Annotated in this window: 52 protein-coding genes and 1 tRNA gene (2 of these 53 running past the window's edge); 36 read left to right on the top strand and 17 right to left on the bottom strand. The window is 59.4% G+C overall.

The genetic code is table 11. The annotated features are described in order from the left end of the window. The 5 genes from aroC to mtnC all read left to right on the top strand — a co-directional run. On the top strand, positions 1-117 hold the final stretch of the coding sequence (gene aroC / locus BLU71_RS12880) for a chorismate synthase (RefSeq protein WP_064364608.1). The gene continues 975 nt to the left of window position 1, outside the view; 117 of the gene's 1,092 nt are visible here — the last part of the coding sequence; the start codon falls outside the window, past its left edge; its stop codon occupies positions 115-117. 34 nt (positions 118-151) lie between these two features. Continuing rightward, on the top strand, positions 152-1,297 hold the full coding sequence (locus tag BLU71_RS12875) for an MFS transporter (RefSeq protein WP_064364609.1): 1,146 nt from the start codon (positions 152-154) through the stop codon (positions 1,295-1,297). Beyond that, positions 1,294-1,920, top strand: a complete 627-nt coding sequence (locus BLU71_RS12870) for a methylthioribulose 1-phosphate dehydratase (RefSeq protein WP_064364610.1) — start codon at positions 1,294-1,296, stop codon at positions 1,918-1,920. The genes BLU71_RS12875 and BLU71_RS12870 overlap by 4 nt, the downstream gene beginning before the upstream one ends. Before the next feature lie 92 nt (positions 1,921-2,012). After that, on the top strand, positions 2,013-2,558 hold the full coding sequence (locus tag BLU71_RS12865) for a 1,2-dihydroxy-3-keto-5-methylthiopentene dioxygenase (RefSeq protein ID WP_064364629.1): 546 nt from the start codon (positions 2,013-2,015) through the stop codon (positions 2,556-2,558). Positions 2,559-2,562: 4 nt separating this feature from the next. Further along, positions 2,563-3,246 (top strand): acireductone synthase, encoded by a 684-nt coding sequence (gene mtnC, locus BLU71_RS12860; protein WP_083353245.1) that lies wholly within the window; start codon positions 2,563-2,565, stop codon positions 3,244-3,246. A 178-nt stretch (positions 3,247-3,424) separates the two neighbouring features. Here the strand turns inward: mtnC and BLU71_RS12855 are convergent, their stop codons facing one another. Beyond that, positions 3,425-3,703, bottom strand: a complete 279-nt coding sequence (locus tag BLU71_RS12855; protein ID WP_016773780.1) for a DUF3509 domain-containing protein — start codon at positions 3,701-3,703, stop codon at positions 3,425-3,427. A gap of 385 nt (positions 3,704-4,088) precedes the next feature. On the opposite strand from BLU71_RS12855, the gene BLU71_RS12850 reads away from it, so the two are divergent. From BLU71_RS12850 to BLU71_RS12805, 10 genes are all read left to right on the top strand, one after another. After that, entirely contained in the window at positions 4,089-5,927 is a 1,839-nt protein-coding gene (locus BLU71_RS12850; RefSeq protein ID WP_083353244.1) for a long-chain-acyl-CoA synthetase, read from the top strand. Positions 5,928-6,022: 95 nt separating this feature from the next. Then, positions 6,023-6,544 carry an ankyrin repeat domain-containing protein gene (locus BLU71_RS12845; protein WP_042608489.1) on the top strand — a complete coding sequence of 174 codons (522 nt, stop codon included), beginning with the start codon at positions 6,023-6,025 and terminating at the stop codon, positions 6,542-6,544. 130 nt (positions 6,545-6,674) lie between these two features. Continuing rightward, the gene (locus tag BLU71_RS12840) at positions 6,675-7,205 is read left to right on the top strand and encodes a hypothetical protein (RefSeq protein WP_042608488.1); all 531 of its coding nucleotides are present in this window, start codon (positions 6,675-6,677) and stop codon (positions 7,203-7,205) included. A gap of 71 nt (positions 7,206-7,276) precedes the next feature. Further along, a complete protein-coding gene (locus BLU71_RS12835) occupies positions 7,277-7,468 on the top strand; it encodes a PLDc N-terminal domain-containing protein (protein WP_016773784.1) in 192 nt (63 codons plus the stop codon). Between the two features lie 241 nt (positions 7,469-7,709). After that, entirely contained in the window at positions 7,710-8,585 is an 876-nt protein-coding gene (gene speE, locus BLU71_RS12830) for a polyamine aminopropyltransferase (RefSeq protein ID WP_016773785.1), read from the top strand. Between the two features lie 205 nt (positions 8,586-8,790). Beyond that, positions 8,791-9,024 (top strand): hypothetical protein, encoded by a 234-nt coding sequence (locus tag BLU71_RS12825; protein ID WP_042608487.1) that lies wholly within the window; start codon positions 8,791-8,793, stop codon positions 9,022-9,024. Between the two features lie 209 nt (positions 9,025-9,233). After that, a complete protein-coding gene (locus BLU71_RS12820; protein WP_003223226.1) occupies positions 9,234-9,581 on the top strand; it encodes a ribonuclease E inhibitor RraB in 348 nt (115 codons plus the stop codon). A gap of 478 nt (positions 9,582-10,059) precedes the next feature. Continuing rightward, a complete protein-coding gene (locus tag BLU71_RS12815; protein WP_042608486.1) occupies positions 10,060-11,469 on the top strand; it encodes a circularly permuted type 2 ATP-grasp protein in 1,410 nt (469 codons plus the stop codon). Positions 11,470-11,481: 12 nt separating this feature from the next. Further along, positions 11,482-12,432 (top strand): alpha-E domain-containing protein, encoded by a 951-nt coding sequence (locus BLU71_RS12810; protein WP_083353243.1) that lies wholly within the window; start codon positions 11,482-11,484, stop codon positions 12,430-12,432. After that, on the top strand, positions 12,429-13,232 hold the full coding sequence (locus tag BLU71_RS12805) for a transglutaminase family protein (protein WP_064364616.1): 804 nt from the start codon (positions 12,429-12,431) through the stop codon (positions 13,230-13,232). The genes BLU71_RS12810 and BLU71_RS12805 overlap by 4 nt, the downstream gene beginning before the upstream one ends. Positions 13,233-13,349: 117 nt before the next feature. On the opposite strand, the gene BLU71_RS12800 is transcribed toward BLU71_RS12805, so the two are convergent. After that, the gene (locus BLU71_RS12800) at positions 13,350-14,171 is read right to left on the bottom strand and encodes a c-type cytochrome (RefSeq protein ID WP_083353242.1); all 822 of its coding nucleotides are present in this window, start codon (positions 14,169-14,171) and stop codon (positions 13,350-13,352) included. 577 nt (positions 14,172-14,748) lie between these two features. Here BLU71_RS12800 and BLU71_RS12795 point away from each other — a divergent pair. The 3 genes from BLU71_RS12795 (at position 14,749) to BLU71_RS12785 (ending at position 18,945) form a co-directional block, all read left to right on the top strand. After that, entirely contained in the window at positions 14,749-15,954 is a 1,206-nt protein-coding gene (locus BLU71_RS12795) for an acetyl-CoA C-acetyltransferase (RefSeq protein WP_083353241.1), read from the top strand. Positions 15,955-15,978: 24 nt separating this feature from the next. After that, the gene (locus tag BLU71_RS12790; protein ID WP_083353240.1) at positions 15,979-18,123 is read left to right on the top strand and encodes a 3-hydroxyacyl-CoA dehydrogenase NAD-binding domain-containing protein; all 2,145 of its coding nucleotides are present in this window, start codon (positions 15,979-15,981) and stop codon (positions 18,121-18,123) included. A gap of 93 nt (positions 18,124-18,216) precedes the next feature. After that, positions 18,217-18,945 (top strand): amidotransferase, encoded by a 729-nt coding sequence (locus BLU71_RS12785; protein ID WP_042608480.1) that lies wholly within the window; start codon positions 18,217-18,219, stop codon positions 18,943-18,945. Positions 18,946-19,014: 69 nt separating this feature from the next. Here the strand turns inward: BLU71_RS12785 and BLU71_RS12780 are convergent, their stop codons facing one another. From BLU71_RS12780 to BLU71_RS12770, 3 genes are all read right to left on the bottom strand, one after another. Further along, the gene (locus BLU71_RS12780; RefSeq protein ID WP_083353239.1) at positions 19,015-19,986 is read right to left on the bottom strand and encodes a magnesium and cobalt transport protein CorA; all 972 of its coding nucleotides are present in this window, start codon (positions 19,984-19,986) and stop codon (positions 19,015-19,017) included. Positions 19,987-20,119: 133 nt separating this feature from the next. Continuing rightward, positions 20,120-20,842: a 1-acylglycerol-3-phosphate O-acyltransferase gene (locus tag BLU71_RS12775; RefSeq protein WP_083353238.1), complete on the bottom strand. Its 723-nt coding sequence runs from the start codon at positions 20,840-20,842 to the stop codon at positions 20,120-20,122. Positions 20,843-21,061: 219 nt separating this feature from the next. After that, on the bottom strand, positions 21,062-21,751 hold the full coding sequence (locus tag BLU71_RS12770) for a crotonase/enoyl-CoA hydratase family protein (RefSeq protein ID WP_065615173.1): 690 nt from the start codon (positions 21,749-21,751) through the stop codon (positions 21,062-21,064). 295 nt (positions 21,752-22,046) lie between these two features. On the opposite strand from BLU71_RS12770, the gene BLU71_RS12765 reads away from it, so the two are divergent. The 7 genes from BLU71_RS12765 (at position 22,047) to BLU71_RS27495 (ending at position 26,427) form a co-directional block, all read left to right on the top strand. Next, positions 22,047-22,136 (top strand) — tRNA-Ser (locus BLU71_RS12765). Between the two features lie 234 nt (positions 22,137-22,370). Further along, positions 22,371-23,834 (top strand): hypothetical protein, encoded by a 1,464-nt coding sequence (locus BLU71_RS12760; protein ID WP_156889233.1) that lies wholly within the window; start codon positions 22,371-22,373, stop codon positions 23,832-23,834. 103 nt (positions 23,835-23,937) lie between these two features. Beyond that, the gene (gene cysC, locus BLU71_RS12755) at positions 23,938-24,549 is read left to right on the top strand and encodes an adenylyl-sulfate kinase (protein ID WP_042608471.1); all 612 of its coding nucleotides are present in this window, start codon (positions 23,938-23,940) and stop codon (positions 24,547-24,549) included. A gap of 165 nt (positions 24,550-24,714) precedes the next feature. After that, positions 24,715-24,903 (top strand): hypothetical protein, encoded by a 189-nt coding sequence (locus tag BLU71_RS27745; protein WP_080902490.1) that lies wholly within the window; start codon positions 24,715-24,717, stop codon positions 24,901-24,903. 312 nt (positions 24,904-25,215) lie between these two features. Continuing rightward, positions 25,216-25,587, top strand: coding sequence for a hypothetical protein (locus BLU71_RS12745; protein WP_042608470.1), 372 nt, complete (start codon positions 25,216-25,218; stop codon positions 25,585-25,587). A gap of 134 nt (positions 25,588-25,721) precedes the next feature. After that, positions 25,722-26,141, top strand: coding sequence for a YMGG-like glycine zipper-containing protein (locus BLU71_RS12740; protein WP_042608469.1), 420 nt, complete (start codon positions 25,722-25,724; stop codon positions 26,139-26,141). 118 nt (positions 26,142-26,259) lie between these two features. After that, the gene (locus BLU71_RS27495) at positions 26,260-26,427 is read left to right on the top strand and encodes a hypothetical protein (protein WP_173867341.1); all 168 of its coding nucleotides are present in this window, start codon (positions 26,260-26,262) and stop codon (positions 26,425-26,427) included. Positions 26,428-26,648: 221 nt separating this feature from the next. On the opposite strand, the gene BLU71_RS28150 is transcribed toward BLU71_RS27495, so the two are convergent. The 3 genes from BLU71_RS28150 to BLU71_RS12725 all read right to left on the bottom strand — a co-directional run bounded on the left by BLU71_RS28150 (position 26,649) and on the right by BLU71_RS12725 (position 32,206). Beyond that, on the bottom strand, positions 26,649-26,858 hold the full coding sequence (locus BLU71_RS28150) for a DUF6896 domain-containing protein (RefSeq protein ID WP_419198348.1): 210 nt from the start codon (positions 26,856-26,858) through the stop codon (positions 26,649-26,651). Between the two features lie 162 nt (positions 26,859-27,020). Beyond that, the gene (locus BLU71_RS12730; protein ID WP_083353235.1) at positions 27,021-27,416 is read right to left on the bottom strand and encodes an Imm50 family immunity protein; all 396 of its coding nucleotides are present in this window, start codon (positions 27,414-27,416) and stop codon (positions 27,021-27,023) included. Beyond that, positions 27,413-32,206: an RHS repeat-associated core domain-containing protein gene (locus tag BLU71_RS12725; RefSeq protein WP_083353234.1), complete on the bottom strand. Its 4,794-nt coding sequence runs from the start codon at positions 32,204-32,206 to the stop codon at positions 27,413-27,415. The genes BLU71_RS12730 and BLU71_RS12725 overlap by 4 nt, the downstream gene beginning before the upstream one ends. Positions 32,207-32,446: 240 nt before the next feature. Here BLU71_RS12725 and BLU71_RS12720 point away from each other — a divergent pair, with 240 nt between their 5' ends. Then, positions 32,447-33,142 carry an HAD-IA family hydrolase gene (locus tag BLU71_RS12720; protein ID WP_064362884.1) on the top strand — a complete coding sequence of 232 codons (696 nt, stop codon included), beginning with the start codon at positions 32,447-32,449 and terminating at the stop codon, positions 33,140-33,142. A gap of 63 nt (positions 33,143-33,205) precedes the next feature. Here the strand turns inward: BLU71_RS12720 and BLU71_RS12715 are convergent, their stop codons facing one another. Next, on the bottom strand, positions 33,206-33,952 hold the full coding sequence (locus BLU71_RS12715; protein ID WP_083353233.1) for a 3-oxoacyl-ACP reductase family protein: 747 nt from the start codon (positions 33,950-33,952) through the stop codon (positions 33,206-33,208). Positions 33,953-34,077: 125 nt separating this feature from the next. On the opposite strand from BLU71_RS12715, the gene BLU71_RS12710 reads away from it, so the two are divergent. Continuing rightward, complete coding sequence (locus BLU71_RS12710; protein ID WP_083354336.1) at positions 34,078-35,001, top strand: LysR family transcriptional regulator; 924 nt, start codon at positions 34,078-34,080, stop codon at positions 34,999-35,001. A 106-nt stretch (positions 35,002-35,107) separates the two neighbouring features. On the opposite strand, the gene BLU71_RS12705 is transcribed toward BLU71_RS12710, so the two are convergent. The 3 genes from BLU71_RS12705 to BLU71_RS12695 all read right to left on the bottom strand — a co-directional run bounded on the left by BLU71_RS12705 (position 35,108) and on the right by BLU71_RS12695 (position 38,745). After that, positions 35,108-35,836 carry an aspartate/glutamate racemase family protein gene (locus BLU71_RS12705; RefSeq protein ID WP_042608464.1) on the bottom strand — a complete coding sequence of 243 codons (729 nt, stop codon included), beginning with the start codon at positions 35,834-35,836 and terminating at the stop codon, positions 35,108-35,110. A 54-nt stretch (positions 35,837-35,890) separates the two neighbouring features. Then, entirely contained in the window at positions 35,891-37,429 is a 1,539-nt protein-coding gene (locus BLU71_RS12700) for an NCS1 family nucleobase:cation symporter-1 (protein WP_083353232.1), read from the bottom strand. A 575-nt stretch (positions 37,430-38,004) separates the two neighbouring features. Continuing rightward, positions 38,005-38,745: a phosphoadenylyl-sulfate reductase gene (locus tag BLU71_RS12695; RefSeq protein ID WP_064362877.1), complete on the bottom strand. Its 741-nt coding sequence runs from the start codon at positions 38,743-38,745 to the stop codon at positions 38,005-38,007. 164 nt (positions 38,746-38,909) lie between these two features. Between BLU71_RS12695 and thrH the strand changes: the two genes are divergently transcribed. After that, positions 38,910-39,527 carry a bifunctional phosphoserine phosphatase/homoserine phosphotransferase ThrH gene (gene thrH / locus BLU71_RS12690; RefSeq protein WP_064362875.1) on the top strand — a complete coding sequence of 206 codons (618 nt, stop codon included), beginning with the start codon at positions 38,910-38,912 and terminating at the stop codon, positions 39,525-39,527. A 94-nt stretch (positions 39,528-39,621) separates the two neighbouring features. On the opposite strand, the gene pabB is transcribed toward thrH, so the two are convergent. Then, complete coding sequence (gene pabB / locus BLU71_RS12685; RefSeq protein WP_065615181.1) at positions 39,622-40,965, bottom strand: aminodeoxychorismate synthase component I; 1,344 nt, start codon at positions 40,963-40,965, stop codon at positions 39,622-39,624. Positions 40,966-41,287: 322 nt separating this feature from the next. On the opposite strand from pabB, the gene BLU71_RS12680 reads away from it, so the two are divergent. Next, positions 41,288-42,429, top strand: a protein-coding gene (locus tag BLU71_RS12680) for an IS3 family transposase (RefSeq protein WP_371919907.1) whose coding sequence is annotated in 2 segments (ribosomal slippage) — positions 41,288-41,549 and positions 41,549-42,429 — 1,143 coding nt in all. Because the reading frame shifts where the segments join, the coding sequence is not laid out codon by codon here. A 109-nt stretch (positions 42,430-42,538) separates the two neighbouring features. Here BLU71_RS12680 and BLU71_RS12675 read toward each other — a convergent pair. The 3 genes from BLU71_RS12675 to BLU71_RS12665 are packed head-to-tail and all read right to left on the bottom strand — an operon-like array spanning position 42,539 to position 45,602. After that, a complete protein-coding gene (locus BLU71_RS12675) occupies positions 42,539-43,525 on the bottom strand; it encodes an alpha-L-glutamate ligase-like protein (protein ID WP_042608458.1) in 987 nt (328 codons plus the stop codon). Then, entirely contained in the window at positions 43,525-45,060 is a 1,536-nt protein-coding gene (locus BLU71_RS12670) for an inactive transglutaminase family protein (RefSeq protein ID WP_064362871.1), read from the bottom strand. Before BLU71_RS12670 ends, BLU71_RS12675 begins: the two co-directional genes overlap by 1 nt. Positions 45,061-45,065: 5 nt before the next feature. Beyond that, the gene (locus tag BLU71_RS12665) at positions 45,066-45,602 is read right to left on the bottom strand and encodes an ATP-dependent zinc protease (protein ID WP_039762988.1); all 537 of its coding nucleotides are present in this window, start codon (positions 45,600-45,602) and stop codon (positions 45,066-45,068) included. A gap of 357 nt (positions 45,603-45,959) precedes the next feature. On the opposite strand from BLU71_RS12665, the gene BLU71_RS12660 reads away from it, so the two are divergent. The 6 genes from BLU71_RS12660 (at position 45,960) to prpD (ending at position 54,745) form a co-directional block, all read left to right on the top strand. Then, entirely contained in the window at positions 45,960-46,682 is a 723-nt protein-coding gene (locus BLU71_RS12660; RefSeq protein WP_172667900.1) for a GntR family transcriptional regulator, read from the top strand. Next, positions 46,679-47,569 (top strand): methylisocitrate lyase, encoded by an 891-nt coding sequence (gene prpB, locus BLU71_RS12655; RefSeq protein ID WP_042608455.1) that lies wholly within the window; start codon positions 46,679-46,681, stop codon positions 47,567-47,569. Before BLU71_RS12660 ends, prpB begins: the two co-directional genes overlap by 4 nt. A 147-nt stretch (positions 47,570-47,716) precedes the next feature. Beyond that, positions 47,717-48,844: a bifunctional 2-methylcitrate synthase/citrate synthase gene (gene prpC, locus BLU71_RS12650; RefSeq protein ID WP_083353231.1), complete on the top strand. Its 1,128-nt coding sequence runs from the start codon at positions 47,717-47,719 to the stop codon at positions 48,842-48,844. A gap of 204 nt (positions 48,845-49,048) precedes the next feature. Then, complete coding sequence (acnD, locus tag BLU71_RS12645; protein WP_083353230.1) at positions 49,049-51,643, top strand: Fe/S-dependent 2-methylisocitrate dehydratase AcnD; 2,595 nt, start codon at positions 49,049-49,051, stop codon at positions 51,641-51,643. A 55-nt stretch (positions 51,644-51,698) separates the two neighbouring features. Beyond that, positions 51,699-52,889 (top strand): 2-methylaconitate cis-trans isomerase PrpF, encoded by a 1,191-nt coding sequence (gene prpF, locus BLU71_RS12640; protein ID WP_083353229.1) that lies wholly within the window; start codon positions 51,699-51,701, stop codon positions 52,887-52,889. Between the two features lie 371 nt (positions 52,890-53,260). Next, a complete protein-coding gene (gene prpD, locus BLU71_RS12635; RefSeq protein WP_083353228.1) occupies positions 53,261-54,745 on the top strand; it encodes a 2-methylcitrate dehydratase in 1,485 nt (494 codons plus the stop codon). Positions 54,746-54,856: 111 nt separating this feature from the next. On the opposite strand, the gene BLU71_RS12630 is transcribed toward prpD, so the two are convergent. Then, a complete protein-coding gene (locus BLU71_RS12630; protein ID WP_016773826.1) occupies positions 54,857-55,675 on the bottom strand; it encodes a pyruvate, water dikinase regulatory protein in 819 nt (272 codons plus the stop codon). A 174-nt stretch (positions 55,676-55,849) separates the two neighbouring features. Between BLU71_RS12630 and ppsA the strand changes: the two genes are divergently transcribed. Next, on the top strand, positions 55,850-57,171 hold the 5' portion of the coding sequence (ppsA, locus tag BLU71_RS12625; protein WP_042608450.1) for a phosphoenolpyruvate synthase. It continues 1,054 nt past the right edge of the window; only the first 1,322 of its 2,376 coding nucleotides appear in the window; the start codon lies at positions 55,850-55,852; its stop codon lies beyond the right edge, outside the window.

The raw sequence follows: 57,171 nt of genomic DNA, 5'->3' as shown, positions 1-57,171 counted from the left end.
CGCGCGACACCGATTGCCGAGGCGATGATGGCCATCGTGCTGATGGATCACCTGTTGCGCCACCGCGGGCAGAACGCCGATGTGCGCGTGAGCACGCCGGTGCTGGGCCAGCTCTGATGGCTGCGCTCGAAGCCGTCGCGGCATAACCGGCGTGGCGGCGCTCCCGTACTGGCGGCTGTCCAGTTTCTATCTGTTCTATTTCGCCTTGCTCGGTTCGACAGCGCCGTTTCTGGCGCTGTACTTCGATCACCTCGGCTTCAGCGCCGCGCGCATCGGCGAGCTGGTGGCGATTCCGATGCTGATGCGCTGCGTGGCGCCGAACATCTGGGGCTGGCTCGGCGATTACACCGGCAGACGCCTGGCCATTGTGCGCTTCGGCGCGGTCTGCACGTTGCTGACCTTTTCGCTGATCTTCGTCAGCCAGACCTATGCCTGGCTGGCGATGGTCATGGCCCTGCATGCGTTTTTCTGGCACGCGGTGCTGCCGCAGTTCGAAGTCATCACCCTCGCGCATCTGCAGGGTCAGACCTCGCGCTACAGTCAGATTCGCCTGTGGGGCTCGATCGGCTTCATCATCACCGTGGTGGTCTTGGGGCGGTTGTTCGAATGGCTGAGCCTGGACATCTACCCGGCGGCACTGGTGCTGATCATGGCCGGCATTGTTCTGAGCAGTCTGTGGGTGCCGAACGCGCAACCCGCACAGGGCAATCGGCCGGCGGGAGAGGGCTTTCTCAGGCAATTGCGCCATCCTGGCGTGTTGGCATTTTATGCTTGTGTGGCGCTGATGCAGGTCAGCCACGGGCCGTATTACACTTTTCTGACTTTGCACCTCGAGCGCCTCGGTTACAGTCGTGGCGTCATCGGCATGCTTTGGGCTGTTGGCGTCGTCGCGGAAGTACTGATGTTCATGGCCATGAGTCGCATTCTGGCGCGGTTTTCCCTGCGCCGGGTGCTGCTGGCGAGTTTCCTGCTGGCGGCGTTGCGCTGGCTGCTACTTGGGTCGTTCGCTGAATTTCTCTGGGTGCTGTTGTTCGCCCAAGTGCTGCACGCAGCGACTTTTGGCAGCTTTCATGCGGCTGCCATCGCTTTCGTGCAACGTAGTTTCGGCGCCCGCCAGCAAGGTCAGGGCCAAGCGCTGTATGCGGCACTGGCCGGCACCGGCGGGGCGCTCGGCGCGCTGTATTCCGGCTACAGCTGGAATGCCCTCGGCCCGACATTGACCTTTAGTATTGCCAGTCTCGCAGCGCTCGCCGCTGCCGTTATCATTGCCACCCGTATGCAAGAGGACAGGCCATGAGCCTTAGCCGTGAACAGCTCGCCCAACAGATCGTCGACGCCGGGCGTTTTCTATATGGCCGCGGCTGGTCGCCAGCCACCAGCAGCAACTATTCGACACGCCTGTCGCCAAGCGAGGCGTTGCTGACCGTGTCGGGCAAACACAAAGGCCAGTTGAGCGTGGATGACGTGCTCGCCACCGATTTGTCCGGCAACAGCCTGGAGCCGGGCAAGAAACCCTCCGCCGAAACCTTGCTGCACACCCAACTCTACAGTTGGCGCGCGGAGATCGGCGCGGTGCTGCACACCCATTCGGTGAATGCCACGGTGCTGTCGCGCCTGACCCCGGAAGCCTTCATCGAGTTTGAAGACTACGAACTGCAAAAAGCTTTCAGCGGCATTTCCACCCACGAATCACGGGTGCGTGTGCCGATTTTCGACAATGATCAGGACATTGCGCGCCTCGCCGCCAAGGTGCAGCCTTGGCTCGACGCCCATCCCGACTGCGTTGGTTATCTGATTCGCGGGCATGGCCTCTACACGTGGGGCGCGCAGATGAGCGACGCACTACGGCAGATCGAGGCTTTCGAATTCCTGTTTGAATGCGAGTTGAAAACCCGCAGCGTCATGAACCGCCAAGGCTGAGTTCACCAGAAACAGCCCGTTTGCCTGATGACATGCTGCGCCCGACCGGTCTTGAAGAGCCGGACGGCGCCGCCGCTACCGAGGAATTGCCCATGAGCAGCCTGTCCGTTTATCACGTTTCCAGCCCTGAGATTCCCAACAAGGTGCTGACCCATTTCGAAGACATTGCTTCGACGCTGGCCGAGCAGGGCGTGCGTTTCGACCGCTGGCAAGCCGCCGCGAAGATCCAGCCCGGCGCCAGTCAGGAAGAAGTCATCAGCGCTTATAAAGAGCAGATCGACAAGCTGATGACCGAGCGCGGTTACATCACCGTTGATGTGATCAGTCTCAACAGTGATCACCCGCAAAAAGCCGAACTGCGCGCCAAGTTCCTCGAAGAGCACCGCCATGGCGAAGACGAAGTGCGATTTTTCGTCGCAGGTCGCGGCTTGTTTACCCTGCACATCGACGATTACGTCTATGCCGTGCTGTGCGAGAAGAACGACCTGATCTCGGTTCCGGCGGGCACCAGGCACTGGTTCGACATGGGCGAGCATCCACATTTCGTGGCGATCCGTCTGTTCAACAACCCGGAAGGCTGGGTTGCCAACTTCACCGGCGAAGACATCGCTGGCCGCTTCCCGCGTCTGGAGGACTGAAACCGTGTCGATCAAAGCCATCCTCACCGACATCGAAGGCACCACCAGCGCGGTGAGTTTCGTCTTCGATGTGCTGTTTCCCTACGCCGCCAGACACTTGCCGGATTTCGTGCGCCAGAACGCTTCCCGCACCGACGTCGCTGAGCAACTCGACGCCGTACGCCGCGACAGCAATGAGGCGCACGCCGACGTTGAACGCGTCGTTGAAATCCTCTTGAGCTGGATCGCCGAAGACCGCAAGGCCACGCCGCTCAAGGCATTGCAAGGCATGGTCTGGGAGCAGGGCTATCAGGCCGGGCAACTGAAAGGTCACGTTTATCCGGACGCAGTCGAAGCGCTGCAACGTTGGCATGCGGCCGGGTATCAGCTGTTTGTTTACTCGTCCGGCTCGATCCAGGCGCAGAAGCTGATCTTCGGTTGTTCGGAGGCGGGCGATCTGATGCCGCTGTTCAGCGGCTATTTCGATACCACATCAGGGCCCAAGCGTGAGGCGCAGTCCTATCGCAATATTCAGCAGGCGGTGGGTGTTGAAGCAGATGAAATCCTGTTTCTGTCGGACATCGTCGAAGAGCTCGATGCTGCGCAGTCAGCGGGCCTGAAGACCTGCGGCCTGGCGCGTGAAGGCGGGGAGTTGCCGGGGCACGTCACGGTGGACAGCTTTACCGGAATCGAACCGGAAGCCTTCTGACCCTACAGTGGAAATTGTAGGAGCGAGCCTGCTCGCGAAAGCGATGCGTCAGTGAAGTAATTTGTATCTGACAACACCGCATTCGCGAGCAGGCTCGCTCCCACAGTAGATATGTCGCAGACATAAACAAACAGGCCGTGAAGCGCATGCTCCACGGCCTGTTTTTGTTTAAAGCAACTTACAGCGAGTGATACGTCGGCAGGGCAAAACGCTGCTGGCTCTGCAGCATCGCAATTTGCGGCAACTCGCTGGCTTGTTCGGCCAGGTCACGGCGGATCGCGCTGATCGCCCAGGACAGTTGGTCACCGGCGTGCAGTTGCTGATACGAGAGTGCGCGTTTGAAGACTTTGCCGTCGCTGCTACGCAGAGTGAGCAGGATGCCACCGTCAGGACGTGGGGCAGTGCTGACTTCGTAGTTGGAGAACAGCGATGTAAATTTTTCTTGAATCAGGCTCATGTCATCAGCTCCGTATGTACTTGAATGGCAAGCATGCGGAGGTAGTTGCAGCGTTTGTGCCAGTATTGATGCGAATAAAATCCCTTTAAAATCAACATGTTAAAAGCATTGCATTTTGCAGGTGTCGTGCAATCTGCATGAATGACCATCGTGCATCCTGCATTTTGCGTGATTTTTCTCTGTGCTACGGAACCAAACGTCCGTACCAGAATCGACGCCCACCTCGTCGGTGCGACGGGATACAAATCATTGCAAAAACCGCGTGTACAGCCCCGCGAGCGCTGACGTACTTTCCTTCTCGACCCTCGACATAAACGCGTCGGTTGCAGCCATACCCGATAACAAGAACAGCGATCCGCACGCCCGGGTCGAACGGGGAGCTTTCATGCGTCACGCACCGAGCGACACGATTACCTGGAGCATGATGCTCCGCAAACTGCCGATGATCGCCAAAGCCATCCCCCGAGTGGTGAAAGGCATGAAAGTGGCCAACGTCACGGATCCGACCCAAACGTGTGGCCTCGGCTGGACCTTCGAGCAAGCGACGCTGCGCAATCCAGACGGCGTGGCGTTGATGCAGGATGACGTTGCGCTGACCTACACGCAGGTCAACCAGTGGGCCAATCGCATCGCGCATTATCTGAGCGAGCAGGGCATCGGCAAGGGTGATGTGGTCGCGGTGTTCATCGAGAACCGTGCGGAATTGCTGGTGACCATTCTCGCGCTGGCCAAGCTCGGTGCGGTCAGTGCGCTGCTCAATACCTCGCTGATACGCGACACGCTTATCCACAGCATCAACCTGGTCGCACCCGTGGCCATCGTGGTCGGCGAAGAGTTGACGGCGGCCTATGCCGGCGTGCGTGATCAAGTTTCTATCGCTGCACCGCGCACATGGTTTGTCGCCGATCACGACACTTACAGCCATCCGGGCATCGCGCCCGACGGTTACGTCAATCTGATCAGCGCCAGTGCCGACGCCAGCAGCGATAACCCGCCGAGCAGCGCGCAGATTTTCTTCGACGATCCTTGTTTCTATATCTACACCTCCGGCACCACCGGCCTGCCCAAGGCCGGGGTGTTCAAGCACGGCCGCTGGATGCGCAGCTCGGCGAGCTTCGGCATGATCGCCCTCGATATGCGCCCGGACGACGTCGTCTATTGCACCTTGCCGCTGTATCACGCCACCGGCCTGTGCGTGTGCTGGGGATCGGCGATCAACGGCGCTTCGGGTTTTGCCATCCGGCGCAGATTCAGCGCCAGTCAGTTCTGGAATGATGTGCGTCGCTATCGCGCGACCACTATCGGTTATGTCGGCGAGTTGTGCCGCTATCTGGTCGAGCAACCGGCCAGCGCCGATGACAGCCGCCACGACGTCCGCAAGATGATCGGCAATGGCTTGCGCCCCGGTGCCTGGGCCGAGTTCAAGACGCGTTTTGCCGTCGAGCACATCTGTGAGCTGTACGCGGCGAGCGACGGCAATATCGGTTTCAGCAACATCCTCAATTTCGACAACACCGTCGGTTTTTCGCTGATGGCCTGGGAGCTGGTTGCCTACGATCACGACAGTGGCGAGCCGTTGCGCGGCGATGACGGTTTCATGCGCAAGGTCGGCAAGGGCGAGCAGGGCCTGCTGCTGGCTCGGATCGACGACAAGGCGCCGCTGGACGGTTACACCGATCCGCAGAAAACCGCCCGCGTCGTACTGCACGATGTGTTCAACAAGGGCGATCGTTTTTTCAACACCGGCGACCTGCTGCGCAACATCGGTTTCGGTCATGCGCAGTTCGTTGATCGCCTCGGCGATACCTATCGCTGGAAGGGTGAAAACGTGTCGACCACCGAAGTCGAGAACCTGTTGCTGCAGCATCCGTTGATTTCTGAAGCGGTGGCGTATGGCGTAGAAATTCCCAATACCAACGGACGTGCGGGGATGGCTGCAATCACGCCCGCCGAATCCTTGGCCACGCTGGATTTCGCCGAGTTGCTGAGTTTCGTCCGGCAGCGTATGCCGGCCTACGCCGTGCCGTTGTTCCTGCGGGTGAAAGTGAAAATGGAGACCACCGGGACCTTCAAATACCAGAAGACCCGCCTGAAAAAGGAAGGCTTCGACCCCGGTCTCACGGGCGATGATCCGATCTTCGCCTGGCTGCCGGGCAGCGCAACCTACGTGCATGTCAGTGAGGAAATCCTCGCTGAAATTCAACAAGGCAGACATCGGTATTGAGTGTGGCTATCGGGCCGCTCGGAAAAAACCGAGTGACAGCCACCGTCGCGCTCGGGAAACTGTCGGCTTTCCGATAGACCGAAATGGAGTGCCACATGTCTGACCAAAGCCGCCAGATGACCCCTGAGGAAGCTGCCGAATTCACCGAGCAGGTTTTCAACAAGGCGCGCGACGGTGATGCCGAGATGCTCGATCGCCTGGTGACTGCCGGGCTGCCAGTGAACCTGAAAAACAGCAAGGGCGACACGCTGCTGATGCTCGCCAGCTACTACGGCCATGTTGATGCGGTGAAGGTCCTGCTTAAACACAAAGCCGATCCGGAAATGCGCAATGGCAACGGCCAGAGCCCGATTGCCGGCGCTGCGTTCAAAGGCGATCTGGCGGTGGTCAGAGCGCTGGTCGAGGCGGGCGCCGAAATCGAAGGCTCGTCGTTCGACGGCCGCACGGCATTGATGATGGCGGCGATGTTCAACCGCGTTGAAATCGTCGATTACCTGATCGGCAAGGGTGCCGACCCGAAAGCCAAGGACGCCAATGGCGTCACCGCGCTGGATGCGGCCCGGACCATGGGCGCAGTCGATACCACCGCGCAGTTGGAAAAGTTGTTGGCTTCATAAACGTCAAAAGATCGCAGCCGGTCCGCAATCACGCGCAGAATCTGTGGGAGCTGCCGAAGGCTGCGATCTTTTGCTTTTCTGCGCTATTCTTCGCGCCCGCAAAATCTGCCTCCATCACAGGATCCGCCTCATGAAAGCCGCACTCGTCGAACTCATCAGCAAAATCAGCTCCGGCTGCATGGGCGAGGACGAGATCCTGAAAGTGGCCGACGAAGCCGCGCAGGCCTACGCCGATGCCGATGCTTTTCTGACAGCCAACCCGGACATCAACTACGACGACACTTTCCCGATTCCGCTGGGTGAGTGGGTGGTGGTGGGCAGCCTGCCGGAAACCGTATTGTTCCAGGCCGACACCTACGTCGATCTGTTCGCACAAATCGTTGCCTCGTTCGGTCCGGGCGTGGATTTCAACCTCAAGCCCAAGCAACTGGCGAAGACCGAAGCGCTGACCGCACTCAACCGCATTCAGGTGCAGATGAGCAGCCTGAACAAGGAAAACGGCGGCTACACGCTGATGAACTTCAGCCAGTTGCTCGACGATGAACTGCAAATGGTCCTGGTCTACGGCAACGATGTGCCTCGCGTGCTCGAGTTGTGCGCCGGGATTGGCATCGTCGCTGCGCCGGCACTGGAGGCCTTGAAGGTCGCCGTTCACGTCTGAACGCAATAAAAGGGAACCCTGCGCGCGACCGTCTATCCTAAAAGTGCATGCCACTATTCTGGAGCGACACCATGGGTTCCACGTTCAATGGTCTGATTGGCCTGATCATCCTTGCCCTCGACATCTGGGCAATCATCAACGTGCTGAAAAGCGGCGCCTCCACCGGGATGAAAATCGTCTGGGTGTTGCTGATCATCCTCCTGCCGGTGCTGGGCCTGATCATCTGGGCGATTGCCGGGCCACGGGGCAACGTCCGGATCTGAGCTGATTTTCGATCACACTGTCATCCCTGTGGGAGCGAGCCTGCTCGCGAAGACGTTGTGTCAGTCGCCATCACCGGCAACTGATGCTCCGCTTTCGCGAGCAGGCTCGCTCCCACAGTGGTTTGCGGTGGTAAAAAACGAGCTGAGGTTCGACCTGTCATCTTCGGCAACGTAGAATGCGCGCCTTTCCCGGGCAATCGTCCCCACGATGGCGCCCGCGCATTTACCGGAGCACTTGACCATGACCGTCACCAAGACCAGCGAGTACCTGGAAACCCTCTACGAAGGCTATGGCCAGCGTTTTCGCATGGAAAAACTGCTGCACGAAGTGCGCACCGAGCACCAGCATCTGGTGATCTTCCAGAACCCGCGCATGGGCCGGGTGATGGCGCTGGACGGCGTGATCCAGACCACCGAAGCCGACGAATTCATCTACCACGAAATGCTCACCCACGTGCCGATCCTTGCCCACGGCACTGCCAAGCGTGTGCTGATCATTGGCGGCGGTGACGGCGGCATGTTGCGCGAAGTGACCAAGCACGCCGGCGTCGAGCACATCACCATGGTCGAAATCGACGGCACCGTGGTCGACATGTGCAAGGAATTCCTGCCGAACCATTCCGCCGGTGCCTACGACGATCCCCGCCTGAACCTGGTGATCGATGACGGTATGCGTTTCGTCGCTACCACTACTGAAAAATTCGACGTGATCATTTCCGACTCCACCGATCCGATCGGTCCGGGCGAAGTGCTGTTCTCGGAGAACTTCTACCAGGCGTGCCACCGTTGCCTGAACGAAGGCGGCATCCTCGTCACCCAGAACGGCACGCCGTTCATGCAGATCGATGAAGTCAAAACCACCGCTGGCCGCCTGCGCAGCCTGTTCCCGGACTGGCACTTCTACCAGGCCGCCGTGCCGACCTACATCGGCGGCTCGATGACCTTCGCCTGGGGCTCGACCAACCCGGCCTACCGCAAGCTCAGCCGTGAAACCCTGCAACAGCGCTTCATCGGCAGCGGCATCGTTACCCGCTACTACAACCCGGAAATCCACATCGGCGCATTCGCTCTGCCGCAATACGTGCTGCAAGCGGTGAACAAGCCGAGCAACGACTGAACCGTCACCGCAAGACCCCTGTAGGAGTGAGCCTGCTCGCGATAGCTTTTTCCCAGTCGATGTATCTGTGACTGGCAGACCGCAATCGCGAGCAGGCTCACTCCTACAATTCACGATCATCGGCTGTAATCCTTTTGAACCAACTCTCGCGGAAAAAAGTCGAGATAAAGGTAAGCCCATTTACGGGTTGATCGAGGAGGCACTGATGCAAAAGTGGAAAGTCACTTTCGTGGATGATCATGGTGAAATCGTTGATGAGATCTTCGAACGTGAGGAATGCCCGTCCGATGATGAAGCCGCGCGGCTGATCAAGGAGCGGCTTCTTCCGGTCGCCGCCCAGCTGGATCTCAATGATCTGGAAGGGCGCACCGCCGATGCCGGGGTGAAAAACCTCAAGACCCAGAACGGCATCGAAATCCGCAGCATCACACCTGTCTGAACACATCCTGTCATCTCGTAAACCAGGCCTTGGCAGCGGCGCTCTCTTGGGGCTACTCTGCAAGCGAGATCAGCGAATGGATCGCTAAGGTCTGGTCTTGTCAGCTACATGCTTGTTTCCCGCGCGCAACCACGTTGCCGTAGTACTTAGGCCAAAAGGCCCGGGGCGGGAATACGGAAAGTCTATCCATCAATCGAGGGGGACGATTCATGAGCACAGCCTATCAAGAAGACATCAGCAGCAACGTTCTGCGCCGCATGAAAGAAGGCGGTTTCGATTTTTCCCGGTTCCATCCCATCGAGTTCTACGCGATTTTCCCGGACGAGGAGCGGGCGCGCAGGGCAGCAGGCAAATTTCGCGGTGAGTCCATCAATGCCCAGGTCAGTGCGCGCGACGACGGCGCCTGGTCGCTGGAATTGAGCAAAGTGATGTACGCAACCTACGACGACATTGGCGATTTCGAGCAGGGCTTTTCCGCCGTGGTCGAGCCGCTGGGCGGCATTATTGAGGGTTGGGGCGTGAAGCAGGAGGTGCGCAATCGTTACCGCCTGAATTGAGCTTGAGCATTTTGTATCGGGCAACGGCTGACCTTCGGGTCGGCCGTTGTCGTTTTCGGCATGCACAAAATCGCTGTGGCAAAACCCTGAAACAAGAATCCCAGGCAAAAAAAAGCCACCGGAGAGGGTGGCTAAAAGGGAAGACGGGTATGCAGTGAAGTCTTTGCGGGGCGGGGCTGCCACGGCAGTCCAGGTCAATCCGGCGAGCCGCCTCGCAGCGCCATGCCGATGAAGTTTTGCAGCGAATGCGCGGATTATCCGCAGTCGCTGCCGGGCAGTGAAATCAACTCTGACTATGCTGGTGATAGGCGATGCAGTGCGTCGCAATGAAGCGGGGGCAATCGGGTCGGGGCATTTGCCGCACAGGAATGGTGCGCTGCCTTTGGCGTGGATCCACAACCGATTGAATTCAAAGCGTTTATGCCGATGGCACGGGCCTTGCGAAGGCCTGTATGTCCGGAGTGACAAGGAGTACGGCATGATCCGCACCTGTTTTGACGAGATGTACGATGCTGGCGGACTGGTTCGCCCGCATTACCGGGAATTTGCCCGCTGGCTGGCCGAGACGCCCGACGAGTTGCTTGCGCAACGCCGACGCGAGGCTGATCTGCTGTTCCATCGTGCCGGGATCACTTTCACGCTTTATGGCGACGAGCAGGGCACCGAGCGCCTGATTCCGTTCGACACCATTCCGCGCAGCATCCCCGCCAGTGAATGGCGAATCGTGGAGCGCGGTTGTATCCAGCGGGTCAAGGCGCTGAACATGTTCCTCGCCGACCTCTACCACGAGCAGCGCATCATCAAGGCCGGGATCATTCCCGCCGAACAGGTGCTGGCCAACGAGCAATACCAGCTGGCAATGCAGGGCCTGGATCTGCACCGCGACATCTATTCGCATATTTCCGGCGTCGATCTGGTGCGCGATGGCGATGGCACTTATTACGTCCTCGAAGACAACCTGCGCACACCCAGCGGCGTCAGCTACATGCTCGAAGACCGCAAGATGATGATGCGGCTGTTCCCCGAGCTGTTCGCCGCTCAGCGCATCGCCCCGATCGACCACTACCCCAATCTGCTGCTCGACACCCTGAAAAGCTCAAGTCCGATCGACAACCCGAGCGTGGTGGTGCTGACGCCGGGGCGCTTCAACAGCGCGTTCTTCGAGCATGCGTTTCTCGCGCGGGAAATGGGCGTTGAACTGGTGGAAGGCGCGGACCTGTTCGTGCGCGACGACAAGGTGTTCATGCGCACAACCGACGGCCCGAAAGCGGTCGATGTGATTTATCGCCGCCTCGATGATGCCTTCCTCGATCCGCTGGCATTCAACCCGGATTCGATGCTCGGCGTGCCGGGGCTGCTGTCGTCCTATCGCTCCGGCAATGTGGTGCTGGCCAATGCCATCGGCACCGGAGTGGCGGACGATAAATCGGTTTACCCGTTTGTCACCGACATGATCCGTTTCTACCTCGACGAAGAGCCGATTCTGAAGAACGTGCCGACCTGGCAATGCCGCAACCCGTCCGAGCTGTCCCACGTGCTGGCCAATCTTCCGGATCTGGTGGTCAAGGAAACCCAGGGCTCCGGCGGTTACGGGATGCTGGTCGGGCCGGCCGCGACGAGCGCGGAAATCGATGCCTTTCGCGAGCGCATCAAAGCCAAGCCCCATGCCTACATCGCGCAGCCGACGCTGTCGCTGTCGACGTGCCCGACCTTTGTCGAAAACGGCATCGCGCCGCGCCATATCGACCTGCGCCCGTTCGTACTGTCCGGCCGCGAGACCCGGGTCGTGCCCGGAGGTTTGACCCGTGTCGCGTTGCGTGAAGGCTCCCTGGTGGTGAATTCCTCCCAGGGTGGCGGCACCAAGGACACCTGGGTAGTCGAGGATTGAAGGAAGCTTGCCATGTTAAGTAGAACTGCCTCGGATCTGTACTGGATGTCGCGTTACCTGGAGCGTGCGGAGAACCTCGCACGCATGCTCGACATCAGTTATTCACTGTCGCTGATGCCGCAGGACGGGCGCGGCGATGGTCTGCACGAACTCGCCATGCCGTTGCTGATTACCGGCACTCTCGATGATTACCATGACCGCCACGGCGATCTGCACGCCGAACGCCTGCTGCATTTCTTTGCGCTGGACGCGGCCAACCCGGCAAGCATCTACAGCTGCCTCGGTGCGGCGCGGGCCAGTGCCCATGCGGTGCGCGGGCGAATCACCGCCGACATGTGGGAAAACATCAACGCAACCTGGCTGGAAATTCGCGGCATCGCCGAACAGGGTCTGGGCCGCTACGGCATGAGCCGTTTCTGCGAATGGATCAAGGAGCGCTCGCACCTGTTCCGTGGTGCGTCCTACGGCACGATCATGCGCAACGACGCGTTTCGCTTCATCCGTCTGGGCACGTTCATCGAGCGCGCGGACAACACGCTGCGCCTGCTCGATGCCCGCTACGAAATGGCCGGCGATCAGGCCGAAGCGGTCAGTGACGGCACAGCGCACGCCTATTACCAGTGGAGTGCGCTGCTGCGGGCGTTGTCGTCGTTCGAGGCCTACACCGAAATCTACCGCGATGCGCCCGGCGCCCGGCACGTCGCCGAATTGCTTTTGTTGCGCGCCGATGTACCCCGTTCGCTGCGTGCCTGTACCGAAGAAATCGACCAGATCCTCGCGCAACTGCCCGGCGCCAACGGCCGCCCGGCACAACGCCTGGCGGCGGAAATGGACGCGCGCCTGCGCTACACCGGCATCAACGAAATCCTCGAAGAAGGCCTGCACGCCTGGCTGACCGAATTCATCCCGTTGGTGCGCCAGTTGGGCAACGCCATTCACAGTTCCTACCTGGAGGCTGCATGAGACTTTCCATAAGCCACGAGACCACCTATCACTACGAAGATCAGGTGCGCGCGAGCATCCAGTACCTGCGCCTGACGCCTCACGACAGCGAGCGTCAGCACGTGCTCAGTTGGCAGCTGGATTTACCGCGCCCGGTGCGTGCGCAACTCGATCCGTTCGGCAACATCCTGCATGTATTGACCATGGACGAGCCCCACGAAGCGATCATCATTGGTGCCCGTGGTCAGGTCGATATCGATGAATTGCGCGAGGCCGAACATGAAAGCCAGTCAGCGCTGCCGTTCCTGCGCTTCACGCGCATGACCGAAGCCGATGAAGCCTTGCGCGAGTTTGCCGGGAAAAACTGCAAGCAACGGCGTGATCGCACCGCGCTGATCGATTTGATGTGCGCATTGAATCAGCACATGACCTACACGCCGGGCTCGACCGTGGTCGACACCAGCGCCGCCGAAGCTTTCGCCGGTCGTGCAGGGGTCTGTCAGGATCATGCGCACGCCTTTCTCGCCTGCGCGCGCAGCCTCGGCATACCGTCGCGTTATGTCTCGGGTTATCTGTACAGCGAGGATTGCGAGCATCTGGCCAGCCATGCCTGGGCGGAAGCGTGGCTGGATGACGCGTGGTACAGCTTCGACGTGACCAACCAACTGTCGCGTCCGGAGCGCCACTTGAAACTGGCGGTGGGCCTGGACTATCTCGATGCCTGCCCGGTACGCGGCATGCGCCGGGGCGGCGGCTGCGAGCAGATGCACGCGAAAGTGTTCGTCTCGCCGACGCCGATCATCTCCGTCCAGCAACAATAAGGATGTGCACAATCCCCTGTAGGAGTGAGCCTGCTCGCGATGGCGGCGTGTCAGTCACATCTGTATCGCCTGACACGCCGCCATCGCGAGCAGGCTCACTCCTACAAGGAATTGGTGTCACGGCTTAATCTTGCGACCGGCCATGTGCCTGAGATAGCCCACCAGCATTTGCAGATCCCCGTCCGGCAACACTTGCGCCGAAAACCCCGGCATCTTCGCCTGCGGCCACTGGCGCAAACTCTGCGGATCGCGGATGTAGCGCTTCAGGAAGTCCGCACCAAAATACTCGGTCGGGCTGTACGGAATATTCAGATCCGGCCCGAACTGCGCATCACCGGCACCATTCAACCGGTGACACGCCAGGCAGTTTTTCTGAAACAAGGCAAAGCCCTGGTTCACCGGATCATCGGCCTTCAATGCCGGATCGGGCAGCAGGGCAGGGAAACGCTGGGCCACCGGCGCCATCAACTTGAGGCTGGCGACTTCGAATGGCCACTGCTCGGGACTGATCTTGCCGGCTTGCGGATCGGTCCAGACCAGATAGAAAGGCCCGGCGCTGTGCTTGCCGGCGGACAACGGTGGCCATGGCCGTGCCGGATCCTCGATTGCCAGCCATGCGCGTGCGCCGTTCTCGTTCAGCAAAGGCGCAGCGGCCAACTCGGCGGCAAAGCCGTCCAGCGCCACCGCTTGCAAGTGGTCCTCAGGTCTGACGCCCGTCAGCAACGCGGCCAGGGGCACGGCCTGATAGGTCATGTCTTTCTTGTAGGAAACATCATTGTTGATCGTGAGGGTTTGCAGCTGAGGATGCTTGAGCAGTTCCTCGGTCTGCCAGGTGCGGCTGTTTGCGCCCAACTGCAGATCCAGTTGTGCGGCAGACAAGGGCAAGCTCAGCAGCAAGGCACTGAGCGCAATGAGCGTTTTCAAATGACCGCCGTCCATGTCGTGTAAGTGCGCAAAGGTTGGCACAACCACGCTGGCCCGGGTAGCGGGCCAGTCACACTTTCAGCGGCGATATACAGCACGCGGCGCTTGAATCAGCCGATGACCTTGGTCAGATTCGGCAAGATCAACAACAGCGTCGTGGCGAAAAGAATGAGTCCTGCTTGACGTACTTTCGGTTGTTTGAACATGGCTTGACCGCCTTTATTGTTATTTCCTGAGGCGTGCCTGACTGCAGATCCATGACGGCACGCGTTGCACTTCCTGTTGGAGGACGCCCGTCTCGGCAAAACCCGACGACGATGGCGTACATGTTCACCTTAGGGCCCACGTCCGCGTTGGCTTAGATCCATTTCATATGGAGCGCTTAAAAAAAGCTTTAAGAAAGGCATGAGGCGTATTGCCAGCTTCTTTGCCGCCCGCTGGCTAGACAACTCGGCGACCTGAACCGGTTCACCTGAGGTCCGATGACCGTCCGTCTGAGCGCGTGCGTCAAGCGCGTTGAGCAATGTGGTCATTGCTTGCCGGACTGCGCAGGGCGAAAGTGCAACGACACTGAATCAGGTTCGAGGACGTCATGACTGAAGCTTTGATTTTCGATGCGTTACGCACCCCGCGTGGCAGAGGCAAGGCCGACGGCGCGCTGCACAGCGTCAAGCCGGTCAATCTGGTAGCAGGTTTGCTGAGCGCCTTGCAGGCACGCACGGCGCTGGACACCAGTCAGGTCGATGATGTGGTCCTCGGCTGCGTCACGCCGATCGGCGATCAAGGTTCCGATATCGCCAAAACGGCGGTGCAAGTAGCCGATTGGGACGTCAGCGTCGCCGGTGTGCAGATCAACCGTTTCTGCGCTTCAGGTCTGGAAGCGGTGAATCTCGGCGCGATGAAAGTGCGTTCGGGTTATGAAGATCTGGTGGTGGTCGGCGGCGTCGAGTCGATGTCGCGGGTGCCGATGGGTAGCGATGGTGGCGCTTGGGCATTGGACCCGCAGACCAACCTGCACAGCCACTTCACCCCGCAAGGCGTCGGCGCCGACCTGATCGCCACCCTCGAAGGCTTCAGCCGACAGGATGTCGATGCCTACGCGCTGCACTCGCAGCACAAAGCCGCACGGGCGCGAGCTGATGGCTCGTTCAACAAGTCGCTGGTGCCGGTGCAGGATCAGAACGGCATCATCCTGCTCGATCATGATGAGTTCATCCGCGCCGAATCGACCCTTGAAGGCTTGGGCAAGCTCAAGCCGAGTTTCGAAATGATCGGGCAGATGGGCTTCGACGCCACGGCGTTGCGGGTCTACAGCCATGTCGAGCGAATCAACCACGTGCACACGCCGGGCAACAGTTCCGGGATTGTCGACGGTGCGGCGCTGATGCTCATCGGCTCCGAAGCCAAGGGCCGTGCGCTAGGGCTGCAGCCACGGGCGCGCATCGTCGCCACCGCCGTCACCAGTACCGACCCGACGATCATGCTCACCGGCCCGGCGCCGGCAACCCGCAAAGCGCTGGCCAAGGCCGGACTGCGCGTGGAAGACATCGATCTGTTCGAGGTCAACGAAGCGTTTGCCTCGGTGGTGTTGAAGTTCATCAAGGACATGGCCGTCGACCCGGACAAGGTCAACGTCAACGGCGGCTCGATCGCCATGGGCCACCCGCTGGGCGCCACTGGATGCGCGATCCTCGGCACGCTGCTCGATGAACTGGAAGCGCGTCACCTGCGCTACGGCCTGGCGACACTCTGCGTCGGCGGCGGCATGGGCATTGCCACCATCATCGAACGCCTCTGAGCCCCGACTTCAAGGAACCCTGTTATGAGCGAAGCGATTCGTTACGAAAAAGGCCAGGACGGTATCGTCGTGCTGACCATGGACATGCCGGGCCAGAGTGCCAATACCATGAACGCCTTGTATCGCGAGGCCATGGCCGCTTGCGTTGCGCGTTTGTCAGCGGAAAAAGACAGCATTGCCGGGGTGATCATCACTTCAGCGAAGAAAACCTTCTTTGCTGGCGGCGACCTCAATGAATTGATCAAGGTCGGCAAGCCCGAAGCCAAAGCCTTCCATGACATGGTGCTGACCCTCAAGGCGCAGTTGCGCAGCCTTGAGACCCTCGGCAAACCGGTGGTTGCGGCGATCAACGGCGCTGCGCTGGGTGGCGGCTGGGAAATCTGCCTGGCCTGCCACCACCGCATCGCTGTGGATGATGCGTCGGTGCAACTCGGTCTGCCGGAAGTGACGCTGGGCCTGTTGCCGGGCGGCGGCGGAGTGGTGCGCATGGTGCGCATGCTCGGCATCGAAAAAGCCCTGCCGTATTTGCTCGAAGGCAAGAAGGTGCGCCCGCAACAGGCGTTGCAGGCCGGGCTGATTGATGAACTGGCGGCGGATCGCGATGAGCTGCTGGCCAAGGCGCGCGCCTGGATTATCGCTAATCCGGCTGCGGTGCAACGCTGGGACGTCAAGGGCTACCAGATTCCTGGCGGCACGCCGTCGAATCCGAAAGTGGCGCAGATGCTGGCGATTGCGCCGTCGATTCTGCGCGCGAAGACTCAAGGCACGCTGCCAGCGCCGGAGAAGATTCTCTGCGCGGCGGTGGAGGGTGCTCAGGTCGATTTCGAAACGGCGCACCTGATCGAAACCCGCTACTTCACAGAACTGACGACCGGACAGATCTCGAAAAACCTGATCGGCACGTTCTGGTTCCAGTTGAACGAGATCAACGCCGGCGGTTCAAGACCGCAAGGTTTTGCGCCTTATAAAACCAAGAAAGTAGGTGTACTCGGCGCTGGCATGATGGGCGCGGGCATCGCGTTTGTCAGCGCCTCGGCCGGTATCGACGTCGTGCTCAAGGACATCAACCTCGCCGCTGCCGAGAAAGGCAAGGCGCATTCCGCGGCGCTGCTGGATAAAAAAGTTACCCGTGGCCAGATGACTGTCGGACAGCGCGAGGCAGTACTGGCGCGGATCGTTGCGAGCGAAAGCGATGCCGATCTGGCCGGTTGCGATCTGATCATCGAAGCGGTATTCGAAGATCGCGAACTCAAAGCCAAGGTGTCTGCCGCCGCGCAACAGGTGGTGGGTAGCGAAGCAGTGATCGCTTCCAATACGTCCACCCTGCCGATCACCGGCCTGGCGACGGCCGTGCCCGATCAAAGCAAATTCATCGGCCTGCATTTCTTCAGTCCGGTGGAAAAAATGCCCCTGGTGGAAATCATCAAGGGCGCGCAGACCAGCGACGAAACCCTCGCCCGCGGTTTCGATTTCGTCCTGCAAATCAAGAAAACTCCGATCGTGGTCAACGACAGCCGTGGCTTCTTTACTTCGCGGGTGTTCGGCACGTTCACCAACGAAGGCATTGCCATGCTCGGCGAAGGCGTCAGTGCGCCGATGATCGAGACTGAAGCGCGCAAGGCCGGGATGCCGGTCGGGCCTCTGGCGATCGCCGACGAAGTTTCTCTCAGCCTGATGAGCCATATCCGGCAGCAGACGGCCAAGGACTTGCAGGCTGAAGGGAAACCGCTGATTGAGCACCCGGCCTTCGCCGTGATTGACTTGATGCTCAATGAATTCAAGCGACCAGGCAAAGCCGCCGGAGGCGGGTTTTATGAATATCCAGCGGCTGCCCAGAAGCATCTTTGGCCGGAGCTGAAAACGCGTTTCGAGAAAGTCGACGGACAGATTCCAGCAAAGGATGTGCGCGATCGTCTGTTGTTTGTGCAGGCCATCGAAACCGTGCGCTGTGTGGAGGAGGGCGTGCTGACCTCGACGGCGGATGCCAACGTCGGGTCGATCTTCGGCATCGGTTTCGCTGCGTGGACCGGCGGTGCGCTGCAGTTCATCAACCAGTATGGCCTGAAGGATTTTGTCGCGCGTGCGCAGTATCTGACCGAGCAATATGGCGAGCGTTTTACGCCGCCAGCGCTGCTACTGGACAAAGCCGCGAAAGGTGAAATGTTCTAGGGGCTGGTGAACATGTCGGGGCTTGCCTTGGTCGGGTGTTTCAAGGCAGGCTCTGGGGTGTTCATTATTCCCATCACGTGTCAGGTATTTTTTATGTCGCTGCGCATCTGCATTCTCGAGACCGACATCTTGCGGCCTGAGCTGATCGATCAGTATCAGGGCTATGGGCAAATGTTTCAGCGCCTGTTTTCGCAACAACCGATCGCCGCTGATTTCACTGTCTATAACGTGGTGAATGGCGAATACCCAAGCGAAGACGAGACCTTCGATGCGTACCTGGTCACCGGCAGCAAGGCCGATTCGTTCGGCACTGATCCGTGGATTCAGACCCTCAAGACTTATCTTCTGAATCGCTACGAACGCGGCGACAAACTGCTCGGCGTGTGCTTCGGCCATCAATTGCTGGCGCTGCTGCTTGGCGGAAAGAGCGAGCGCGCATCCCAGGGTTGGGGCGTTGGTACCCACAACTACAAGCTGGCGGCCAAGGCGCCGTGGATGAGCCCGGTGCGCGAAGAGCTGACACTGTTGATCAGCCATCAGGATCAGGTGACCGAGCTACCGGAAAATGCCACGGTGATCGCGTCGAGCGATTTCTGCCCGTTCGCGGCTTATCACATCAACGATCAAGTGCTGTGCTTCCAGGGCCATCCGGAATTCATTCACGATTACTCGCGCGCGCTGCTCGATCTGCGCCAGGAAGCCCTGGGTTCGCAGATTTACAGCAAAGGCGTGGCCAGCCTCGAGCAGGAGCATCATGGCGCTACGGTTGCGGAGTGGATGATGCGCTTCGTCGCGCACAAGCCGGAAGCGGCTCAACGCTGAAAGGGCCTGCTCCCACAATCCCTGTGGGAGCGAGCCTGCTCGCGAATCGCCGGGGCGACGCGGTCCCGGCTACAACCACCCCGACCGCTTGAAACTCGCCCACAAACTCACACACCCCACCGCAATAAACCCCAGCACCGCAAAATAACCGTAATGCCAAGTCAACTCCGGCATGTTCTGGAAGTTCATCCCGTAAATTCCCGCCACAGCGGTGGGGAACGCCAGAATCGCCGCCCACGCCGCGAACTTGCGCTGCACCACGCTTTGCCGCGATGCCTCGAGCAACACACCAATCTCGATGGTCTGGCTGGCAATGTCCGCCAGCGTGCTCAGGTCTTCCATCTGCCGCGTCACGTGGATCTGCACATCGCGAAAGTACGGGCGCATGTTCTTGTCGATGAATGGAAAGCTTAGCTTTTGCAGCTCTTCGCCGATTTCTACCATCGGCGCCGCATACCGACGCAAGCGCACCACGTCACGGCGCAAACCGTGGAGCTTCTGGATGTCACGCTCGTTGAGGGCACTGCACAGCACGTTGCGCTCCAGCTCATCGATCTCCGCGTGGATCGCTTCGCCCACCGGCTGATAGTTCTCGATGACGAAATCGAGCAGCGCATACAGGACGAAATCCTCGCCATGCTCCAGCAACAGTGGACGCGCCTCACAGCGTTGACGCACCTGGGCGTAGGACGCCGAGTGGCCGTTGCGCGCGGTGATGATGTAGCCCTTGCCGGCGAAGATATGCGTTTCGATGAACTGCAAAACGCCGTGTTCACGAACGGGGGAGTAGGTGACGATAAACAGAGCGTCACCAAAGGTTTCCAGTTTTGGCCGGCTGTGTTTTTCCAGCGCATCTTCGATGGCCAGCTCGTGCAGATTGAACTGGTGTTGCAGGTTGGATAATTCCTGTGCGTCCGGTTCTTCCAGACCGATCCAGACGAAGTGGCCCGGCTTGGCCGCCCAGGCCGCGCCTTCATCAAGCGTGATATTGGTGACTTTCTTGCCTTCGCTGTACACCGCAGCAGCAACAACTCGACCCATGGTGGTGATTCACTTCTTCTTGGCAGATGGCAGGGGAACAAGGCTTCAGCTTAGCCGTGTCGCTGTTTGAGAGTCAGTGAAACTTCTACAGTTCAGCCGGCAAAAGAAAACCCGCACAGGGCGGGTTTGTTTTTCACGCGGCTCGCAGTTGCCGATCCATGGATTCGATACATTCGCGCATCTGTTCGCGGCATCGCTCGATGAGCATGGGCATGTCATCCATGGTCAATCCGACTGTAGGAATCGCCGGCAGCGAACGTATGAGAACGTTGCCGCTGCGCCAGCGATTCAGACGCATGTGCTTGACGTAACTGCTCACGCACACCGGAACGATCGGCACTCCGGCGGCAATCGCCATCTGAAACGCGCCTTTCTTGAACGGCAACAAATCTTCGCCGAGGTTGCGGGTGCCTTCCGGGAATACCCAGATCGAGGTGTCTTCATTCTGCAGCGTGTGAGTGGTCGTCAGCATCGACTGCCGCGCCTTGTGCGCATTGCCACGGTCGATCAACACATTGCCGGCGAGCCAGAACAACTGGCCGAACAACGGCACCCACTTCAGGCTTTTCTTGCCGATACACACGGTGCGGCGCGGGACGACGTTGCCGAACACGAACAGATCGTAATTGGACTGGTGGTTAGCGATGATCACGCAGCTGTCAGGCTTGTTGATCAACCCGTTGACCTCAGACTTGACGCGCAAACGCAGGATATACATCGCTGGCAACGCGTAGAGGCGGGCGCAGAGTCGGCTGTTGTCCGGATTGAAGGGGCGGCACAGGCCAAGGATCACGCCCAGCACGCCGGCCAGAATAAAGTGCAGGCCCATCAACAACATACGAAACACGAACAGCATTTTTGCAGGCCCACCGGGACAAAAGGTGGCGCAGTGTACGGATGTGCACTGTTTTCGGCAATTGCCCCTATAGAGTCCGGAGATGGCCGATGTTTAAGCGCATGTTTCAGCGCTGCCTGTCAGGCGCATCCTAGAGCTGTCAGGGAATCTTCAACACCGGACGTAAGAAAAAGCCCGACACGAGGGTCGGGCTGTTTTCAACGGCAAATCCTTCAGGAATCAGCCCAGATGTTGTTGATCCTGGAGGATGGCATCGTCGAGGGTTTCCAGCAGTTGTTTGCGCACTTTCAGCTTGGTGTTCTTGTGCGCGAGCATATTGATTTTCTTCAACTGACGCGCGGCAGCCAAGGCGGCGCCCTGCAATTCTTCTGCAGTGACGACCTTGTCGAGGAAACCTGCATCAACGGCACTTTTCGGATCGAACATTTCGCCATTGATCACTGAGCGATGGAAAGCCGAACGCCGCAAGCGATCACGCGCCAGCTCGATACCGGCATGATGCATGGTCATACCGATCTGCACTTCGTTCAGACCGATGCTGAACGGGCCATCGACACCGATGCGGTAATCGGCGGATAACAGCAGGAATGCGCCTTTTGCCACGGCGTGTCCCGGACAGGCAACGATCACCGGAAACGGGTGAGAGAGCAGGCGACGGGCCAGCGTCGAACCGGCGGTCACCAGCGCAACGGCCTCTTTCGGGCCGGCCGTCATCACCTTCAGGTCGTAACCTCCCGAGAGAATCCCCGGCTGGCCGGTAATGATCACCACAGCCCGATCCGCGACCGCTTGATCCAGTGCCGCGTTAAACGCCGCAATCACATCGGGGGAAATGGCGTTGACCTTGCCATTGTTCAGGGTCAGGGTCGCGATACCGTCTTCGAGGTGGTAGGCAATCAACTCGCTCATGACGCTATTCCTTATTAGAAAGATGGGCAGACGTTACCCACCGCCGCAGGCCAGGTAAAGCGCCGTGACTGACCTGCCAGTCACCGTTTTGCGCTTCAGCCAGCGCTGCGCGCCTCTTGCCTTCCATAAAGGAAGCACGTCGGTTACCCGAGATTGGCGAGTTTGCCATCCTCCGCCTGGCCCAGTGCAGTCCGCTCTCTTAAGCGCATGAAAATTCTGAAAAAAAGTTTGCCATCGGAAAAGCTTTCGACTACATTAGCGCGCCTCGACAGACAGAACATGTCTGCAGAGATACGGTGAAGTGTCCGAGTGGCTTAAGGAGCACGCCTGGAAAGTGTGTATACAGGAAACTGTATCGAGAGTTCGAATCTCTCCTTCACCGCCAAATTGAATAGCAAAAAACCCGACTTCGAAAGAAGTCGGGTTTTTTGTTTTCTGCGTGTTCGAAAATTGCTCGGGCATCATCTGCTGCGCGTCGATCGGCTCCGCGCGGGGGCCGGAATCCGGTTTTGTTGGCGTTGAACTATTGTACTGACCAGTTAGAATGGCCGCACTCATGGCTCTGCGTCACTCGCTGCATCAAAAAGGGTCGAGATTTACATTTCTGAGGTAGAGAGTAGTGGAACCGCTATTTGCAGTCGTTGCGACCACAGGATATTTGCTCCTCGTCGAGGTGCATTCCAGAAAAGTTATCCCGCTCGAGAACGAACGCACTGAATATTACGGCGTTTCATGGTTTCCGGGCGGCAAGGATTTTGTGCTCAGCCATTCTGGGCTGGATAACGTAAAGCTGAAGGATATCCAGACCTACGCTACCTCTGAAGTGGGATTTCTTTCGCACGGTAGTTTCCATTCCGAAACCTTCCTCTCGGAACCACACCAGTTGCTCTGCGCATCTGACGGTCGCGTGGTGTGTACCAACACCGGACGTAACGCGATCACTGTGGTCGACCTGGAAAAGCCCGGGCATTTTCAGGAAAAGCGGCTGAGCAACGTTCGCTGGGATCGTCTTTCACTGGAAGAAATCACCGGCGATCATCTGAATTCCGTATTCGAAAAAGATGGTCATCTTTATGTCATCGCTCACGGCCACCATAACGGTTCGTTAATGGCAGTACTGACTTATCCGGCGTTGGAGCTGGTCAGTGTCAAGCCCATTGAGCGACGTACGGGCCTGCACAATGTGTGGGTATCGGACGAGGGGCAGAAAATTGCCTGCCACAGCAATATCGGTGCGCTGATCGATCTGGAAAGCAATGAAGTTCTCTGGGAGTCAGGGAGTCCAATCTATACGCGAGGCCTGGCGGTCTCGTCCGACATCATGTTGGTGGGAGAAAGCCAGATGACCGGACGTGATTTGCGCCGCAGTTCCATGAGCGGTTTATGGATTCTGGAACGGGGCACCTATAAAGCACTGGACTACATTTGCCTTGGTCCTTACGGCGCCGTCAACGAAGTCCGCCTGTTGAACGTAAAAGACTATGCACACCACGGTCATACTTTTCCGTTTGTATCGGAGTTGTTCGAGCGAAGTCTGTTCAACCGTAAGTCTGAAGAGCGTCTGGCTGCTTGCCAGCGTTCGAAAAACATTCAGCAGGAATGGGCGGGCGTCGAACTCGTCTATGGCGTGCCGAAGACACTTGAAGACGGCGGCAAAGAGGCCATCCTCGGTAACCTGTGTCTGATCAAGAAGATTGAAGACGTTTCGCAAGCACAACGTAGCCTGGCGTTCAGTTATTCGTTGGACACGCCATCTACCGATTCCCACGTTGCGGTGGTGACTTATCAGGGCAGTGGCGGTGACACGGATATGAACGCACTGCTGATACAGCCTATCAATGATGTCGAGGCCGGACTGGTACTTTGGACAAATGATGGCGCGCACTGGAATCCCGAGCCCGACGTGCAGATCACGGGACTTCCTCATAGCGGGGACATTCGCGTGGTAGCGAGTGAAGCAGGGCTGGAATTTTATCTGAATGACGAATGGCGTCTAACGGTAGACGCAGCCAGGCTGCCTTTTCTCGAGGGGTCATTGGGTATTCGCTGGATCGGTTCGACTGTCAGCCGGTTTATCGAATAACGGTCGATCATGATGTCTGGCCCGATCCATGGCTTTTGAGCTGCGAGTTGCCGCTGAAGACTAACGTGTTTGAACTCAGACTCTACGCGAGATGAGGATGCGTATGACAAGCGAAAAAAACAGCGTGCCTGAGAATGTCGTTTTGCACCCCACTCAAGTTGCTCCCAGTGATCGAGAGCGTGTCGTGGCGCAGAAGCCTTTTACCATTTGGTTTACCGGATTGAGTGGTTCAGGCAAATCGACGCTGGCGTTCGCTATTGAAAAAATGCTGATTGAAAGTGGCAAGCCTGCCTTCGTGCTGGATGGCGATAACGTTCGCCACGGACTTTGCAGCGACTTGGGTTTCAGTGCTGAGGATCGCTCCGAAAATATTCGCCGTATCGCTGAAGTAGCGCGTTTGATGAATGACGCGGGTATCACCGTGATGGTGGCATGTATCTCTCCGACCAGAGTGAGCCGTGGAAAAGCCCGATCCATCATTGGCGACGAGCGTTTTCTCGAGGTCTATCTGAATACGCCACTCGATGTATGTGAGCGGCTGGATCCGAAGGGGCTTTATCGCAAGGCCCGCGCTGGTCTGATCCCGGAGTTTACGGGGATCAGCGCACCCTACGAGGTGCCTGAATCTCCCGCATTGGTTCTCGATGCAAGCAAAATTTCAGTCTCGGCCTGCGTAGAGGAAATCGTCTCCAAAGCCAACGGTCTTGAGCGATAGGGCTCCAATTGTGTCACTGGGATGGGATCTTCCGCTCGTCGGAGATCATGCTTTGTGTACGGCTAGTCCCGGAATGACCGGCTAGTCTCAAAATCCTCGGAGGTCGATATTTTTTCAGGCAAAACAGTTTTGCCGGTATCGGCCCGGTTCCGCAGGGGAGAGGCTATGACAGGTCCGTATATCGAAGACGATGGCGCTGAGTTTTCATTCAACAACTGTGTGCGCTGCGGTCAGACGGAGTATCAGTCGGGTTTTGGCGAAGATCCGGTGAGCATCGGGAGAATCAAGTCCACAGCCCCTAAAGGGCCAAAAGCGAAATTCCTGCCCAAGGTCTCGGCAAGGGCGAGAAAGTGATTTCATCCCGTACCCCGTCACTGAACGGGGTTTTTTATGGGCGCAGGATTGCCTGCTGGAAATGCCTGCGGGGCGTTGACATTAATGTCGGTTTTTTTTCACAAACTTTTCACGTTGGTCAACGTAGGGTGAAGCCATCCGTTAGAAAGCAAGTCTCCAGCCCGTCTCCCCAGCGGGCTTTTTTTTGCCCGGCATAAAACCTTTTCCTTGATCGCGGTCCAATCGACGCTGTTGCCCGCGTCTGGACTTTCCTGCGCCGAGCGCATTAAATCCCGCTCCTTCTCGTCATCCCGTTTATTTGAGGTTTTCGTCATGCGTTTAACACTGCCTGCACTGGTTCTTGGCCTTCTGGTTGCTCAAGGTGCGATCGCTGCCGGTGATGGCACCGCTGCGCTGGGCGGTGGCCTGGGTGGCGCGCTGGGCAACGTGGTCGGTCAGAAAATGGGCGGCAGCACCGGCGCCGTCATTGGTGCTGGCGTCGCGGGCGCAGCGGGCAGCGCAGTCGCCGCACGCAAGGGCAGCCGCACCAAAGCGGCGATCGGCGGCGGCGTCGGCGCGGCCGGTGGTTCGGTGATCGGCAACAGCCTGGGCGGCCGCAACGGCGCCACCATCGGCGCGGGCCTGGGCGGTGCAGCCGGCGGTGCCGTCGGCAGCAATCTGGGCAAAGGCCATAAGCGCCACTAATCCCGAACGCTGTCAGAAGAGGCCCGACTCGATGTCGGGCTTTTTCATGGCTGAACGTTTCGTCCGAAATCATCTCCAATCTGCATACGCCCCGCTTGGGCGGACTGTCCCGATTCGGGAACTGCGAGGTTTATATGCGATTGTCATTATCTGCACTGTTTTTCGGCTTGGTCGTGGCGCAGGGCGCCATGGCGGCCGGAGATGGCACCGCTGCCGTAGGCGGTGGTCTCGGCGGTGCGCTGGGTAATGTGGTTGGTGGACAACTCGGCGGCAGCACGGGCGCCGCGGTCGGCGCGGGTGTCGGCGGCGCGGCCGGCAGTGCCGTCGGCGCGAACAAACGCAACCGCACCGAAGCCGCAATTGGTGGCGGTCTTGGCGCAGCAGGCGGTTCGGTCGTCGGCAATAGCCTCGGCGGCTCCACCGGTTCCGCTATCGGCGCGGGCCTGGGCGGCGCAGCGGGCGGGGCGGTGGGTAACAATCTGGGTGGCGACGACGATGGACATCATTCCGGCGGTCACAAGCACAAGAACAAACACAAAAATAAACATCGCTGATTGATCAACGAAAACCCGGCCTGGCGCCGGGTTTTTCGTGTCTGGCCGTCAGGAAGAGGAACGATTGGCGATAGGGCGTCTCGAACGTCATACATTCCATGCGATCAAGAGGTTCGCCATGACCCCTGAAACTGAAGGTAAAGAAGAGAAGGGCCCGAGTGGATTGCCGTTTATCAATGATCCAGGCAGTGAAGATCCTGGATCGGTGACGGATGATGCGACGGTACCGTTGAATGATGCGGATGAGGCGGATATGGAGTATGAGGAGGATGGGGATGAGCAGTGAGGGGGGGAGTGTTTGAATGATGGTTTAAGGGCCTGACTCAGCAGGCCCTACAGAGAATCAGTTCCCCAGAACGAGACGTCGCTTCTTCTTGCACTGATTTTTACAAAGTGACCATTGAGGTGCGGAAAATCGAAGTGGATATCTTGATCCGCAAATTCTTTCAGAGGTTCGAGAAGATCAGTGAGGTTTTTAAGAGTTGAACTTCGGCATAAAGGCCTGAGTCAGCAGGTGCTTAAGTCTCGTCTTAAGAGATTTTCCGGCGGGCCGATTAATACATAGAGGTCATCGGATGGCGACATTTTTTTGATTCTGCCTGAGCCTATATAACACTTGAACTCGCTCTCAAGAAAATTTATGTCAGTGTATTTTTTGTACTCTTCAGGTCTGTCGGCGGCGTACATATAAAGACGCCACACGTCAAAGCCGTCAATCCTGTTGTTTGGACCGTAATCGAAATCTACTAACTCCGTGGGAAAATGGATAGCACTGTTGTAGCAGCATTGTTCCTTCTTCGACTTTGCTGAGGAAGCCTTTGATCAAGTCCTCAAGAGACAAAATGTCACCTGCAAAAAAGCTTTTGATTATTGAAGGCTCTAGAAAGGTGATTCTGTCAAGTACACACTTGGCTCTCTCAACCTTAATGATGATGTAGTGAATTTTAACTCTGACGACTTGGATGTGGCGGAAACAGAGTACCTATCCCCAATAAGTTGGATGGATAGGTTTAATGTTTCTTGCGTCGGGATGTTGGATGTTGTCAAACCTCTGACTTCACTGCACGTTATTCCGATCCGGCAAGCGTTGTATCCTATTAGATCCCATTTCTTCGGAGGGGTATCTGGGGTTTCCCTGATGTCAAATGCCAAGGTCAGCGTTGAAAGGTTATTGTCTATGTTCAGAGCGAATAACTTAATCTCTGAGATAGGTATAGGTCTGCTGAATACCATGTTAAACAGTTTGCTGCCCTCTATGTCGTTCCAGTTTTTCATGGTGATCTCCTGAATGGGTAATGATCGCTTGTGTTTTTTACCTTGCCGTTCCGCCTGTCATCTGCAGGTCGCACATTTATGTGAGGTCCTTGATCTCCCCGGTTATTTATGTCCCCGTATTTATGGCCCGCGGAATGATCTTGGAGGATCAATATAAACCCATCCTCTCTGGTGTATTTATATTCTCTAGTTATGATTGGCATTCCACTACTGTCCAGGATGTTATTGCCTTTCCTATCCGTCATGTTGGCATAAGTAAATTGCTTCTGCTTGCCGCTGACCTCATCGATTTGAATGTCGGGCTGCTGCACTTTTGGTACTCCCGAATCAAGTTTTGCCTGCCTAAACGCGCCTCGCCGAGAAACCAGCGGGGGCTCGACTTCATTAGGTTTTGGACAGCCGATTGTTTTTCGGCCTTTTGGAGGGCAATTCGAGGTCAACCCCAACGGATCCACCCATCCCGTCGGATTCGGCACGTACTGGTACTGATTCAACCCGCCCGCGAGCTTCACCGGATCCGGCGTCAGATACCGTCCCAACCTCGGGTCGTAATACCGATGGAGGTTGTAGTGCAGGCCGCTTTCAACATCGAAGTACTGCCCCTGAAAACGCAGCGGCTGGTCGAGGTAGTCTTCGCCGGCGAGGGTGACGGCGGCGACTTTGCCGTAGGCGTCGTATTGCGCGGACCAGACGATTTCGCCGCTGTAGTCGGTGAGTTCCTGCGGGGTGCCGAGGTGGTCGAGTTGGTAGTAGAACGGGCAGGCTTTTTTCGGGCCTTTGCCGTCGAGCAGCGCCAGTGGGCGAAAGGTGCCGGGTTCGTAGAGGAAGCTGCGGTATTGCGTGGCGCTGCTTTCGGCGACGAGGTGCTCGCCTTGCCAGAAGAACTCGGTGACGGCTCCGTCGATGGTTTTGCGGATGCGCCGGCCGAAGGCGTCGTATTGGTAAGTGGCGGTCTGGCCGTCGGGGCGGGTCAGGCCGATGAGGCGGTGCTGACAGTCGTAGCGGTATTCGGTGACGAGGGTCTGGCCGTGGCCTCGGCGTTCGCGGATCAGGTTGCCGAAGGCGTCGTAGTCGTAATGACGGTCGCCCTGCATCAGCAGGCGATTGCCCTTGATCTGCGCGGGGCCGGGGCGGTCCTGCATCAGCAGGTTGCCGGCCGGGTCGTGGGCGAAGGATTCGGGCAGTTCGTCGCGCGAATGGCGAACCCGAATCAATCGGTCAAGGGCGTCGTAGCCGTAGGTGCGCTGGCCGTGGCGACTGTCGGCAATGTGCTCGAGATTGCCGTTGGCGCTGTAGGCATAATCGCGGCGGTACAGCGAGGCGCCGCGATGGCCTACGGCGTGAGCAAGTAGTCGGCCCTGATCATCGTAGGAGTATTCGCTGAGCAGCAGGCCCTGCTGACGTTGCTGCTCGCGACCGGACTGGTAGACGTGGCGCGTGAGCGGCGTGCCGTTGAGGTCAATGGCACTCAGCGCACCGCCCTTGGCGTAGTGATAATCGAGCTTGCTGTTGTCCGGCAGGCGCAGGCGTTTGAGCTGACCGCAGGCGTCATAGGCGTAACGCAAGGTGCCCCAGCCCTGGTGCTCGGTGATCAAGCGGTCCTGACGGTCATACTCGAAGGCCAGCGGATGGTTCTGCCCGTCATCGACGGCAACCAAGCGGCCGAGGCGGTCGTAGTCATAACGCACCTTGATCCCGTCGGGCAGGGTTTTGACGAGCAAACGTCCGGCCTTGTCGCGCTGGTAGTGGGTGACCAGCGATAAACTCTGCTCGCCGAACTCGGTCTTCTCCAGCAGATGACCGTTGAGGTCGTAAACGTACGCGGTACGCCGCCCATCAAAACCGGTCTCCTGTCGGATCAATCCGGTCGGCGTGTAATCCAGTCGGTATTTTTCCCCCGACTCGTTTTCGATCTCGGTCAGCAGCAACCGCGCATGGTCATAGCGGTACTGCACGCGGGTGCCGTCGGGGTTGATCCGCCGCGAGACCAGGTGCAGGTCGTCGTCATATTCGTAGCGGGTGATGCGCCCGAGTTCGTCGCGTTCGGCGGTGATCTGGCCGTAGGCGCCGTAGCTGTAGGCGCGGGTGCTGCCCGTCGGAGAAGTCGTCAGGATCAGTCGGCCGGCGGCGTCCCACTGCTGACGGCTGACAACACCAAATTCATCCTGGGTGGTAATCCGCCGGCCCAGCGCATCGTAGGAAAAGCGCCGCACGCCGCCGTCCGGCAGGGTTTCTTCGATGAGCTGGCCGAGCTCGTTCCACACCCAGCGATGGCGGCTGCTGTCGGGGTAGCGCAGCGACAACAACTGGCCGCGCAGGTTGTAGTAGTAATGGGTGACCTGACCGTCAGGGTCGACCGCTTCGGTGACCGCACCTTCGGCGTTGCGCCGATAGATCCACACCGCGTCGCCTCGGCAACGCTTGTAGAGAAAACCGTTGCGGTACTCGTAGGACGTTGGCGCCTCGTCCGGCGGAATCAGCGCGATCAGCCGTCCGACCTCGTCGTAGCGGTATTCGGTGACCGCGCCCAGAGCATCCTGCTCGGCGACCAACCGGCCCTGCTCGTCATAGGCCTTGAGCTGCTCGCCGCCATCCGCCGCGACCTGACGCACCAGCCGCGCGCGCTCGTCGTGGACGTAGACTTCTTCGGTGCCGTCGACGTAATGCACGGTCACGCTGGCGTCGTCATCGTTCCAGACGTAGCGGGTGTTCATCTGCGAGAACGAGGCCCAATGGCGCACGCAACGCGCCGCCTTGCCGTCGCGTTGCCACTCCCAGAAAAAGCTCGCGCCACCGGTGAGCTGGCGCTGGAGGATGACGTGGTGGTCGTCGTAGTCGTAGCGCTCGCTGTCGCCAACCGCGTTGGTCGCGGTCAGCAGCCGTTGCCGGGCATCGAAGCGGTAGGTGGCGAGGTTCTGCTCAGTGTTCCACTCACCCTGCACGAACACCTGATAATCAATCGCCACCAGTTGCGCCCGGTCATAACGCAACAGCAATGAGCGGCCGGCGCCGTTGTCCAGACGCTGAATGCGGTCGGAGCGATCGCGTTGCAGCGTCAGACGATTGCCGTAGACGTCGCTGATTGCGGTCAGCCGGCCGGCGCGAAAGTGATAGAACCGCGCGCTGTCGCCGGCCATGGCGAGGATCAGTTCTTCCGGTTCATCACCCAAAAAAATCGCCGCCCGTGACAGGCTGTTGTGAATCGCCGGGCGCGCGACATTGGGCAGGGGAAAGCGGGTGCGGCGGTTCTCGTGGTCGATCCAGATCACGCCATCGCCGTCGAAAGCCAGGCGATGGGCCAGGGTGTGGCTCCAGCCGAAGCCCAGACCGATGTCGATCTCGACGGCGCTGCTGCGGTACAAACGGGTGAACTCGAACGGCAGTACGCCATCGAGCACCGCGTCGGTCAGGGTCAGCAGTTCTTCGCCGGTGACCATCGACACCGGACAGCCGTTGGTGCAGGTGTTGGGAACACAGTCGGCGGCATCACCGTTGGGGTTTTTCGCCTGGTCGGGGGCGTCGTCGTGGGGCTCGTGGCGCTCAAGACGCGCCATGTTTCGGGATTTTTCCCGCGCGAGTGGCGCCGGGTTCGGCACGCTCAACATCACCGCGTCGGCCTGGCGAATGTTCAGCGGAATCGACGGTATCGGCTTCAGCTGAACGTCCCGGGCATGAAACATCAGCGGCTTCAGCGTGCTCGCGTGCTGCTTGAGTTCCGGCGTCGAGGTCAGTTCAGCCAGGCGTAAAGCAGAGGCTGCCAGCCATTCCCGCGCCCGTGGCGACTTGATCCTGGCCAGGACCTTACTGCTCAGACTCAGCGATACGCCGGCACCGCCCGCCACGCGCATCAACAGGAAACTGATCAGCAACTCTGTGCGGACTTCGGCAACCACTTCGGCGAGGTATTGCGGCCGGAGCATCTTCAGCCAACTGGTGAACGCGGCCAGATGAATGAACAGCAACGGCTCGTCGCTGAGCATCAACAAGGCGTTGGCAATCGCCTCGCTGGAAGCCGCCAGCAGCGCCTCAAGCTCGACTTCGCTCAGGTATTCCAGGAGTTTTTCGCTGTGCGCCTGCAGATCGGCGAGGAGGGCAAACAGCTGTTGGATGTCATCCCAGACCCCGTTCAGGGCTTTTTCCAGACCGCGCCAGTCGGCCCGTTGCAATTGCCCGTAACGATCAAGAAAACCGGCGCTGGAAAACTCCATCCATGGCGGCTGGAAGCCTGTCCATTCGCCGCGCAGCCAGTTTTCCAGACCGGCGATGACACCTTCATAAGAGGCATACAGCGCGCGGACATGGGCGGTGGAAACATCGGGGAAGAAGGTGATGCGGTAGCGCTGGCCGCGCGTGCAATCGGTCACCTCGAGAATCCCGCTCGGGCCGATGGTGTGGCGCAGTGGTTCGCCGAAGGTCTGCACGCCGTCGACTTCGCTGAGCAGCGGTTCGAGGGTTACCGGGGTGTCACCGATCGGCACAAAGCGCGCCGCTTCAAACATGTGTACCAAGGTCAACGGCCCGTTGGCCGGACACATGACCACCGATGAACTGATGGGTGCGCGCGAGGTAATCGGCGCCCTCAGTTGCACGTCATTGCCAACCTTGAACACCTGCTCGATGTCCAGCGCCGTCCCGCTCCAGAACTGCTCGGCCCAGGTCTCGTAGGTGTTCAGGCACAGGCGGAACTCATCGATCAGCGCTTCGAAATCTGGCTGCTGGGGATTCAGGGCGGCCACCACCAGCAGTCCGATGCTGTTGTTCAGGGCCAGTAGCCGATCGGGTTGAAACATTCGCAGTCGCTCGCGCATAGGAAGAAACGGGAGCGCGGACTTTGCGGGGGATCAAAAAGGAAAGAAGTCGGGGAAGTAGGCAGTGTCTGTAGGAGGTTTCGCTCAATGCGAAGAGCGCGTCGACGGGATTGCCCGTTGCTCAATGTCCATCGGCCTCGCTATGCTGCTGAACCCATTAATCAGATCCGCGTTGCGGCACGTTGCCTGTCGCCCGGGATGTCTTTGTTAACGGATCCGATGATGAATGCACCGCTGAAGACGTTCGGCCCGATCAAGGCCGTGATATTCGATATGGACGGTTTGCTGCTCGACACCGAGGGCATTTACACCGAGGTCACCTCGATGATTGTCGGGCGCTACGGGAAAACCTTTGACTGGAGCATCAAGCAGAACATCATTGGTCGCGGTGCCAATGACCTGGCCAATTACGTAGTGCAGGCGCTGGAGCTACCGATTACCCCGGAAGAATTCCTGCAGATTCGCGAGCCGCTGATGCGCGAGCGTTTCCCCAAGGCGCAGGCGATGCCGGGGGCCGAAGCGCTGGTGCGTCATCTCAAGGCGCATAACATCCCGATCGCGGTCGGCACCAGTTCGTCACGGCAGTCGTTCGGGCAGAAAACCACTTTGCATCGCGACTGGTTCGCGCTGTTTGATTTCATCGTCACGGCGGACGATCCGGAAGTCGGCGCGGCCAAACCGGCGCCGGACATCTTCCTCACCGCCGCCCGGCGACTGGGCGTTGCCCCCAGGGATTGTCTGGTGTTCGAGGATTCACCGTTTGGCGTCACTGCGGCGAAAGCGGCAGGCATGACCGCAATCGCCATCCCCGACGCCGCGATGGCCGATGAAAAATATGCTCACGCTGACGGCATCCTTCGCTCGCTGAAAGACTTCAGGCCAAGCGCTTTTGGCCTGCCGACGCTGGAACTGGCCTGATCGCCCAGATAAAAACGCCGCCCTTCCCAAGAAAGAAGGGCGGCGTTTTTTCTTGCGGGTCTGTCAGGCGCCGAAACCGCCGTCGATGGTCAGGCTGGCACCGGTGATGTAGCCGGCTTCCGGCCCGGCGAGGTAGGCGACGAAGCTGGCGATTTCATCGGCAGTGCCGTAACGACCCACGGCCATCAGCGGGATCAGGCTCTCGGCGAAGTCGCCATGGGCCGGGTTCATGTCGGTGTCGACCGGGCCAGGTTGTACGTTGTTGATGGTGATGCCCCGTGGGCCGAGGTCGCGGGCCAGGCCTTTGGTCAGGCCGACCAGCGCCGACTTGCTCATCGCGTACACGCCGCCACCGCCGAAGGGCATGCGGTCGGCGTTGGTGCTGCCGATGTTGATGATCCGCGAGCCTTCGCCCATGTGCTTCGCCGCTTCCTGCGAAGCGATGAACACGCTGCGCACGTTGATGGCCAGGGTCTGATCGAAGTCTTCCAGTTTGAAATCTTCCAGCGGCGCGATGGCCAGCACGCCGGCGTTGTTGACCAGAATGTCCAGCCGGCCAAATGCTTCGACGGTGGCGCTGACGGCGTGGCGAATCGCGCTGGCATCGGCGCTGTCGGCCTTGATCGCCAAGGCCTTGCCGCCGTTGCCAGTGATGCTGTTCTGCAGTTCTTCGGCTTTAGCGGCGGAGCTGACATAAGTGAAAGCGACGGCGGCGCCTTCAGCGGCCAGACGTTTGACGATGGCCGCGCCGATGCCGCGCGAACCGCCTTGAATCAGAGCGACTTTGCCCCTGAGGTGTTGAGTGGTCATGTGCGATCTCCAAGTGTTCAAGGCGGAATGCCTTGGTGTTGGTGCCGAGTATCGGCGTGGCATCGACAACCGTGTAGACCATGATTGCTATAGTCTGTGTAAACCAGAAGTTTATAGTGGCGATCATGGAAACGTTCAGCAGTATCGAATGCTTTGTGCGCAGCGCCGAGGTCGGCAGCTTTGCCGAAGCCGCGCGGCGTTTAAGCCTGACCCCGGCGGCGGTAGGCAAAAGCGTGGCGAAACTGGAAGCGCGGCTTGGCGTGCGGCTGTTCCAGCGTAGTACACGCAGCCTGACGTTGACCGAAGCGGGGCAGCTGTTTTTGAGTGAGGTCAGCGCCAGCCTGACCACCATCCAGAATGCCGTTGCCAATCTGGCCAGCGCTGGAGGGCAGCCGGCCGGGACGCTGAAAGTGAGCATGGGCACGGTGTTCGGTCGTCTGTATATCGTGCCGCTGCTCGGCGAATTCTTGCGGCGTTATCCGGCGATCAACCCGGACTGGCATTTCGATAACCGTCAGGTCGACCTCATTGCGCAGGGCTTCGACGCGGCGATTGGCGGCGGCTTCGAACTGCCACAAGGCGTGGTTGCGCGCAGACTGACGCCGGCGCATCGGGTGCTGGTGGCGTCGCAGGATTATCTGCAGAACCATGCGCGGATCGGCCATCCCGATGACCTCAACCTGCACGACGGCATCCTGATTCGCTCACCGCAGACCGGGCGTGTGCGCTCCTGGCAACTCACCCACCGCGATCAGCAACACAGCCCGCTGACGTTGCGGGCGCGGATGACCATGAGCGATTCCGAGGCCGCGTGCGCGACGGCGATGCAAGGTTTGGGCATTGCGCTGGTGAGCATGCCGTTTGCGGTCCCGTACCTTCAGGCGGGGACATTGCAGCGGGTGCTGCCGGACTGGTTTGTCGATGACGGTAACATTTCGATCTATTACGCCGAGCACAAATTGTTGCCGGGCAAGACCCGGGCGTTTGTTGATTTTGTGATCGAGCAGTTTGTTGAGCAGGGACTGGCGCGGCGGTTTAGTGCTGTCTGAGCCAGGCGTCAAACCGAGTTGCGGCTATCGCGAGCAGGCTCACTCCTACAATTGGAATGCGTTCCTCTGTAGGAGTGAGCCTGCTCGCGATGAACGATAACGCGGTCTATCGAGCAAACCGCTGCGCCCAGCCAATAATGTTTTTCGGCCGTGGCGTCGCATAAGTGCGCACCTTCGACGTCGACAACTTCAAGCGCACCAGCGATTCGGCAATCGTCACCGCCGCCGTAACCCCGTCCACCACCGGCACGCCGGTGCGTCGGCGAATCTGCTCGTCCAGTCCGGCCATGCCGCCGCAGCCCAGGCAAATCACCTCGGCCTTGTCCTGGGTTACTGCCAGTTCTGCCTGCTGCACGATCGCTTCCAGTGCGCGCTGCGGTTCATGCTCCAGCTCGAGAACTGCCAGACCACTGGCGCGCACCGAGGCACAACGATCCCACAGGCCGGACAATTTCAGCCGATCCTCGATCAACGGCACGGTGCGATCCAGCGTGGTCACTACTGAATAGGCATGGCCGAGAAACATCGCTGTACTGGCCGCCGCATCGGTGATGTCCACCACCGGGACGTTGAGCAATTCCTGCAAGCCTTCGCGGCCATGCTCGCCGTAGCCGGCCTGGATCACGGCATCGAACGGTTGATCGTAGGCCATCACCCGGTCCATCACGGCGATGGCGGCCAGGTAGCTTTCGAAATTGCCTTCGATCGATTCGGCGCCGAAGTACGGCGTGAGGCCGACGATTTCGGTACCGGGGGAGGCGACGGCCTGCGCCGAGCGGGCGATGGCGTCGGTGATGGATTCGGTGGTGTTGACGTTGACCACGAGAATACGCATGGAAAATCCTTATTGCGGGCAGTGGTGCGGCCCGAAAACCGGGCCGCGAAGGGATCAGTGGCTGACGTTATCCACAGCGATGCATTCGCCGCTGACGTCGGCGTAATGCGTCTGGCGTTTGGCGATGATCAGGTAAAGCATGCCGGCGATTGCGGCACCGATCAGCCAGGAGAACGGCGAAACGCTGTGGAAACCGGGCACCAGCGCCAGGACGATGGCGATCAGCGCTGCAGGAATAAACGCCGCCACCGCGCGGAAATTGATGCCTCGGCTGTAGTAATAAGCGCCATCGGGGTCTTCGCTGTAGAGCTGCGGCACATTGATCCGGCCTTTGCGGATCAGCCAGTAGTCGACCATGATCACCCCGTACAGCGGGCCGAGCAGGGCGCCGAGGCCCGAGAGGAAGTAAACGATCACCAGCGGGCTGTTGTAGAGATTCCATGGCAGGATCAACACGGCGATGGTCGCGCTGATCAGCCCGGCGCGGCGGAACGTCAGGTATTTCGGCGCGAGGTTGCTGAGGACGAACGCCGGAGCGACGAAGTTGGCCATGATGTTCACCGCGACGGTGACGATCAGAAAGGCCAGACAGCCGAGCACCAGAAAGAAGGTGTTGGGGATCGAGGCGATGATCTCGGTCGGGCTTTCGATGATTCGCCCGTTGATCTGGAACTGCGCGCCACATAGCAGCACGGTAATCGCCGCGAAGACCAGAATGTTCACCGGCAAGCCCCAGAAATTTCCCACCTTGATGGTTTTGCGGCACGGCGAAGAACGGGCGAAGTCACAGAAGTTGAGGATCAGCGTGCCGTAGATCGCCAGCCACAACGCGCCGCCGGCAAAAATGTTGCGCCACATCTCGGCACCGGTCAGCGGCTCGCGGATCGACCAGGCGATGGTTGCATTGGCCTGGAAATACATCCATGCGGCGAGCGCGGCGACCGTCAGCAGAATCACCGGCCCGGCAAACGCCTCGTAACGGCGCACCATCTCCATCCCGTAGGCGAGGATCGCCAGTTGCACCAGCCAGATCGCGACGAAGCACACCCACCCCAGGCTCGACAGGCCCAGAATCGAGTTGTGATCGTATTCGGCGAAGCCCGGATGCACGGCGGTCAGCAGGACGCGGAAGACCACTGAGGCGAGGTACGTCTGAATGCCGAACCAGGCGATGGCGATAACCGCCCTGATCAATGCAGGAATTTGCGCACCATGGATGCCGAAACTGATCCGGCTGATCACCGGAAACGGCACCCCGGTTTTCTGCCCCATGTAGCCGGACAGGTTCATGAAGAAGTACACCAGCGCGGCGCCGATCCCCAGCGACAGCAGGATTTGCCAGCCGCCCAGGCCCAAGGCGTACAGGCCGATGGCGAACGAGTAGTTGGCAATGTTGTGCACGTCATTCGTCCACAGGGCGAAGATGCTGTACTGGCCCCAGCGCCGGCCCTCGGCTTTGGTCGGCGCCAGATCGCTGTTGTGCAGACGCGGGCTCAGTTGCAGAGGCTCGCTCAGTCCGTCGTGGGGCAACGGTCGGTCGCGCGTGGAGGAGGGCAGATTCAGCGCGATGTTATTCGAAAGACTTGTACGCATTCCGGCAGGCTCCTGACGTTCACCGCCGCGATGACTGTGCATGAGCACTCAGGCTCGACAAATCTTCGGCGCGTCGGTGAAACCATCACTAATTACGGGGCATCTGCAGCCTGTACGGGATAGGGCGCTTCAGGCTTGCGGATCGAAAGTGTGCATGTTCTGCAGTTTTGTATACAAAACATGTATGCGATAAAGCCAGATTTGTGCCAGATGCAGATCTAGCGGCAGCGCGGCTCATTTCGAATAGTTATCGATGGGTCATAAGTCGCTGAAAAAACGGCGATATAAATTGATCGACTGGACAGGTATTTTTTTCAGGGGAGGGATTTTTCAGAAAGGCAGGCAGAGGGGATTCTGTTGGGGAATGTAACTTTTCAGGGCGTGAAAACTGAAAGTGCACACATAAATGGCACCGATGGTGACATTTCTGTGTACACATTTTTTCGAGTCGCATCAGATAACGGTAGGAGTGAGCCTGCTCGCGATAGCGGTGTGTCAGCCAATAAATTCTTCGACTGATATACCGCTATCGCGAGCAGGCTCACTTCTACAAGGGGACTTCATTCAGCAGGAAATCAAACCTTGCTCTTGCTGATGATATTCCCCGCATGCAGCCCGCATTCTTTCTGCGTGGCTTCTTCCCACCACCAGCGGCCTTCGCGCTCGTGCTGGTTCGGCAGCACCGGGCGGGTGCAGGGTTCGCAGCCGATGCTGATGAAACCGCGCTCGTGCAAGCTGTTGTACGGCAGTTCGAGCATGCGGATGTAACCCCAGATCTCTTCGCTGGTCATCTGCGCCAGCGGGTTGAACTTGTACAGGGTGCGTTCCGGTGTCGAGAATGCCGTGTCGATTTCCAGTACCGCCACAGCGCTGCGAGTGCCCGGGCTCTGATCGCGGCGCTGGCCGGTGGCCCAGGCCTTGACGTCGGACAGCTTGCGCCGCAGCGGCTCGATCTTGCGGATGCCGCAGCATTCGCCATGGCCGTCCTTGTAGAAACTGAACAGGCCTTTTTCCTTCACGAACGGTTCGAGTTTCGTGTAGTCCGGCGAGACGATTTCGATGTTGATCTGGTAATGCTCGCGCACCTGCTCAATGAAGCGGTAGGTCTCCGGATGCAGGCGACCGGTGTCGAGGCTGAACACTTTGACGTTCTTGTTCAGCTTCCACGCCATGTCCACCAGCACCACGTCTTCGGCGCCGCTGAAAGATATCCACAAGTCATCGCCGAACTCGGCGAAGGCGAGTTTGAGGATGTCCTGCGCGGATTTGTTGGCATAGGTCGTGGCGAGTTCCACGACGTCGAACGTTGGGCTCATCAGGGCGGCTTCCTACAGGTCAGTGGCGCTCGGGCGCTCTATAGGGGGCCGATGGTAACAAAAAGCTGCCGCGCCCGGGGCGTCCTCTGCGTTGCGCGCCTGATGTTCAAAGGCTAGAGTTCGGCCTCGCTCGACCCAATAATCACTACAAACGGGAGTGTCCTGTGGAAATTGCTTGCCTGGATCTTGAAGGGGTACTGGTACCGGAAATCTGGATCGCCTTCGCCGAAAAAACCGGGATCGACTCCCTCAAGGCCACCACCCGGGACATTCCCGATTACGACGTATTGATGAAGCAACGCCTGCGCATCCTCGATGAGCACGGCTTGAAGCTGTCGGACATTCAGGAAGTGATCGCCACGCTGAAACCGCTGGACGGCGCGGTGGAGTTCGTCAATTGGTTGCGCGAACGTTTCCAGGTGGTGATTCTCTCGGACACTTTTTATGAGTTCTCGCAGCCGCTGATGCGCCAGCTGGGCTTCCCGACTCTGCTTTGCCATCGCTTGATCACTGACGAAACCGGGCGGGTGACCAGCTATCAGTTGCGTCAGAAAGATCCCAAGCGTCAGTCGGTGCTGGCGTTCAAGAGCCTGTATTACCGGGTGATTGCGGCGGGCGATTCGTACAACGACACGACGATGTTGGGCGAAGCGGATGCGGGGATTCTGTTTCACGCGCCGGACAACGTGATTCGCGAGTTCCCGCAGTTCCCGGCGGTGCATACGTTTGAAGAGCTGAAGCAGGAATTTCTCAAGGCTTCAAACCGCGACCTGAACTTGTAAACCAATCCCTGCAGGAGCTGCCGAAGGCTGCGATCTCTGCTTTTAAAGATCAAAAGATCGCAGCCTTCAGCAGCTCCTACAGGGGTTGTGTCATTCAGAGGTTTTGCAGGGTATCGAGCAGGATCCGCACTTTGGTCATCGACTCCTGATACTCCGCCTGCCAGTCCGAGTCGGCGACAATCCCGCCGCCGCCCCAGCAGCACACCTGTCCATCCTTGACCAACAGACTGCGAATGGCGATGGAGCTGTCCATCTCACCGCGCACGTCCAGGTACAGCAACGATCCGCAATACAAACCGCGCCGGGTCGGCTCCAGCTCGTCGATGATCTGCATCGCCCGAATCTTTGGTGCGCCGGTGATCGACCCGCCGGGGAAGCTGCCGGCGATCAGATCCAGCGCATCACGCTCTGCCGCCAGTTCACCGGTCACACTGCTGACCAGGTGATGCACATTCGGATAGCTCTCCAGACTGAACAGCTCCGGCACGCGCACCGAGCCGATGCGGCAGGTGCGCCCGAGGTCGTTGCGCAGCAGGTCGACGATCATCAGGTTTTCCGCGCGATCCTTGGGGCTGGCCAACAGTTCGGCGGCGTTGGCGGCGTCTTCGGCTGGGGTCAGGCCGCGGGGGCGGGTGCCTTTGATCGGACGGGTTTCGACCTGGCGCTGACTGACTCTGACGAAGCGCTCTGGTGACAGGCTAAGCACCGCGCCACCGTCGGGCAGGCTCTGGAAACCGGAGAACGGCGTCGGGCAGGCCTGGCGTAATGCGCAATAAGCCAGCCAAGGATCGCCCTGGCATTCCGCGCGGAAGCGTTGCGCGAAATTGACTTGATAGCAGTCGCCAGCCTGGATGTAATTCTGAATACGCTCGAATGCCTGGCGGTAATCGTCAGCCGAGAGATCGGCCGTCATTGGCTGGTTGAGTTTGAACGGCGTCAACGCCTCAGCGGTGGGCTGAGTTAGCAGCGCGATCAGTCGCTGCCGTTCACTGTCAGCAAGCGATGGATGAAAGACCAATTGGCTGGTTTGCGCTTGGTGATCGCTGATCAGTGCCCATTCATACAAGCCGAAACGCGCATCGGGTAACTGCAGGTCATCCAGCGCCTCGCTTGGCAGGTTTTCCAGATGCCGGCCGAAGTCGTAGCTCAAATAACCGATCAGTCCGCCGGCGAACGGCAATTCATACCCGGCAGGCAGTTGTGCTTCACCCAAACGGCTGAGGTTGTCGCGCAAGCGCTGCAGAAAGTGCGCACCGCTTTCGTCCGGCAATACCGCCAATTGTTCCAGCGGCCAGGCGCTGAGCAAGTCATAACGCCCGCGTTCGGCGCTCGGCCGGCCGCTGTCGAGCAGCACGGCGCCGGGGGCGTTGCGGATGGCCGCGAAATAGTCGGCGGGATTGGCGCGGTAGGGCAACGGATGTACGGAACAGGTCAACATGGGCGGGGCAGATCGGCCGTTGAGGCGGGGTGGGGATTGTAGTCCTCTGCGCTGCCAGATCAAAGTCAAAAGCCTCCCCCTCACCCCAGCCCTCTCCCCCAAGGGGGCGAGGGGGAAAGGGAGCCGATCTTCTTGCTTTTCAAGATCCGAGTTCCGCTCGTTACTCCGCAAAAGGGAGCCGATCTTCACGCTTTTCAAAGCCTGAGTTCGACTCAAGACGCTCAGGTCGGCGTGTCTCGCCTAGACACCCCGGTCTGATCTGGCTTAATGATTCTGGACACCCCTAAAGGGCGGTAATCTACGCCCATAGACGAGGTGTGATTTGACCAGACGATATTTTTCGACAGATTTCAAACGGGATGCGGCTTGCCTGGTTTTGGATAAAGACTACTCGGTGAGTGAAGCCTGCGAAGCAATGGGCGTGGGCCCTACAGCTCTGCGTCGCTGGGTTGAGCAACTGCGTGCGGAGCGCAGCGGCAAGACGCCTGAGAAGTCCAAGGCCATGACCGTTGACCAACAACGCATCCAGGAACTGGAAGCAACAATTCGACGGATTGAGCGCGAGAAGGAAATTTTAAAAAAGGCTACAGCTCTCTTGATGTCGGATTCCCTCGATCGGTAAGGCTGGTCGAGGAGTTAAGCGAGCAATATTCAAGATCCGAGTTGTGCGTTGTATTTGGAATCAACCGCAGCAGTTATTACGAGCGTCTGAAACAGCGGGCGAAAGTAGATGACGGGCGCAATCGCCTAAAGATCAAAGCTGCTGAATTACATGAGCAAAGTCGCGGCTCAATGGGCGCGCGCAGCCTGTCAAAGGCCCTATGTAACGAAAAAGAGTCGGTGGGTCGTTACATGGCTCGTAGCCTGATGCGCGAGCTCGGGTTGAAGAGTCAGCAACGGCGCAGGCATCGATACAAACCCAGCGGTGCGGAGGCGCAATACGCCCCCAATCATTTGGAGCGTAAATTCAATGTCGAGGTCCCCAATCGAGTGTGGTGTGGCGACGTGACTTACATTTGGGCCGGTACTTACTGGGTTTATCTGGCTGCTGTACTTGATCTGCATGCCCGGCGTATCGTCGGCTGGGCGATGTCCAGAAGCCCGGATTCAGCTCTGACCTGTCGAGCGTTAAAGATGGCTTTCGAGTCGCGAGGACGCCCTGAAAACCTAATGTTCCATTCGGATCAGGGCTGTCATTACAGCAGTAAAGTATTTCGTGAAATGCTGGCGGACATGCGCATAAAACAAAGCATGAGTCGACGAGGAAACTGCTGGGATAACGCCCCGATGGAGCGTTTCTTTGGCAGTTTGAAATCTGAATGGATACCCAAGGCTGGCTACCGAAACGAAGATGAGGCTAGTACCGATGTGTTGCGCTACCTGACCCATTATTACAATCGGATCAGGCTGCACAGTCACAACGGATATCGGACTCCGGTAGCAATGGAAGCCTTGGCAGCATGAGAAATGACCTAAACCCTATAACCGTGTCCAGTATCGTTTGACCAGAACAGTCAGTCCCCTCTCCCTCTGGGAGAGGGTTAGGGTGAGGGGCTTTTGACTTTTAGCTTTGTCAGCCCTCGACGGCAGGAATATGCCCAAACATCTCCTGAGTAAACGCCACCCGCTCCTCAGCCGATTCCGTCACGCCACGCGCCTTCAGCTCTTCCAGTCGCGCCTCCACCGCATGGGTGCGCAAAGTCAGTCCGCAATCGTTGGCAATCTGGATATTCAGCCCGGGCCGCGCATTCAGTTCGAGAATCAGCGGGCCTTTTTCCTGATCGAGCACCATGTCCACGCCGATGTAACCCAGCCCGCACAGCTCATAGCAGCCGGCGGCGAGTTTCATGAAACCATCCCAGTAGGGCAGTTGCACGCCGTCCACCGCGTTGGTGGTGTCGGGGTGTTTGGTGATGATGTTGTTCAGCCAGGTGCCGCGCAGCGTAAGGCCGGTCGCCAGATCCACACCAACGCCGATGGCGCCCTGGTGCAGGTTGGCCTTGCCGCCGGACTGGCGGGTCGGCAGACGCAACATCGCCATCACCGGGTAACCCATCAGCACGATGATGCGGATGTCCGGCACGCCTTCGTAGCTGATGCTTTTGAAGATCTGGTCCGGGGTCACGCGGTATTCGATCAGCGCGCGGTCGCGGTGGCCGCCCAGCGAGTACAGGCCGGTGAGGATGCTCGAGATGTGGTGCTCCAGCTCTTCGTGGGCGAGGATCTTGCCCGACACCGTGCGATAACGGCCTTCGAAGCGGTCGGCGATGACGATGATGCCGTCGCCGCCTGCACCCTGGGCCGGTTTGATCACGAAGTCGCTGCGCCCGCCAATGATCTCGTCGAGCTTGTCGATTTCCTTCTCGGTGGAGATCACCCCGTACAGCTCCGGCACGTGAATGCCGGCGGCGATGGCGCGTTCCTTGGTGAGGATCTTGTCATCGACGATCGGGTACAGGCTGCGCTTGTTGTACTTGAGCACGTAGTCCGCATTTCTGCGATTGATGCCCATGATGCCGCGCGCCTCGAGGGCCTTCCAGGTCTTCCAGAAACCGAACATCAGGCGTCAGCCTTCTTCAGGAAGGCCTTGAAACGCACCAGTTCGGTCAGGCGGTAGCCGCGATAGCGACCCATCGCCAGCATGAAGCCGACCAGAATCAGCAGGATCGCCGGGAACGTGAAGACGAAGTACACCAGCTCCGGCACGGTCATGATCAGGTGCGCCAGGGAGGCGGCGAACAGCGTACCGATTGCGACTTTCAGTGCATGGTTGGCGCCGCGTTCTTCCCAGGTGATCGACAGGCGTTCGATGGTCATGGTCAGAATCACCATCGGGAACAGCGCCACCGACAAGCCGCGTTCAAGCCCCAGCTTGTGGCTGAACAGACTGATCGCCGCGATCAACACCACCACAAAGGTCAGCACCACCGACAGGCGCGGCAGCATTTGCAACTTCAGATGTTCGAGATACGAGCGCAGCGACAGGCCCAGCGCGGTGATCACCGTGAACAGCAGAATACCGAAGCCCAGCTGCGTTTCGCGGAAGGCGAGGGCGATCAGCACCGGGGTGAACGTGCCCAGGGTCTGCAGGCCGATCAGGTTGCGCAGGATCAGGATCACCAGCACGCCGATCGGGATCATCACCATGATCATGAAGGTTTGCTGGGTCTGCAGGGGCAAGCCGTACAGCGAGTAATCGAGGAAGCTGGCGTCAGTGTTCTCGTCGGTCAGCTTGGCCAGACGGATCGCATTCATCTCGCTGTTGTTGAGGCTGAAGGTCACGTTGGCTTTCTTGCCGCCGTCGACGGTGATCAGGTTTTCGTCACCGGTCCACCACAGCAGGCGATCGGTCGGCAGGCCTTGCTCGCCGGTTTCCGGGTTGAAGTACAGCCAGTCGTTGCCGTTGAAGCTGCGCAGCCACAGTTCGGGTGTTTGTGGCTGATCGGCAACGAGGCGGATGGTGTGGACTTTCTCTACCGGGACGTGGGCAATGGACAACAGCAATTCAACAATTTTGGCTTTGTGCGAGGTCGACGGATCGCCGGCCAGCAGCAACTTCACATTATCGTCGTTGACGTTGTTGACGCGTTTGATCGCCTCGCCAATAAAGGTTTCGACGTCGGCCGAGTGTTGGCGGATCGGCGCGAGCAGGGCTTCGGCGGCGATTTTTTCCGGGCCTTCGATGACCATGCTGTCGCGGAAGGTCGGGCCTTTGACCTTGGATTTTTCTGCGGTATAGCGCTTGGTCAACACCAGGCGGTAATACAGGGTCTGGTTGCCCTTGGCACGCCGGGCCGACCAGGTCACCTTGCGGTTGCCGTCGACGCGGTTTACCGCGACTCCGTAGTTATTGGAAATGAAGCTTTCGTTGAGGCTGACGTAATCGCGGCTCAACGGCGGCACGAACATCTGGATTTTCACCGGATCCTTGGTGCTGGCAACGAACTCGACCTTGGCGTCGATGTTCCACAGGTCGTCGGTGGCGTCTTCGGTCACCGGGATGCCGAGCACGAAAATCTGATAGGCCGTAACCGAAACGCCCAGCAGCACCAGCACGGCGATCAGGATTTTCAGGTGGAAGGTTAGAGAACGCATGGAAATTACTCGGCGGTATGAGCGGCGATGGTGCAGGCAGGTTTGCCGGCAGCGTATTTAAGACTGGGGTCGACCAGCGCGTCGAAGCGTTTCAACGCCTCGGAGCCGATCAAGAGCGGGTATTGGAACGCACTTCGGTCGGTGAGGTTCACTTCGATGCTGCGTAATGCCGAGCCCATGCAGATATCCAGCTCGATCACCGGACGGGCGGTGTACTGCTTGCCTTCTTCCGGGTCGTAGTCGCCGGCGCGGCGCTTGATCTTGCTGACCCGCGCGAGCGGCCGTTCGATGGGGTGCGAATGCGCGGCATCGATCGCCAGGTAGAAACGTACCCAGGATTCACCGTTGCGTTTGAAGCGTTTGATGTCACGGGCGCTCAGCGAGGCGGTTTTCGCCCCGGTGTCGAGCTTGGCCGCGACTTCGAGATTGATGCCGTCAAGCGAAGCGTATTCGTTGAGGCCGTACACGGTTTTTTCCCCCGCGGCGGCGAGGCCGGGCAGGCAAAACAGAGCAAAAAAGGTGGGGAAAGGCTTGAGTCTCATAAATCCTGGTGCGCAGCGTTCCGTTATCGGTTCAGGTGCCCGCACAACCGTGCGCAAGCCCCCGCGTGTGCCTGGCAGCTTTTTATGGCAAGCCGTAGAAAGACCCGCAAATGCGGGCGGCATTCTAGCACGGTGGTTTTATGGCGCCAGCGCTTGGGGCAGTGTGGAGCAAGATCAAAGGATCGCAGCCGTCGGCAGCTCCTACAAAGGGGTGGCCTGCATTCTGTAGGAGCTGCCGAAGGCTGCGATCTTTTTAGGTTATTAGACGATTGTCGACAATACTGATTTATCCTTTGACTGATCACGCGGGATTGGCTAGTTTTTGCCGCATTGGATTTAAAGGTGTCGACAATCATGCTGGATCAACTCGATCCCCCGGTCATCAGCGGCGACGATTCCGAGACGCTCTCGGAAAACGTTTTCCGGCGCATCCAGGCCGCTATCGTCAAAGGCGAAATCGCCCCGGGCAGCAAGATTTCCGAGCCGGAGCTGGCGCGCACCTATGGCATCAGCCGGGGGCCGTTGCGTGAAGCGATCCACCGTCTGGAAGGCCAGCGCCTGCTGGTGCGTGTGCCGCACGTGGGGGCGCGGGTGGTCTCGCTCAGCCATGCCGAATTGATCGAACTCTACGAGATCCGCGAATCCCTCGAAGGCATGGCCTGCCGCCTCGCTGCCGAGCGCATGAGCGTCGCGGAAATCGACGAGTTGCGCCGGGTTCTGGAAACCCACGAGCGCGATGCGGCGTTCCAGGCCGGCGTCGGTTATTACCAGCAGGAAGGCGATTTCGACTTTCATTACCGGATCATCCAGGGCAGCGGCAATCGCACGCTGACGCAGATGCTCTGCGGCGAGCTCTATCAACTGGTGCGCATGTACCGCATCCAGTTTTCCACCACGCCGAACCGCCCGCACCAGGCCTTCGCCGAACACCACCGCATTCTCGATGCCATCGCCGACCGTGACGGCGAGCTCGCGGAACTGTTGATGCGCCGCCACATCGGCGCCTCGAAACGCAACATCGCCCGTCACTACGAAGACGGCGCCCACAACCAGACAGCCACTGAACGAGGTGACTCATGAGTTCCAACCTGAACACGCCGGGCCAGCGCTTCCGCGATGCGGTCGCCAGCGAGCATCCTTTGCAAGTGGTCGGCGCGATCAACGCCAACCACGCGCTGCTGGCCAAACGCGCCGGTTTCAAGGCGATCTACCTGTCCGGTGGCGGTGTGGCCGCGGGATCTCTTGGCGTGCCGGACCTGGGCATTACCGGGCTGGATGACGTGCTGACCGACGTGCGGCGGATCACCGATGTCTGCGACCTGCCGCTGCTGGTGGACGTGGATACCGGCTTCGGTTCATCGGCGTTCAACGTGGCTCGAACGGTCAAGTCGATGATCAAGTTCGGCGCGGCGGCGATTCACATTGAGGATCAGGTCGGCGCCAAGCGTTGCGGCCATCGCCCCAATAAGGAAATCGTCAGCCAGCAGGAAATGGTCGATCGCATCAAGGCGGCAGTCGATGCGCGCACCGACGACAGCTTCGTGATCATGGCGCGTACCGATGCGCTGGCGGTGGAAGGGCTGGAGTCGGCGCTCGATCGCGCGGCCGCATGCATCGAGGCCGGCGCTGACATGATTTTCCCGGAAGCCATCACCGAACTGGACATGTACAAGCTGTTCGCCAACCGCGTGAAAGCGCCGATCCTCGCCAACATCACCGAGTTCGGTGCGACCCCGCTGTACACCACCGAGCAACTGGCCGGCGCCGACGTTTCCCTGGTGCTGTACCCGCTGTCGGCGTTCCGCGCGATGAACAAGGCAGCGGAAAATGTCTACACGGCGATCCGCCGCGATGGCACGCAACAGAATGTCATCGACACCATGCAGACTCGCATGGAGCTCTACGATCGTATCGATTACCACACGTTCGAGCAGAAGCTCGATGCGTTGTTTGCTGCGAAAAAATGATTGAAAGATCAAAAGATCGCAGCCTCGTTTCACTCGACAGCTCCTACAGGAACGCGGTCGATGTAGGAGCTGCCGAAGGCTGCGATCTTTTGCGAACAACACCGTAATTGCAGATTCCCTAACAAATTCAAAAAATTGGAGATAGCAATGGCCGAAGCAAAAGTACTCAGTGGCGCCGGACTCCGGGGCCAGGTTGCCGGGCAAACCGCTTTGTCCACCGTGGGCCAGGCCGGTGCCGGGCTGACCTACCGCGGCTACGACGTGCGTGAACTGGCCGCCGACGCGCAATTTGAAGAAGTCGCCTATCTGCTGCTGTACGGCGAGCTGCCGACAAAAGCGCAACTGGGCGACTACCAAAGCAAGCTGAGCAAGCTGCGCGATCTGCCGCAAGCGCTTAAAGAAGTGCTTGAACGCATCCCCGCCGACGCGCATCCGATGGATGTGATGCGCACCGGTTGCTCGTTCCTCGGCAACATCGAGCCAGAGAAAGACTTCTCCGAGCAGCGCGACAAGACCGACCGTCTGCTCGCCGCGTTCCCGGCGATCATGTGCTACTGGTATCGCTTCAGCCACGACGGCAAACGCATCGATTGCGTCAGCGACGAGCCGACCATTGGCGGCCACTTCCTGCATTTGCTGCACGACAGGAAACCGAGCGAACTGCACGTCAAAGTCATGAACGTGTCGCTGATCCTCTACGCCGAGCACGAATTCAACGCCTCGACGTTCACCGCGCGCGTTTGCGCCTCGACGTTGTCGGATCTGTACTCGTGCGTCACGGCGGCGATCGGTTCGCTGCGCGGCCCGTTGCACGGCGGCGCCAACGAAGCGGCGATGGAAATGATCGAGCGCTTCTCGTCGCCGGAAGAGGCGATCAAGGGCACCCTCGGCATGCTCGAGCGCAAGGACAAGATCATGGGCTTCGGCCACGCGATCTATAAGGACAGCGATCCGCGCAACGAGGTGATCAAGGGCTGGTCGAAAAAACTCGCCGACGAGGTCGGTGACAAGGTGCTGTTTGCGGTTTCCGAAGCCATCGACAAGACCATGTGGGAACAGAAGAAGCTGTTCCCGAATGCCGATTTCTACCATGCCTCGGCGTATCACTTCATGGGCATCCCGACCAAGCTGTTCACACCGATCTTCGTCTGCTCGCGCCTGACCGGCTGGGCTGCGCACGTGTTCGAACAGCGTGCCAACAACCGCATCATCCGTCCAAGCGCCGAGTACACCGGCGTCGAACAGCGCAAGTTCGTGCCAATCGAACGTCGCTGAGTGGTGAGCTGACCCGATCCTTGAAACCACCGCAAATCCCTGTAGGAGTGAGCCTGCTCGCGATGACGGACTGACATTCAATATTGATGTCGACTGATCTACCGCTATCGCGAGCAGGCTCACTCCTAAAGGGGGACGGTGTGGATCTCAAGGTTGATGTCAGACCCCACCCTTTGAAACTACCGTGACCCGAGTCCTGACCCGATGAACACAGAATTCCGCAAAAACCTTCCCGGCACGCCGCTGGATTACTTCGACACCCGTGCGGCGGTCGAGGCGATTGCGCCCGGCAGCTATGACACCCTGCCGTACACCTCCCGCGTGCTGGCGGAAAACCTCGTGCGGCGCTGCGACCCGAGCACGCTGACCGCTTCGCTCAAGCAACTGATCGAACGCAAGCGCGATCTCGATTTTCCGTGGTTTCCGGCGCGGGTGGTCTGCCATGACATCCTCGGCCAGACCGCGCTGGTCGACCTCGCCGGTCTGCGTGACGCCATCGCGTTGCAGGGTGGTGATCCGGCGCAGGTCAACCCGGTGGTGCCGACGCAATTGATCGTCGACCACTCGCTGGCCGTCGAGGCGGGCGGTTTCGATGCCCAGGCCTTCGAGAAGAACCGCGCCATCGAAGACCGTCGCAACGAAGACCGTTTCCACTTCATCAACTGGACCAAAAAGGCCTTCAAGAACGTTGATGTGATCCCGCCGGGCAACGGCATCATGCACCAGATCAACCTGGAGAAAATGTCGCCGGTGATTCAGGTGCGCGAAGGCGTGGCGTTCCCCGACACGTGCGTCGGTACTGACAGCCACACCCCGCACGTCGATGCGCTGGGTGTGATCGCCATCGGTGTCGGCGGCCTCGAAGCCGAGAGCGTGATGCTCGGCCGCGCGTCGTGGATGCGCCTGCCAGAAAGCGTCGGCGTCGAACTGACCGGCAAGCTGCAACCGGGCATCACCGCCACCGACATGGTCCTGGCCCTGACCGAGTACCTGCGCAAGCAGAAAGTCGTCGGCGCCTGGCTGGAATTCTTCGGCGAAGGCGCGGCGGCGCTGACCCTCGGCGACCGCGCGACCATCTCCAACATGGCCCCGGAATACGGCGCCACGGCGGCGATGTTCTACATCGACCAGCAGACCATCGATTACCTGAAACTGACCGGTCGTGAAGATCAGCAAGTGCAGCTGGTCGAGCAATACGCCAAATTGACCGGGCTGTGGGCCGACAGTCTGAAAGGCGCGCAATACGAGCGTGGCCTGACCTTCGATTTATCCTCGGTGGTGCGCAACATGGCCGGCCCGAGCAATCCGCACGCCCGTGTTGCGGTCTCGGATCTGGCTGCCAAAGGCATCTCCGGCCAGTGGGATGATGTGCCTGGGCAAATGCCCGACGGCGCGGTGATCATCGCCGCCATCACCAGTTGCACCAACACCAGCAACCCGCGCAACGTCATCGCCGCTGGGCTCTTGGCGCGCAACGCCAACAAGCTCGGGCTGACGCGCAAGCCGTGGGTCAAATCCTCGCTGGCGCCGGGTTCGAAAACCGTGGCGCTGTACCTCGATGAAGCGGGGCTGACCACTGAACTTGAACAGCTCGGTTTCGGCGTCGTGGCGTTTGCCTGTACCACTTGCAACGGCATGTCCGGCGCTCTGGATCCGGTGATCCAGCAAGAGATCATCGACCGCGATCTGTATGCGACCGCCGTGCTGTCCGGCAACCGCAATTTCGACGGGCGCATTCACCCGTACGCCAAACAGGCGTTTCTCGCCTCGCCGCCGCTGGTGGTTGCTTACGCGATTGCCGGGACCATCCGTTTCGATATCGAGAAGGATGTGCTGGGCGTGGTCGATGGTCGGCAAATTCGCCTCAAGGACATCTGGCCGAGCGACGAAGAAATCGATGCGGTGGTGAAGTCGGCGGTCAAGCCTGAGCAGTTCCGTCAGGTCTATATCCCGATGTTCGCCGTGCATGAAGACACCGGGCCGAAAGTCGCGCCGCTGTACGACTGGCGCGAAATGAGCACCTACATCCGCCGTCCGCCGTACTGGGAAGGCGCACTGGCCGGCGCCCGCCCATTGAAAGGCATGCGCCCGCTGGCGGTGCTGCCGGACAACATCACCACCGATCACCTGTCGCCATCCAACGCGATCATGCTCGACAGCGCTGCCGGCGAATACCTGGCGAAAATGGGCTTGCCGGAAGAGGACTTCAACTCCTACGCCACCCACCGTGGCGACCACTTGACCGCCCAGCGTGCGACGTTCGCCAACCCGAAACTGTTCAATGAAATGGTCGTGGAAAACGGCAAGGTCAAGCAGGGTTCGCTGGCCCGCGTCGAGCCGGAAGGCAAAGTGATGCGCATGTGGGAAGCCATCGAAACCTACATGGAACGCAAGCAGCCACTGATCATCATCGCCGGCGCCGATTACGGTCAGGGTTCGTCCCGCGACTGGGCGGCGAAGGGCGTACGTCTGGCCGGTGTCGAGGCGATTGCCGCCGAAGGGTTCGAGCGTATTCACCGCACCAACCTGGTGGGCATGGGCGTGTTGCCGCTGGAATTCAAACCCGGCACCAACCGCCACACCCTGGCCATCGATGGCAGCGAAACCTACGACGTGATCGGTGCGCGCAAACCGCGTGCGGACCTGACGCTGGTGATTCATCGCAAGAACGGCGAGCGCGTGGAAGTGCCGGTGACCTGCCGTCTCGATACCGCTGAAGAAGTGTCGATCTACGAGGCGGGCGGCGTGTTGCAGCGCTTCGCTCAGGACTTCCTCGAAGGGTCGGCGGTAGCCGTTTAAACAGGTTCAGCGGCCAATGGGTGATCAGTCCCTTGGCCGCTTCAAAGGAGCAATCATGGCTCACGCACCACAGATCAAAATCCCTGCCACCTATATGCGCGGCGGCACCAGCAAAGGCGTGTTTTTCAGCCTCACTGATCTGCCCGAAGCCGCGCAGGTGCCCGGCCCGGCCCGCGATGCGTTGCTGCTGCGGGTGATCGGCAGCCCCGACCCGTACGACAAGCAGATCGACGGCATGGGCGGCGCGACGTCCAGTACCAGCAAAACCGTAATCCTGTCGAAGAGCACCCGCGCCGATCACGACGTCGATTACCTGTTTGGCCAAGTGTCCATCGACAAGCCGTTCGTGGACTGGAGCGGCAACTGCGGCAACCTCTCGGCCGCAGTCGGCTCGTTCGCCATCAGCAATGGTCTGGTCGACGCCAGCCGCATTCCGCACAACGGCGTGGCGGTGGTGCGCGTGTGGCAGGCCAACATCGGCAAGACCATCATCGCCCACGTGCCGATCACCAACGGCGAAGTGCAGGAAACCGGTGATTTCGAACTTGACGGCGTGACCTTTCCGGCGGCCGAAGTGCAGGTCGAATTCATGGATCCGGCGGCAGGGGAAGAGGGCGGCGGTGGCTCGATGTTCCCCACCGGCAATCTCGTCGATGAGCTGGAAGTGCCGGGTGTCGGCACGTTCAAGGCGACCATGATCAATGCCGGGATCCCGACAATTTTCGTCAACGCCGAAGACATCGGCTACACCGGCACCGAGCTGCAAGGCGCGATCAACGGCGATCCGAAAGCGCTGCTGATGTTCGAGACGATTCGTGCCTACGGTGCGTTGCGCATGGGCCTGATTTCCAATCTGGAAGAGGCAGCGAAACGGCAGCACACGCCGAAAGTCGCTTTTGTCGCCAAGCCTGCGGATTACGTGGCGTCGAGCGGTAAAGCGATTGCCGCGGGTGATGTGGATCTGCTGGTACGCGCGTTGTCGATGGGCAAACTGCACCACGCGATGATGGGCACGGCCGCGGTGGCGATCGGCACAGCGGCGGCGATTTCCGGCACGTTGGTCAATCTTGCTGCGGGTGGGATTGAACGCACTGCCGTGCGTTTCGGCCATCCGTCGGGAACGCTGCGTGTGGGCGCTGAGGCGACGCTGGAAAACGGCGAGTGGGTGGTGAAGAAGGCCATCATGAGCCGCAGTGCACGGGTGCTCATGGAAGGTTACGTCCGCGTGCCTGCTGACTCGTTCTGACTCGACATTTTACCCTCACCCCAGCCCTCTCCCAGAGGGAGAGGGGGCCGACCGAGGTGTCTTGCGTGGTACATCGACCTGAAAGACCGAGGCGATTATGGATTCAGCAGGAATCGGCGATCTGGGGCGAGGAAGAAGTATCTGCTGTGATTCGTCGACCACGCAGGTTGGCGATTATGGATTCAGCGATGGACTTTCAGGTCGGTGAACCTCCACAGCATCCCCCAATCGGTCCCCTCTCCCTCGGGAGAGGGCTAGGGTGAGGGGCTACCCTCTGACACAACACAAAGAAACCAGACATCACCAACCATAAACCAGCCAAGCCCTTGAGGAAGACCCAACCACTCATTTCCCCGAACAGGAGAACCACCATGAGCGCCAACGTCGACCTGAACAACCGCCCCGACTACGACCGTGTCCTGCAGGACATCGCCGATTACGTCCTCACCTTCAAGCCCGAATCCGCCGAAGCGCTGAACACCGCGCGCAACTGCCTGATGGACACGCTGGGCTGCGGTCTGCTGGCCCTGCGTTTTCCCGAATGCACCAAGCATCTTGGACCCATTGTCGAAGGCACGATTGTGCCGTTCGGTGCGCGAGTGCCCGGCACCAGTTATCGTCTCGATCCGGTCAAAGCTGCGTGGGACATCGGCTGCATCGTCCGCTGGCTCGATTACAACGACACCTGGCTCGCCGCCGAATGGGGCCATCCGTCGGACAACCTCGGTGCCATCCTCGCCGTGGCCGATCACCTGTCGCAGCAACGCATCGCCAACGGCGAAGCACCACTGACCCTTCGCGATGTGCTGGAAGCGATGATCATGGCCCACGAGATTCAAGGCGTGATCGCCCTGGATAACTCTTTCAACCGCGTAGGACTCGATCACGTCATTCTGGTGAAAGTCGCTTCAACCGCCGTCAGCGCCAGACTGATGGGAGCCAATCGCGAGCAGCTGTTGGCGGCGCTGTCCCATGCCTTCGCCGACGGTCAGGCGCTGCGCACCTATCGGCATGCGCCCAACGCCGGCTCGCGGAAATCCTGGGCGGCGGGGGATGCGGCGAGTCGCGGTGTAAGGCTGGCCGACATCGCCATGCGCGGCGAGATGGGCATTCCCGGGGTGCTGAGCGCGAAGCAATGGGGCTTTTATGACGTATCGTTCAGCCACACAAACAACGATCTGGCGCTCAAGTCCGAAGAGAAGCGCGCTTTCAGTTTTTCCCGGCCGTTCGGCAGTTACGTGATGGAAAACGTGCTGTTCAAGATCAGCTTCCCCGCCGAATTCCATGCGCAGACCGCCTGCGAGGCGGCGGTGACCTTGCATCCGCAGGTGCGCAATCGCCTGCACGAGATCGACCGCATCGTCATCACCACTCACGAATCGGCGATCCGCATCATTTCCAAGGTCGGCCCGCTGGCCAACGCTGCCGACCGCGATCATTGTCTGCAATACATGACCGCCGTGCCGCTGGCATTTGGCAACCTGGTGGCCGAGCACTACGAAGACGACTTCCACAAGGCGCACCCGATCATTGATGTGTTGCGCGAGAAAATGGTCATCGTCGAAGAACCACGGTTCACCCGCGAATACCTCGAAGCCGACAAACGCTCGATTGCCAATGCCGTGCAGGTGTTTTTCAAGGACGGCAGCAGCACCGAAAACGTGGTGGTGGAATACCCGATCGGCCATCGCCGCCGTCGCGCCGAAGGCATTCCGTTGCTGGAGGACAAGTTCAAGACCAACCTCGCCACCCGTTTCGCTGGCCAGCGCTGCGCTGAGATTTTTGCGCTGTGCGAGGATCAGGCGCGGCTTGAAGCCACGCCGGTGAATCGATTCATCGACCTGTTTGTGCTCTGACAGACCGCGTTATCGTTCTTCGCGAGCAGGCTCGCTCCCACAGTCGTTACGATGCAGGTCCATTGTGGGAGCGAGCCTGCTCGCGAAGGCGCCAGATCAGGCGACGCCGGACTACTTGAACCGCCGCTCAACCCCTTTCTCCACGAGAATCTTCGCCGAAATCTCTTCCACGGAAAAATGCGTGGAATTGATGTGCGGGATGTTCTCGCGACGGAACAGGTTTTCCACTTCGCGCACTTCGAATTCGCACTGGGCGTAGCTCGAATAGCGGCTGTTGGGCTTGCGCTCGTTGCGGATCGCGGTGAGGCGATCAGGGTCGATGGTCAGCCCGAACAGCTTGTGCTGGTGGGCGCGCAGGGCGGTTGGCAGGGTCAGGCGCTCCATGTCGTCTTCGGTGAGCGGATAGTTGGCCGCGCGGATGCCGAACTGCATGGCCATGTACAGACACGTCGGGGTTTTGCCGCATCGCGACACGCCCACTAGTATCAGATCGGCTTTGTCGTAATAGTGGGTGCGCGCGCCGTCATCGTTGTCGAGGGCGAAGTTCACCGCCTCGATGCGCTCCATGTAATTGGAGTTGTGCCCGATGGAGTGGGACTTGCCCACGGTGTAGGAAGAGTGCTCGGTGAGCTCCTGTTCGAGCGGCGCGAGGAAGGTCGAGAAAATGTCGATCATGAAACCATTGGACGTTGCGAGAATCTCACGAATGTCCTGATTGACGATGGTGTCGAAGATGATCGGCCGAAAGCCGTCGGTTTCAGCGGCTTTGTTGATTTGTTGTACCATGGCCCGCGCTTTTTCCACGCTGTCGATGTAGGGCCGCGTGAACTTGCTGAAGGTAATGTTTTCGAACTGCGCCAAGAGGCTTTGACCCAGGGTTTCGGCGGTAATGCCGGTGCCATCGGAGATGAAGAAAGCAGATCGTTTCATTTGCACCTTGGGCCTTAGACTAATGAGCATTCTTGGATATGATAGGCGCGATTTGCCGGCCGCCATTGGCCCGCATTCTCACTTATTTTCCAGGTCCAGGCCATACAACCGGCCGAGGCTCCCCCGGGCCGCCGGTTTCTGAGCTTTTCCAACACAGTTAGTGGAGAGATCACCTTGGTAGAGTACGTAGTTTCCCTCGATAAGCTCGGCAAACACGATGTTGAGCATGTGGGGGGCAAGAACGCATCCCTGGGCGAGATGATCAGTAACCTGGCAGGCGCCGGTGTTTCGGTCCCCGGCGGCTTCGCCACGACGGCTCAGGCCTATCGTGACTTCCTCGAACTGAGCGGCCTGAACGAGCAGATCCACAAGGCCCTCGACGCGCTCGACGTCGACGACGTCAATGCCCTGGCCAAGACCGGCGCACAGATCCGCCAGTGGATCATGGACGCCGAGTTCCCGGAAAAACTCAACACCGAGATCCGCACCGCGTTCGCCGCGCTGTCGGCCGGCAACCCTGACGTGGCCGTGGCCGTGCGTTCTTCCGCCACCGCCGAAGACCTGCCGGACGCTTCCTTCGCCGGTCAGCAGGAAACCTTCCTGAACATCCGTGGTGTGGAAAACGTTATCCGCGCCGCCAAAGAGGTGTTCGCCTCGCTGTTCAACGACCGTGCGATTTCCTACCGCGTGCACCAGGGCTTCGACCATAAACTGGTCGCGCTGTCAGCTGGCGTGCAGCGCATGGTACGTTCGGAAACCGGCACCGCCGGCGTAATGTTCACCCTCGATACCGAATCGGGTTTCCGTGACGTGGTGTTTATCACCGGCGCCTACGGCCTGGGCGAAACCGTCGTACAAGGCGCGGTCAACCCGGATGAATTCTATGTGCACAAAGGCACGCTGGAGGCCGGTCGTCCGGCCATCCTGCGTCGCAACCTGGGCAGCAAAGCCATCAAGATGATCTACGGCGACGAGGCCAAGGCCGGCCGTTCGGTCAAGACCGTCGACGTCGACAAGGCCGAACGCGCGCGTTTCTGCCTGACCGACGCCGAAGTCAGCGAGCTGGCCAAACAGGCGATGATCATCGAGAAGCACTACGGCTGCCCGATGGACATCGAGTGGGCCAAGGACGGTGACGACGGCAAGCTGTACATCGTCCAGGCGCGTCCGGAAACCGTGAAAAGCCGCACCCAGGCCAACGTCATGGAACGTTACCTGCTCAAGGAAACCGGCACTGTGCTGGTGGAAGGTCGGGCGATCGGCCAGCGCATCGGCGCCGGCAAAGTGCGGATCATCAAAGACGTTTCCGAAATGGACAAGGTCCAGCCGGGCGACGTGCTGGTCTCCGACATGACCGACCCGGACTGGGAACCGGTGATGAAGCGCGCCAGCGCCATCGTGACCAACCGTGGCGGGCGTACCTGCCACGCGGCGATCATCGCTCGCGAGCTGGGCATTCCGGCGGTGGTCGGTTGCGGCAACGCTACCCAATTGCT

Source organism: Pseudomonas moraviensis (assembly GCF_900105805.1).
GTDB lineage: Bacteria > Pseudomonadota > Gammaproteobacteria > Pseudomonadales > Pseudomonadaceae > Aquipseudomonas > Aquipseudomonas moraviensis_A.
Note: the sequence above shows the minus strand (reverse complement) of the source record. Positions and strands in the feature narration are given on the sequence as shown.

Bases quoted from the DNA above. Each gene is read 5' to 3' on its own strand.
- BLU71_RS12870 (WP_064364610.1), top strand. From the start codon at position 1,294: ATGAGCCTTAGCCGTGAACAGCTCGCCCAACAGATCGTCGACGCCGGG.
- BLU71_RS12865 (WP_064364629.1), top strand. From the start codon at position 2,013: ATGAGCAGCCTGTCCGTTTATCACGTTTCCAGCCCTGAGATTCCCAAC.
- BLU71_RS12855 (WP_016773780.1), bottom strand. From the start codon at position 3,703: ATGAGCCTGATTCAAGAAAAATTTACATCGCTGTTCTCCAACTACGAA.
- BLU71_RS12850 (WP_083353244.1), top strand. From the start codon at position 4,089: ATGCGTCACGCACCGAGCGACACGATTACCTGGAGCATGATGCTCCGC.
- BLU71_RS12845 (WP_042608489.1), top strand. From the start codon at position 6,023: ATGTCTGACCAAAGCCGCCAGATGACCCCTGAGGAAGCTGCCGAATTC.
- BLU71_RS12840 (WP_042608488.1), top strand. From the start codon at position 6,675: ATGAAAGCCGCACTCGTCGAACTCATCAGCAAAATCAGCTCCGGCTGC.
- BLU71_RS12835 (WP_016773784.1), top strand. From the start codon at position 7,277: ATGGGTTCCACGTTCAATGGTCTGATTGGCCTGATCATCCTTGCCCTC.
- speE (WP_016773785.1), top strand. From the start codon at position 7,710: ATGACCGTCACCAAGACCAGCGAGTACCTGGAAACCCTCTACGAAGGC.
- BLU71_RS12825 (WP_042608487.1), top strand. From the start codon at position 8,791: ATGCAAAAGTGGAAAGTCACTTTCGTGGATGATCATGGTGAAATCGTT.
- BLU71_RS12820 (WP_003223226.1), top strand. From the start codon at position 9,234: ATGAGCACAGCCTATCAAGAAGACATCAGCAGCAACGTTCTGCGCCGC.
- BLU71_RS12815 (WP_042608486.1), top strand. From the start codon at position 10,060: ATGATCCGCACCTGTTTTGACGAGATGTACGATGCTGGCGGACTGGTT.
- BLU71_RS12810 (WP_083353243.1), top strand. From the start codon at position 11,482: ATGTTAAGTAGAACTGCCTCGGATCTGTACTGGATGTCGCGTTACCTG.
- BLU71_RS12805 (WP_064364616.1), top strand. From the start codon at position 12,429: ATGAGACTTTCCATAAGCCACGAGACCACCTATCACTACGAAGATCAG.
- BLU71_RS12800 (WP_083353242.1), bottom strand. From the start codon at position 14,171: ATGGACGGCGGTCATTTGAAAACGCTCATTGCGCTCAGTGCCTTGCTG.
- BLU71_RS12795 (WP_083353241.1), top strand. From the start codon at position 14,749: ATGACTGAAGCTTTGATTTTCGATGCGTTACGCACCCCGCGTGGCAGA.
- BLU71_RS12790 (WP_083353240.1), top strand. From the start codon at position 15,979: ATGAGCGAAGCGATTCGTTACGAAAAAGGCCAGGACGGTATCGTCGTG.
- BLU71_RS12785 (WP_042608480.1), top strand. From the start codon at position 18,217: ATGTCGCTGCGCATCTGCATTCTCGAGACCGACATCTTGCGGCCTGAG.
- BLU71_RS12780 (WP_083353239.1), bottom strand. From the start codon at position 19,986: ATGGGTCGAGTTGTTGCTGCTGCGGTGTACAGCGAAGGCAAGAAAGTC.
- BLU71_RS12775 (WP_083353238.1), bottom strand. From the start codon at position 20,842: ATGCTGTTCGTGTTTCGTATGTTGTTGATGGGCCTGCACTTTATTCTG.
- BLU71_RS12770 (WP_065615173.1), bottom strand. From the start codon at position 21,751: ATGAGCGAGTTGATTGCCTACCACCTCGAAGACGGTATCGCGACCCTG.
- cysC (WP_042608471.1), top strand. From the start codon at position 23,938: ATGACAAGCGAAAAAAACAGCGTGCCTGAGAATGTCGTTTTGCACCCC.
- BLU71_RS27745 (WP_080902490.1), top strand. From the start codon at position 24,715: ATGACAGGTCCGTATATCGAAGACGATGGCGCTGAGTTTTCATTCAAC.
- BLU71_RS12745 (WP_042608470.1), top strand. From the start codon at position 25,216: ATGCGTTTAACACTGCCTGCACTGGTTCTTGGCCTTCTGGTTGCTCAA.
- BLU71_RS12740 (WP_042608469.1), top strand. From the start codon at position 25,722: ATGCGATTGTCATTATCTGCACTGTTTTTCGGCTTGGTCGTGGCGCAG.
- BLU71_RS27495 (WP_173867341.1), top strand. From the start codon at position 26,260: ATGACCCCTGAAACTGAAGGTAAAGAAGAGAAGGGCCCGAGTGGATTG.
- BLU71_RS12730 (WP_083353235.1), bottom strand. From the start codon at position 27,416: ATGAAAAACTGGAACGACATAGAGGGCAGCAAACTGTTTAACATGGTA.
- BLU71_RS12725 (WP_083353234.1), bottom strand. From the start codon at position 32,206: ATGTTTCAACCCGATCGGCTACTGGCCCTGAACAACAGCATCGGACTG.
- BLU71_RS12720 (WP_064362884.1), top strand. From the start codon at position 32,447: ATGAATGCACCGCTGAAGACGTTCGGCCCGATCAAGGCCGTGATATTC.
- BLU71_RS12715 (WP_083353233.1), bottom strand. From the start codon at position 33,952: ATGACCACTCAACACCTCAGGGGCAAAGTCGCTCTGATTCAAGGCGGT.
- BLU71_RS12710 (WP_083354336.1), top strand. From the start codon at position 34,078: ATGGAAACGTTCAGCAGTATCGAATGCTTTGTGCGCAGCGCCGAGGTC.
- BLU71_RS12705 (WP_042608464.1), bottom strand. From the start codon at position 35,836: ATGCGTATTCTCGTGGTCAACGTCAACACCACCGAATCCATCACCGAC.
- BLU71_RS12700 (WP_083353232.1), bottom strand. From the start codon at position 37,429: ATGCGTACAAGTCTTTCGAATAACATCGCGCTGAATCTGCCCTCCTCC.
- BLU71_RS12695 (WP_064362877.1), bottom strand. From the start codon at position 38,745: ATGAGCCCAACGTTCGACGTCGTGGAACTCGCCACGACCTATGCCAAC.
- pabB (WP_065615181.1), bottom strand. From the start codon at position 40,965: ATGTTGACCTGTTCCGTACATCCGTTGCCCTACCGCGCCAATCCCGCC.
- BLU71_RS12675 (WP_042608458.1), bottom strand. From the start codon at position 43,525: ATGTTCGGTTTCTGGAAGACCTGGAAGGCCCTCGAGGCGCGCGGCATC.
- BLU71_RS12670 (WP_064362871.1), bottom strand. From the start codon at position 45,060: ATGCGTTCTCTAACCTTCCACCTGAAAATCCTGATCGCCGTGCTGGTG.
- BLU71_RS12665 (WP_039762988.1), bottom strand. From the start codon at position 45,602: ATGAGACTCAAGCCTTTCCCCACCTTTTTTGCTCTGTTTTGCCTGCCC.
- prpB (WP_042608455.1), top strand. From the start codon at position 46,679: ATGAGTTCCAACCTGAACACGCCGGGCCAGCGCTTCCGCGATGCGGTC.
- prpC (WP_083353231.1), top strand. From the start codon at position 47,717: ATGGCCGAAGCAAAAGTACTCAGTGGCGCCGGACTCCGGGGCCAGGTT.
- acnD (WP_083353230.1), top strand. From the start codon at position 49,049: ATGAACACAGAATTCCGCAAAAACCTTCCCGGCACGCCGCTGGATTAC.
- prpF (WP_083353229.1), top strand. From the start codon at position 51,699: ATGGCTCACGCACCACAGATCAAAATCCCTGCCACCTATATGCGCGGC.
- prpD (WP_083353228.1), top strand. From the start codon at position 53,261: ATGAGCGCCAACGTCGACCTGAACAACCGCCCCGACTACGACCGTGTC.
- BLU71_RS12630 (WP_016773826.1), bottom strand. From the start codon at position 55,675: ATGAAACGATCTGCTTTCTTCATCTCCGATGGCACCGGCATTACCGCC.